A 56,555-nucleotide genomic window follows, 5' to 3' on the forward strand; every position below is an offset into this window, starting at 1 on the left:
AAACGCCCGGTTACATTCCGAACCCGGAAGCTAAGCCTTACAGCGCCGATGGTACTGCAGGGGGGACCCTGTGGGAGAGTAGGACGCCGCCGAACAATTTTTGGGGAAGCCCCGCATCTTCGGATGCGGGGCTTTCTGCGTTTCCGGGTCATTTAGGCTCACGGGTATGCGTTATGACCTGGTCATCTTTGACAACGACGGCGTCCTGGTGGACAGCGAGCCCATCTCCAACCGGCTGCTGGCCGGGTATCTGACCGAGCTGGGGCATCCGACCTCGTACGAGGACTCCCTGCGGGACTACATGGGGTCCGCCATGCACCGGGTTCACGATCTGGTGGAGGAGCGGACCGGGCGGCGGTTGCCGGAGGACTTCGACGACGTCTTCCACGGGCGGGTCTTCGCCGCGTTCGAGCGGGAGTTGAAGCCCGTGGCCGGGGCGGGGGAGGTCCTGGAGAAGCTGGCGGCGGACGGGGTGCCGTACTGCGTGGCCTCGTCGGGGAGTCATGAGCGGATTCGGGTGGGGCACCGGACGACGGGGTTGGACCGGTGGTTCGACGAGGGGCGGATCTTCAGTTCGCAGGACGTGGGCAGGGGGAAGCCCGCGCCTGATCTGTTCCTCTACGCGGCGGAGCGGATGGGGGTTGCTCCGGAGCGGTGTGTGGTCGTGGAGGACAGTCCGCTGGGGGTGCGGGCCGCGGTCGCGGCGGGGATGGACGTCTTCGGGTTCTCGGCCATGACGCCTGCGGAGAAGCTGGCGGGTGCCAACGGGTTCTTCGGGGACATGGGGGAGCTGCTCGATCTGCTGGGGTGAGAGTGAAGGTGAAGCTGAGAAAAATTCAGCTTTGGCGTACCGGTCGGTAGGGACGAGGCTTACGCTCGCCGCCATGACTGATGTGCTGCGGCGCGGTAGGGCCTCGTTGGCGTTCGGCTTCTTCGCCCAGGGCGTGGCGTTCGCGCTGCTGGTGACGCGTATCCCGGCGATCCAGGACCGGTACGGGGTGTCCGACGCGTTGCTGCCCGCCTTCCTGGCCGCCGTACCCGTGCTGGCCGGGGTGGGGAGTGTGGGGACCGAGTGGCTGGTGAGGCGGGTGCGGCCCAGCCGGGTGCTGCGGTGGTCCCAGCCGGTGGTGCTGCTGGCGCTGCTCGGGGTGGGGGCCGGGGAGCGGATGGTCGAGCTCGGGATAGCGCTCGCCGCGTTCGGGTTGGCCGTGGGGGCGTTGGACGCCTCGATGAACATGCTCGGGGTGAGCCTGCAGCGGGCGTACGGGCGCAGCATCATGCTCGGGTTCCATGCCGCGTACAGCCTGGGTGGGATCGTGGGGGCGTCGCTGGCGTGGGTGGGGGCGCACGGGGATCTGGCGTTGGTGGTGTCGTATCTGCCGGTGGTGGTCGTGCTGGTGCCGTTGGCGCTGGTGGGGAGTCGGTGGTACGTCGACGGGGGTGGGGGTGAGGGGGGCGGCTCTGGTGGGGGTGTGGGGGGTCCTGAGGCTGGCGGGGTTGTTGTCTTCCGGGTGTTGTTGCCGCTCTGCCTGGTGATGACCTTTGCCTATATCGGGGACGCGACGGTCTCCAACTGGAGCGCGAAGTACTTGCAGGACGTGTTGGGGAGCAGTGAGCAGCTCGCCACCGTGCCGTACAACGTGTACATGGTGACCACGCTCGTGGGGCGGGCCGTGGGGGACCTCGGGGTGCGGAGGTTCGGGGCCGTGGCCGTCGTACGGGGTGGGGCGGTGGTCGCGGCGGTGGGGTTCGCCGTGGTGGCGGGGGCACCGGGGGCGTGGGTGGGGATGCTCGGGTTCACGTTGCTGGGGCTGGGGCTGTGTGTGGTCGTCCCGCAGACGTTCGCGGCGGCGGGGCGGATGTTCCCCGGTGCCTCGGACGTGGCGGTGGCTCGGTTGAACGTCTTCAACTACGTGGGGTTCCTGGTGGGGTCGCCGTTGGTGGGGGCGTTGGGGGACGCCTGGAGCTATCGGGGGGCGATGCTCGTACCGATGGTGTTGGTGCTGGTGACCGTGGTGTACGCCCGCTCGTTCGAGGCTCGGGTGGACCGATACGGTGGCGGGCATGAGCGGCCGCACACAGTTGATGTGGGATGAGGCAGTAACGGGGTACGACTTCGGTCCGGAGCATCCGATGGATCCGGTTCGGCTGGCGCTGACCTGGAGGCTCGTCGAGGCGTTCGGGCTCGACCGGGAGGTGGAGGTGGTCGCCGCCAAGCCTGCCGGGGAGTCGACGCTTCGGTTGGTGCACCGGGGGGACTACATCGACGCGGTGAAGGCGGCGTCGGTGAATCCGGCGGCGGCGGACGTGTCGTACGGGCTGGGGACGCTGGACGATCCCGCGTTCGCCGGGATGCACGAGGTGTCGGCGTTGATCGCCGGGCAGTCGGTGGGGGCGGCGGAGGCCGTGTGGCGGGGGGACGCGCCGCACGCGGTGAACTTCGCGGGTGGGCTGCACCATGCGATGCCGGGGGGTGCGGCGGGGTTCTGCATCTACAACGACGCGGCGTTGGCGATCGCGCGGCTGTTGGAGCTGGGTGCCGAGCGGGTGGCCTACGTGGATGTCGACGTGCATCACGGGGACGGGGTGCAGGCGGCGTTCTGGGAGGATCCGCGCGTGCTGACGATCTCGTTGCACGAGCATCCTCGGACGTTGTTTCCGCAGACCGGGTGGCCGGAGGAGACCGGGGGCGCGGAGGCGGAGGGGTCGGCGGTGAATGTCGCGTTGCCCGCGGGGACGGGGGACGCGGGCTGGTTGCGGGCGTTCCATGCGGTGGTGCCGGAGCTGGTCGCGGACTTCCGGCCGGACGTGCTGGTGACTCAGCACGGGGCCGATACGCACTTCGAGGATCCGTTGGCGCATCTGGCGGTGTCGTTGGACGCGCAGCGGGCTGTGCAGGTCGCCTGTCATGAGCTGGCGCATGAGTACGCCGGGGGGCGGTGGGTGGCCTTGGGGGGTGGGGGGTACGCGGTGGTGGACGTGGTGCCGCGGTCCTGGACGCATCTGGTGGGGATCGCGGCGGGGCGGGCGGTGGAGCCGGGGGCGGTGATTCCGGAGTCCTGGCGGAGTGAGGTGTTCGCGCGGACTCGGCAGTTGGGGCCGGGGCGGATGACTGATGGGCGGTGGCCTGTGGAGTGGGTGGGGTGGGAGGCGGGGTACGACCCTGCGGATCGGTTGGACCAAGCGGTGGTGGGGGCCCGGCGGGCGGTGTTCCCGTTGCGGGGGTTGTTGGCGTAGCGGTGCGTGTGTGGGTGAGGTGAGTCGGCGCTGGTGGGGTGCGACCTATGGGCGCCACATGTGGGTGTCATCCGTGGGTGTCATCCGTGGGTGTCACCTGTGGGTGCTGGCGCGGGTGGTGGGTCGCGAGGCCCGGCGCCGCGGGGTGCCTCTCCCAAGCCCTTCGAGCAGGGGGGACCCCCAGCGCCCACCCGTGCCGCCCCAGTGGCACGACTGCCCGCAGCTGGGGCGGTTCGCGACTGCCCGGGGCTGAGGTGGCGGCCTGCTCGTAGCTGCGCCCGTTAGTTCGGTGGTGGGTCGGGTGGGTTACGCCGTGTGTGGGGTGTTCCGGGGTTTGGGGGGTGGGGGCGGGGGGTGTGGGTCAGCATCGGGGGATGGTGTTGTGGGGTGAGCTGCGGGGTTATCTGGTGGAGGCCGGGCTCGCGGGGGCGGTAGGGACCCTGCGGGAGCAGAGTCTGCGGAGTTATCGGCTGTTCGCTGCTCGGGACCCTCGGGTGTTGATCGGAATTGATCCACAAGGGGACTGGTGCGAGCGCGAGTTGATTGAGTTGATGGCGGCCAAGTGTGGGGTTTCGGCCGATCCTCGGCACACTTCAGGGCATGATGTGATCGACCCGGAGCGGACGCTGCTCGCGCTGGACGCCTTCGCGGAGCGGTTGGGGGCGGTGGCCCGCAGGCGTGGGGCGGTGCTGTTCGGCACCGGGCATCCCCATCGGCTCCTGGGCTTCTACGCCGACCTCGCAGACGCGATGTCGGCGGCGGGATGTCTTGTCCTCACCCCGATGCAGGGTCACTGTGTCGACATAACGACCCGGTTCGGCCTACGTACGTACAACCTTGATTACGTACGAGGAGTCGCGTTCGTGCGGAGGGCCGGGGTCTCCGGCTCCGGTGGTGAGACCGGCGCGCACAGCCACTCGCCGCTCCCGGTTCGACTCGCGCTGGCCGCGCTCGCGGAGGGCGGCGGCCCCCTCCCGGAGCTGGTGGTCGGTGACCACGGCTGGGTCTGCGGGGCAGGTCAGCTGGGGTTTGCGGCGATGGGCCTGGCGGACACCGACGACCCGGCGCTCTTCGTGGGGGAGGCCGAGGGGTCGGTGTCCGTGGCCGTTCCACTTGATGACGCTGTGCGGTCTGATGACTACCGGCCGCTTACCCGCTACGTACTCAATCGAGCGTGTCTGTCACAGTAGGCCGCCGATGGGTGCACCTCTTCCCCACTCGCATCACCCGCCCCTAGTCTGGGGAGTGAGCACGCAGCGACGAAGCGTCACCGGAAGGGGAAGCCGGTGGCCGTCGAGTGCGGAAGGTCAGGTGTGTCATGGCTGCTGACGAGAGGCCTCTCAGCGAGGTCCAGTTCCTTACCGTGGCGGAGGTCGCCTCGGTGATGCGAGTGTCGAAGATGACCGTGTACCGGCTGGTGCACAGCGGTCATCTGCCCGCGATCCGGGTCGGGAGGTCGTTCCGCGTCCCGGAGAACGCGGTTCACGAGTACCTCCGCGACAGCTACGTGGGGGTGGAAACCGCCTGACGGCGGTCCGTCCCGAGGGTCGACGAGATCCCACGAAGGACCCGTAAGGCCGTAAGGGCCGGAGGGACGCGCTACCGGGCAGTTCGCGGTCCCTCCAGCCCCTTCCGGCGGCCTCGATTACAACCTCAGCGCTCGGGCGGGTTAGGCTAGCCCCTCGTAGGTCGTGTGGGCCCATGGCGCCCAAACACCGAGTGATGAGAAGTGAGCGAGGGTAGTCGTGGGCTCTGTTATCAAGAAGCGGCGCAAGCGGATGGCCAAGAAGAAGCACCGCAAGCTGCTCAAGCGCACGCGCGTTCAGCGTCGTAACAAGAAGTAGGCGACGCCGAGCAGGCGACCGTGTCGCTGTGGCCCCCCATCGAACGCGATGGGGGGCCACGTGCGTCCATCACGCCATCGAAGGCGACGGGGGCCACGTGCGTCATCACAGCGCGACCACGAGCCGCTAAGTTGGCCCGGTAACGGGGAACCCGGCAGCAGAGGGACGGACGCGGAAGGAAGGCGCTGATCTTGGGCAAGGTCGTGCTGGTGACCGGAGTGGCCCGTCCGTTGGGAGGCCGCTTCGTGCGGCGGATCCAGCGCGACCCGCAGGTGCACCGGGTCATCGCCGTCGACGCGGTACCGCCCGAGCACCACCTGGGCGGCGCGGACTTCATCCAGGCCGACATCCGGCAGCCGACCATCGCGCGCGTGCTGGCGGAGACGGGTGTGGACACGGTCGTCCACATGGACGTCACCGCCACCGCCCTGGGCAGCGGCAGCCGGGCGACGGTGAAGGAGACCAACGTCATCGGCACCATGCAACTGCTCGGTGCCTGCCAGAAGTCGCCGACCGTGAAGCGGCTGGTGGTGAAGTCCAGTACGAACGTGTACGGGTCCGCGCCCCGCGACCCGGCCGTGTTCACCGAGACCACCCCGCCCAAGTCGCTGCCCAGCGGAGGCTTCGCCAAGGACACGGTCGAGGTCGAGGGGTATGTGCGGGGCTTCGCGCGGCGGCGGCCGGATGTGGCGGTGTGCGTGCTGCGGTTCGCCAACATCCTCGGGCCGAGCGCCGACTCGCCGCTCGCGGCGTACTTCTCGCTGCCGGTGCTGCCGACCGTCTTCGGTTACGACCCGCGGCTCCAGTTCGTGCACGAGGACGACGTCGTCGAGGTGCTGCGGATCGCCTCGCACGAGCCGGAGCGCGGCACGCTCAACAGCGGCACGTTCAACGTCGCCGGGGACGGGGTGCTGCTGCTGTCGCAGTGCTCGCGGCGGCTCGGCCGTCCCACGGTGCCGTTGCTGCTGCCCGCCGTGACCTGGGCCGGTTCGCTGGTGCGTACGCTGGGGATGACGGACTTCTCACCCGAGCAGATCCGCCTGCTCACCCACGGCCGGGTGGTGGACACGACCCAGATGCGCGAGACGCTGGGCTTCGGGCCGAAGTACACGACCGCGGAGACGTTCGCGGACTTCGCACGCGGCCACGGCCCCGGGCTGCTGCCGCCGGAGGCCCTCGCCCAGGCCGTCGACCGGATCGCGGCGCTGCCTCTCGCGGGCGGCGGCCACCCGACGCAGAGCGCCAACTGAGGAGCGCAGCAACGATGGCGGACGCCAAGGTCATTCCGTTCGACGACGACCGCTCCCGCGGGGGCTCCACGCAGCGGCCGCCGCGACGCCGGGGCGCGGCGGGCCGACGCGGTGGCGGCGAGAGGACGGCCGGGCAGGGCGCCGAGCCGGTCCAGCCGGTCACGCCGCTGCCCGCCGGGGCCGCCGCGCAGGACGACGTCCCGGCGGTCGGCGCGGAAGCCCAGCCCCCGCGGCGGCAGGAGCCGCAGGGGCAGCTGGAGGACGGGGCGCACGGCGCCGGTGGCGGCCTGGAGCGGCGTATCGCGGGTGGCCTCTCCTTCCTGCGTCGCCGTATCACCGGTGACTACGAGGTCGACGACTTCGGCTACGACGCCGAGCTGACCGACCAGGTGCTGATGTCGCTGCTGCGGCCGATGTACGAGAAGTACTTCCGGGTCGAGGTGAAGGGCGTCGAGAACATCCCGTCCGACGGCGGTGCGCTGATCGTCGCCAACCACTCCGGGACGCTGCCGCTGGACGGCCTGATGATGCAGGTCGCCGTGCACGACCACCATCCCGACGGCCGTCATCTGCGGCTCCTCGCCGCGGACCTGGTCTTCGTGCTGCCGGTCATCAACGAACTGGCCCGCAAGCTGGGCCACACCCTCGCCTGCGCGGAGGACGCCGAGCGGCTGCTCGGGCAGGGGGAGCTGGTCGGAGTGATGCCGGAGGGGTTCAAGGGCATCGGGAAGCCGTTCAGCGAGCGGTACAAGCTCCAGCGCTTCGGGCGGGGCGGTTTCGTCTCTACGGCGCTGCGGCAGGGCGCGCCGATCATCCCGTGCTCGATCGTCGGGGCGGAGGAGATCTACCCGATGATCGGCAACGCCAGGACGCTGGCGCGGCTGCTGGGCTTCCCGTACTTCCCGCTGACGCCGACGTTCCCGTGGCTGGGGCCGCTGGGGGCGATGCCGTTGCCGACGAAGTGGACGATCCAGTTCGGCGAGCCCATCGCGACGGACGGCTACCCGCCGGAGGCGGCCGAGGACCCGATGCTGATGTTCAACCTGACCGACCAGGTGCGCGAGCAGATCCAGCACACCCTCTACAAGCTGCTGGTGCAGCGCAGGTCGGTGTTCTTCTGACCGCGGGGCACGGGGGAAACGGCTGGCACGGCTGATACGGCGATGGGGTGCCCTTCCTGCTGAGGGGGGCACCCCATCGCCGTATCACCGTGGGCCGCTCAGCCCGCGTCCTCCGCCTGGATGCCCAGGCCGGGGAGCAGGCCGGGGAGGAGGGGCGGGAGGGTGACGTCGGGTTCGCTGGTCGGGAACTTGCTCTCGGACGGGGAGGCGCTGCCGGTGTCGTCCTGTGGGGGTTCCAGCAGGCCGCCGGTGCCGCCGCCGAGCAGGCCGTCGCCCTCGGTGCCGGAGCTGGCGGAGCGGCTCGGGTCGCCGTCGCCGGGTCGGCTGCCGTCGGTGGTGTCGCCGCCGGTGTCGCTGCCCGTGCGGGGGGCGGCGGAGCGGTCGGCGTCGGGGCGGCCGGGGGCGGACGGGCCGGAGCCGGTGCGGTCGCCGTTCTTCCCGTTGCCGCCGCTGCCCCGGGTGGGGGGCTGGGGGAGCAGGGCCTGGAGCGGGGCGACGTCCTCGTCTATGGCGTCGAAGACCGACGACACCTGCTCGCTGACGTCGCCGAGCTGGGCGGGCAGTCGTTCGCGGAGGGCGCCCCAGGTGTCGCGGTGGGAGCGGGAGAAGGCGGAGAGGGCCTGCATGGGGCCGATGGAGTCCGGGTCGCGCTGGTACGCCGAGGTGAGGAGGCGGTGGCCCTCGGAGGCGTCGTGGCCCATGCCGGACAGGGCGCGGCGGATCTCGCCGACGGACTCGTGGTCGAGGTGGCCGCCCCGGCCGCGCTCCATCAGCCGACGGGCCTCGTTGAGCCGGGTGGAGGCCAGGTCGAGGTAGGCCTGGCCGCGCTCGCGGTCGCCGTCCGCCAGTCCCAGCTTGAAATCCTCTATGCCGCGCTTGAGGCCGTAGAGGGAGTCGCCGGGGAGGGCGTCGGAGCTGGCGGCGGCGACCCCGCCGAAGGCGCCCGCGGCGACGCCGACGCTGAGCCCGCCCGCCGTGAGGCCCTTGGCGAGCCGGGTGCGCGGCCGCAACTTGCCGAGCGGGGTCGCGCGGTGGGCGCCGCGACCCCGCGCGCGTTGCTCCGGTACCGGTGAGTCCGTTGCCCCGCCGCCCGCGGTGCCCTCCCGGAGCATGGCCTCCATCGCGGCCACCAGCTGGGCCCGCTGGACGACCTTGACCTCGGGGTCCATCGTCGGTTTGGGTAGCTCGCCGAGGCCCGTGGCGAGGGCCAGCAGACGGCCCTGTCCAGTCTGTTCCGCGGCAGCCGGAGCCGAACCCTCGGACTGCTCGGCCGCCGTGCCCGGCTCGGACTGCTCCTCCAGGGCCTGGGCGAAGGCGTTCGCCCGCCGGTGCGCCGATACGTTCGCGATCACTGGCGGCACCTCCTCTCGTCATGACGGTCGACTCCCCAGGGGGTCCTGAGGGTTGCACGCCCCGCGCCGGACCACACGATCGAGCGATCGGAGTCGGCCAGGGAGTGACCACAGGGAGCCTGCATCCCGCACAACGAGCGGCGCGGCACTTGGGTTACGGACGGCGGATGATCCGACCGCGAAGCCAACGGGTGCTCACTGAGAGCGAGTTGAGGACCGCGGAGCGTACGCGTCTCAGCGCGCGTCGTCCGGGAGGAGCCGGGCGAGGGTGCGTACGGCGCGGTACTGGAGGGTCTTGATGGCGCCCTCGTTCTTGCCCATCACGCGTGCCGTCTCGGCGACGGAGAGACCTTGGAGGAAACGGAGCGTGACGCATTCCTGCTGTTGGGGGTTGAGACGGCGTACGGCGTCGAGGAGGGCGGCGTTGGAGAGGGACTCCAGGACGGAGTCCTCCGGGGAGCGCTCGACCTCGTTGGCGTCGAGCATCTCGCCGGTGGTGACCTCCAGCCGGAAGCGGCTGGACTTGAAGTGGTCGGCGACGAGGTTGCGGGCGATGGTGACCAGCCAGGCGCCGAAGTCGCGGCCCTGCCAGGTGAAGGTGCCGATCCTCCGGAGCGCGCGCAGAAAGGTCTCGCTGGTGAGGTCCTCGGCGGTGGCCTTGCCGCCGACGCGGTAGTAGATGTAGCGGTAGACGGTGTCGCTGTACTGGTCGTAGAGGCGGCCGAACGCCTCGGCCTCGCCCGCCTGGGCGCGCTCCACGAGGTCCATCATCCGGGCGCTGTCGCTGTCGGCGGCCGGTCGGCGTGCGGTGGCCGGCGCGCCGGACGAACGGCCTCGTCTGCCGACCGCGGCGCTGCCGTCGGCCAGTGCGTAGCACGGGCCGAGCGGTGCGGCGGTGGCGAAGGCGGGGACGGCGTACGCGGTGGGGACGAAGCCGCGCAACAGGTCCAGGACCGTTGCGCGCAGCGTAGCCAGGCCCGAGGCGTCAACCCCGACGTGTGGGTACACGGGACTCCCAGAGGCAGAGCTTCCATCACGTGCAGTGCGGGACCTTTCACCCGTCGTAGCGACGGTGGGGTACCGGATTGCGTCTGAGGAGAATAACGCTTCGTACAGGTGCTGCTACACCCGGTTGCTCAAATCATCGATTACGTCGCTTCTGTAACCGAATGACGGTCTATCAAGTGGCTTTGTGTGAACGATTGTTGATCGGTTGGGTGCGGATTCCGGCCCGGTACGGGGCGTGTTGTGGCGGTGTCCAGCCAAGGTGACTGGTCGGGGGGTTGGGTGGGTACGCGATGCGGATTGGGCGTGTTTGTTCGGTGGCGGGACGGGGGCGGGGCGGGTTGGCGCCGCCTGGCGGGGTGCGGCGGCGCTGCTGCGCGCGCGGGGATGGGCGTCAGCCGCCGTACGGCGGGAGGGGACGTGTCGGGGGGTGTCCGCCCGCGGTGGTCCGCGCGGAGAACGCCGTACACGCGCGGTTCCGAGGACGGACGCCCGCAGGCGTGGACGAGGTGGTCCCGCCCCGGTGGGACGGCTAGCGGCGGCGGCGGTGGAGGGCGATGGCCGCCGCGGTGCCGCCCGCTACCGCGCCGACGCCCGCCGCGGCGGGGATGCCGACCTTGGCGGCCTTGCGTCCGGTGCGGTAGTCGCGGAGGCGCCAGTCCTGCTCGCGGGCGTGGCGGCGCAGCTTGCCGTCGGGGTTGATGGCGTAGGGGTGCCCGACCAGCGACAGCATCGGGATGTCGTTGTGCGAGTCGCTGTACGCCGCGCAGCGGGAGAGGTCCAGCCCCTCCGCGACGGCCAGCGCGCGCACCGCCTCCGCCTTCGCCGGGCCGTGCAGCGGTTCGCCCACCAGCTTGCCCGTGTAGACGCCGTCCACCGACTCCGCGACCGTGCCCAGCGCCCCGGTCAGCCCCAGCCGACGGGCGATCACGCGCGCGATCTCCACCGGCGCGGCCGTGACCAGCCACACCTTCTGCCCCGCGTCCAGGTGCGCCTGCGCCAGCGCCCGGGTGCCGGGCCAGATGCGCTCGGCCATGTACTCGTCGTAGATCTCCTCGCCGATCGACATCAGCTCGGAGACCCGGTGGCCCTGGACGATGGACAGGGCCGAGTCGCGGGCTTCCTGCATGTGTTCCGGGTCCTCGACGCCCGCCAGCCTGAACCACGCCTGCTGCCAGGCGAACCGGGCCAGTTCGCGGGTCTCGAAGAACTTCCGCTTGTACAGGCCCCGGCCGAAGTGGAACAGCGCGGCGCCCTGCATCACGGTGTTGTCCAGGTCGAAGAACGCGGCTGCCCGGTCGTCGCCGAGGACCGGGAACGCCGGTTCCTCCTCGGGGACCGACTTGCGCGCGGCCTCCGCCGAGGCCTCGCCTGCCAACACGCTCCGCGCCGTGGCGGAGCGCCTACGGGGGGTGAGCCATCCGAGAGCGGCCATGTCCGTGAGCATAGCCAGTCTGTTCGGTGGTTCCGGAGTCGAGAGGTTGGGGCGGTGTGAACTCTCCGCGACCTCATCGTTAAGGTCGACGGCTTAACCAGGGGCGCGCGCGGCGCGAGAATGGCCCGTATGAGTCCCCTCTTCCGCCGTACGGCCGCTGCCGCACCACGCGACGCCGCCGAGCCACGCGACCCGCAGGAACGTCTCGTCACCCTCGTCCGCAAGCCCGGCTGCCATCTCTGCGACGACGCCCGGGCCGTGGTCGAGACGGTGTGCGGCGAGCTGGGCGTGCCCTGGGAGGAGAAGGACATCACCCGGGACCAGCGGCTGCACGACGCGTACTGGGAGCAGATCCCCGTCGTCCTCGTCGACGGTGAGCAGCACACCTTCTGGCGGGTGGACGCGGAGCGCCTGCGCCGGGCGCTGGTCCGGTAGGCCCGGCCTCCGGTGGGGTCCGACGGGCCTGCAGCGGACCCCGGTGGACCTCTAGCCGACCAGGGAGAGTGGAGTGTGTGTTCGGTCGTGACCCGTGTCACGTTGGGCGGGCAAATCGGACACCATCTTTGTGCACGCGTTCACAAAGACATAGCCTGCTTTCGACGGGGCGGTCCGGGGACATATGGCCGCCCACAGCCCCGCTCTACCCGCAGGAGCACCGTGGCAACTGGCCGAACTCACCGACCGGCGACCCGCAGCCGAGGGATTCCCGAGGCCACCGTCGCCAGGCTTCCGCTGTACCTCCGAGCCCTCACCGCGCTCTCCGAGCGGTCGGTGCCCACGGTCTCCTCCGAGGAGCTGGCCGCGGCGGCGGGGGTCAATTCCGCGAAGCTGCGCAAGGACTTCTCGTACCTCGGTTCGTACGGCACGCGGGGCGTCGGCTACGACGTCGAGTATCTCGTCTACCAGATCTCGCGTGAACTGGGGCTCACCCAGGACTGGCCGGTCGTGATCGTCGGTATCGGCAACCTGGGCGCCGCGCTCGCCAACTACGGCGGTTTCGCCTCCCGTGGCTTCCGGGTCGCGGCCCTCATCGACGCCGACCCGCAGCTGGCGGGCAGGCCGGTCGCGGGGATCCCGGTGCAGCACACCGACGACCTGGAGCGGATCATCCAGGACAACGGCGTGTCGATCGGCGTCATCGCCACGCCCGCCGGTGCCGCGCAGCAGGTCTGCGACCGGCTGGTGGCGGCCGGGGTGACGTCCATCCTGAACTTCGCGCCGACCGTGCTGACCGTGCCGGACGGCGTCGACGTGCGCAAGGTCGACCTCTCCATCGAGCTGCAGATCCTCGCCTTCCACGAGCAGCGCAAGGCGGGCGAGGAGAGCGCGGCCGCCGCGGCGGCCGCCGCCACCGCCTCCGAGACGACGGTCGCGAGCGAGCCCCCGGCCGCTACCGCCCCCAAGGCCGCCGCCGCCGCGCCCGCCGCCGACCAGGGACCCGACGGGGACGTACCCGCCGTGATGCCGGCATGAGTCTCCTCGTCGTCGGCCTGAGCCACCGCAGCGCCCCGGTCAGCGTGCTGGAGCGGGCGGCGTTGCACGCGGACGCGCAGGCCAAGCTGGCGCAGGACACGGTCGCCGCCGAACCGGCCACCGAGGCCGCGCTGCTGGCCACCTGCAACCGCATCGAGCTGTACGCCGACGTGGACAAGTTCCACGCCGGTGTCGCCGAGCTGTCGACGCTGCTCGCCCAGCACAGCGGGGTGGGCCTTGAGGAGCTGACGCCCTACCTGTACGTCCACTACGAGGACCGGGCCGTCCACCACCTGTTCTCGGTGGCCTGCGGCCTGGACTCGATGGTCGTCGGCGAGGGGCAGATCCTCGGCCAGATAAAGGACTCGCTGGCCCGGGCGCAGGAGCTGCACACCGCCGGACGGCTGCTGAACGACCTGTTCCAGCAGGCGCTGCGGGTCGGCAAGCGCGCCCACTCCGAGACCGGCATCGACCGCGCCGGGCAGTCCCTGGTCACCTTCGGCCTGGAGCAGCTCGCCCTGGAGACCCCCGTCGAGGACTGGGCGCGCGGCAAGCGGGCGCTGGTGATCGGCGCGGGCTCGATGTCCTCGCTGGCCGCGGCGACGCTCGCGCGGGCCGGGGTCGCGGAGGTCGTGGTGGCCAACCGCACCGGCGAGCGGGCCGAGCGGCTCGCGCAGATCCTGACCGAGGCCGACGACCACGCCGTACGGGCCCGCGCGGTGCCGATGGACGCCGTCGCCGCCGAACTGACACGTGCCGACATCGCCGTGTCCTGCACCGGGGCGACCGGTCTCGTCCTCACCGCGGAGGCGGTCGCCGCCGCGTTCGAGGGCCGCACCGGGGAGTCCGCCGCCGACCTGGCCGCTGACGCTCGTACCGGGGAAGCGGCGATAGCCGAGCCGGCGCCGCTGCCGCCGACCAGCGTGGGCACGGAGGACGACTGTCCGCTGGACGTGTCCGCGCCGGGGCTGACCGCGTCCGGGTTCTCGGTGATGGGTGAGGCCGCCGTCGCCGGGATGGACGCGGCGACGCTGGAGCAGCACGCCGTGTGGGCGGCGGGCGGCGCGGTGGAGCGCCGGGAGGCCGAGCGCCGGGGACCCGAGGCCGACGCCGAGCTGATCGGCGCGCTCGCCGCGACCGCGGCGGCCCTCGGCCGGATCCCCGAGCGGCGGCGGCCCGAACCGGTCGTCGGACTGCCGCGCCCCGAGCCGGTGCTGTTCCTGCTCGACCTGGCGATGCCGCGCGACATCGACGCCGCCGCGCACCGGCTGGCCGGGGTGCGCCTCGTGGACATCGAGTCGCTGGCGGAGGCGTCGGCCGACGCCCCGATGGCGGCCGACGTGGACGACGTCCGCCGTATCGTCTCGGACGAGGTCGCGGCCTTCGGCGCGGCGCAGCGGGCGGCGCACATCACGCCCACCGTGGTCGCGCTGCGGACGATGGCCGCCGATGTCGTCGCCGGGGAGATCGCGCGGCTGGAGGGGCGGCTGCCCGGTCTGGACAGCAGGCAGCGCGGGGAGATCCGGCAGGCCGTGCACCGCGTCGTCGACAAGCTGCTGCACGCGCCGACCGTCCGGGTCAAACAGCTCGCCGCCGAACCGGGCGGCGCGGGGTACGCGGACGCGTTGCGCACGCTGTTCGACCTCGACCAGGAGGCGGTGGCCGCGGTGTCGCGGGCCGAGAACCGGAACCAGCAGGATCAGCAAGACGTGCAACACCAGAACGTCAGGAACCGAGGGCCAGCATGAGTGACAAGGCACTACGGCTCGGGACCAGGCGGAGCAGACTCGCCATGGCCCAGTCCGGGCAGGTGGCGGACGCCGTGAGCCAGGTGACCGGCCGGTCCGTGGAACTCGTGGAGATCACCACGTACGGCGACGTCTCCCGCGAGGCGCTCGCCCAGATCGGCGGTACCGGGGTCTTCGTGACCGCGCTGCGCGACGCGCTGCTGCGGGGCGAGGTCGACTTCGCGGTGCACTCGCTGAAGGACCTGCCGACCACCCAGCCCGACGAGCTGGCGCTGGCCGCGGTCCCGGAGCGGGAGGACCCGCGGGACGTGATCGTCGCGCGGGACGCGCTGAAGTTCACCGACCTGCCGCGCGGCGCCCGCATCGGCACCGGTTCGCCGCGCCGGATGGCCCAGCTGAACGCGTACGCCCGTACGCACGGCCTGGACATCGAGACGGTCCCGATCCGGGGCAACGTCGACACCCGGATCGGATACGTCCGCTCCGGTGAGCTGGACGCCGTCGTCCTGGCCGCCGCCGGACTGAACCGGATCGGCCGCGGCGACGAGGTGACCGACTTCCTGTCGGTCGACACGGTTCTGCCCGCCCCCGGCCAGGGGGCCCTGGCGATCGAGTGCCCCGCGCACCACACGGAGCTGATCGCCGCGCTCGCCGAACTCGACGACCCGTTCACGCGGGCCGCCGTGACGGCCGAGCGGTCACTGCTCGCCGCCCTGGAGGCCGGTTGCAGCGCCCCCGTGGGCGCCTTGGCCGACCTTCTGGCCGACGGGCAGACTGTCAAGGAAATGCGCCTGCGCGGCGTCGTCGGCACGACCGACGGCTCGTCGCTGGTGCAGCTGTCCACCACCGGTCCCGTGCCCGAGACGCACGAGGGCGCCGTGGCACTCGGTCGCGAACTCGCCACCGAGATGCTCGCCCTGGGCGCGGCCGGTCTGATGGGGGAGCGAGCACAGTGAGCCCCACCACTCTTCCCGCCGGCCTGGAACACGGGCACGTCACCTTCCTCGGTGCCGGACCCGGAGATCCGGGACTACTCACTCTGCGCGCCGTGGAGGCGCTGGCGAACGCGGATGTCCTCGTCGCCGGGCACGAGGTGCTCGACGTCGTCCGCGCCCATGCCAGGGCGGGCGTCGCCGTCGTGAACACCGACCCGGGTTCCTCTTCGGACCCGGTGCCGGGCACGCCTCAGCTGACGGTTGTTGACGGCACGTCAACAACCGTTGGTGCCCCCGCGGAACGGGATGCCGCACATCTTGTCATGGAGGCCGCGCGGGGCGGCAGGCGGGTCGTGCGTGCGGTGTCCGGGGACCCCGGGCTCGACACGTGCGCCGCGGAGGAGATGCTCGCCTGCGCCGCCGCCGGGGTGCCCTTCGAGGTCGTCCCCGGTATCGCCGCGGCGGTCGGCGTCCCCGCGTACGCCGGTGTCCCGCTGCGGGACACCGAGGGCGCGGACGTCCGCTTCGTGGACGCCCGTACCGCGTCCGACCGGTGCTGGACCGAGGTCGGCGCGTCCGACGGGACCGTGGTCGTCTCGGCCACGCTGGACTCCGTAGCCGCCGCCGCGGGCGAACTGGTGTCCGCCGGACGTAAGCCCGACACCCCGATGAGCGTCACCATCGCCGGTACGACGACCCGGCAGCGCACCTGGAGCGCCACGCTGGGCACGATCGCGCAGACGCTGAAGCAGGCGAAGGTGCTGCCGTCGCCGGACGGCGGGCGGTCCGTGATAGCCGTGGTCGGGGAGCGGTCCGCCGCCGCCCAGCGCGACCAGCTGTCCTGGTTCGAGTCCAAGCCGCTGTTCGGCTGGAAGGTCCTCGTCCCGCGGACCAAGGAGCAGGCGGCGTCCCTCTCCGACCAACTCCGCTCCTACGGCGCGGTACCCCACGAGGTCCCGACCATCGCCGTCGAGCCGCCGCGTACGCCGCAGCAGATGGAGCGGGCGGTGAAGGGGCTCGTGACCGGGCGGTACGAGTGGATCGCCTTCACGTCCGTCAACGCGGTGAAGGCGGTGCGGGAGAAGTTCGAGGAGTACGGGCTCGACGCCCGCGCCTTCGCGGGGATAAAGGTCGCCGCGGTGGGCGAGCAGACGGCGAAGGCGCTGGTCGCCTTCGGCGTGAAGCCGGATCTCGTCCCGAGCGGGGAGCAGTCGGCGGCGGGCCTGCTGGAGGACTGGCCCCCGTACGACCCCGTCTTCGACCCGATCGACCGGGTCTTCCTGCCGCGCGCCGACATCGCCACCGAGACGCTGGTCGCCGGGCTGATCGAGCTGGGCTGGGAGGTCGACGACGTCACCGCCTACCGGACGGTCCGCGCGTCGCCGCCGCCCGCGGAGACCCGCGAGGCGATCAAGGGCGGCGGCTTCGACGCGGTCCTCTTCACGTCCTCGTCCACCGTGCGGAACCTGGTGGGCATCGCCGGGAAGCCGCACAACGTGACGGTGATCGCGTGTATCGGCCCGGCGACGGCCAAGACGGCCGAGGAGCACGGGCTGCGGGTGGACGTCATGGCCCCCGAGCCGTCCGTCCTGAAGCTGGCGGAGGCGCTCGCCGAGTTCGGCGCGCGGCGGCGGGCCGCGGCGCTGGAGGCCGGGGACCCGGTGACGCGGCCCAGCGAGCGGCGGCCGGGCGCCAGACGACGCCGGTCGACGACGTGAGGTGATGCGGGGTGCCTGTGGCCGGCGCCCCGCATCGTTTCCTGCGAGGTCAATGAGCGTTCACCCGCTGTGGGAGCCTGCGTATCGCCAATCCCCTTGATTGGTCCATCTGTTCGTGTCATCCTGTAAGGCTTTGCGCTGACACGACGACTGGGATGCCAGGGGGAAGACATGACGGGGACGGCGACGGGGAACCCGTCCGGTGGGGACGAAGAACAGGTCGCGCGGCTGGCCGCTGGCTCGCCGAACTTCGGTCACCTGCTCCGGCACGAGCCTTTACTGGTGACGCTGGGCTGTTCCGCCGAGTCGTACGTCCACACCGACCCGCACGCCGCCATGGTGAAGGCCCGCCTCTTCGGCGAGGTCATGACCCGCCACCTGGTCACGCTCCTCGGCCTCACCGTCCCGGGGTCCCGGCAGGTCGACAGGATCAACGCGCTGACCCGGTCCGGTGTCCTCGTCCCGCAGGTGAGGGCATGGTTCGAGGCGGTCCGCACGACGGGCAACAAGGCCGTTCACGAGTACTACGCCAGCGTCCGCGAAGCCCTTCAGTCCGTGGAGCTGTGCTTCCGTCTCGGTGACTGGCTGCACCGCTCGCTCGACCGGTCCGACGCCACGCACCGGGTCTTCCTGGCACCCGCGCCACCCTCTGCCGCGCCCGCGCCCACCACTGTCGCCGACCGGCACGAGCTGGAGCAGCTGCGTACCGAACTCGGTGCCTACCGACGCAAGTTGGAGGAGGCCCGGCTCAGCTACGACGGCAAGCAGAGCCGCCTGGAGCGTGAGCAGGCCGCCCGGGAGCAGGCCGAGGCGGAGCTGGCCCGTGCCGAGGCCGAACGGGTCGCGCTGCACGACCTGATCGCCGAGCTGAGTGGCAAGATCACCGAACTGACGGCCCCGGCCATGGAGTCCCGTTCGGCCGCCCGTCCGCTGGACGGCGCCTCACGGCGTGACGAGTTCATCGCGCACGCGCAGAAGGCCGCCAGCCCGCCGATGAGCGAGGCGCAGGTCCGCGCCGAGCTGGACTGCGTCCTGGAGAAGGCGGGCTGGGCCGTTCAGGACGACGCCGCCAAGAACCTCTTCGCGGGCAAGGGCGTCGCCGTCCGGGAGGTCTCCACCGCCGTCGGTCGTGCCGACTACCTCCTCTACGTCGATCAGCGCCTGGTCGGTGTCATAGAGGCCAAGCGGGAGGGAGCCGACCTGGAAGCCGCCATGGAGCAGGCCTCCCGGTACGCCACCGGCCTCACCCGCAGCCAGCAGCTCAGCGCCTGGCGGGCCAGCCTGCCCTTCCGGTACGTCGCCGACGGCAACACCGTCCGCTTCCACAACGCGCTCGACCCGTCCCCGCGCACCCGCGAGGTCTTCGCCGTGCACCAGCCGGACACGATCGCCCGCTGGGTGGAGGAGGCCGAGGCCGACCACGGCGCGCCGACCCTGCGGGCCCGGATGCGCCGCCTGCCGGAGACCTTCCTCGACCCGGAGGACCTGCGCCCCGCCCAGGTGACCGCCATCAACGGCCTGGAGCACTCCCTGGCCAAGGACAACCCGCGCGCCCTGATCCAGATGGCGACCGGCGCCGGCAAGACGTACACGGTGGTCAGCGAGAGCTACCGGCTGCTCAAGCACGCGGGCGCCAAGCGCATCCTGTTCCTGGTCGACCGCAACAACCTCGGCGGCCAGGCCGCGACCGAGTTCGAGAACTTCGACACCCCGGACGACGGCCGCAAGTTCACCGAGCTGTACGTCGTGCAGCGGCTCTCGGGGGACACCGTGCTGGGCTCCGCCCACGTGGTGGTGTCCACGGTGCAGCGGCTGTGGCTCGCGCTGACGGACCGCGAGGTGCCGAGCGCCGACAGCGAGGACGCGTCCCTCGACCGCTACGACCTGGTCGACGAGCCGGTGGAGGTCGGCTACAACCCGGACCTCCCGCCTGAGGCGTTCGACCTGATCGTCGTCGACGAGTGTCACCGCTCCATCTACGGCAAGTGGCGCGCGGTCCTGGAGTACTTCGACGCCCACCTGGTCGGCCTGACCGCCACCCCGGTCAAGCAGACCTTCGGCTTCTTCTTCCAGAACCTGGTCAGCGAGTACCCGTACGAGCAGGCCGTCGCCGACGGCGTCAACGTCGACTTCGACGTCTTCCGGATCCGTACGGAGCTGGGGGAGAACGGCGGGACGATCCCGGCGGAGACGGTCGTCCCGATGCGGGAGCGCAAGACGCGCCGCGAGCGCTACCAGGAGCTGGAGGAGGACCTGGAGTGGAAGGCGTCCCAGCTGGGACGCCAGGTCATCAGCAAGGGGCAGTTGAAGCTCGTCGTCGAGACGTTCCGCAGGCACCTGTTCACGGAGATCTTCCCGCCGGTGGGGGAGGGGGAGGTCCAGCGCGCCCGGACGCACGTGCCCAAGACGCTGATCTTCGCCGTGGACGACAACCACGCCGACGAGATCGTCCAGATGGTGCGGCAGGTCTTCGGGGAGAGCGACGACTTCTGCCGGAAGATCACCCACGCGGCGAAGCGTCCGGCCGAGCTGATCAAGGCGTTCCGCAACAGCCCCGAGCTGCGCGTCGCGGTGACCGTCGACATGATCGCCACGGGGACCGACATCCCGCCGCTGGAGTGCGTCTTCTTCCTGCGTGACGTCAAGAGCTGGGCCTACTTCGAGCAGATGAAGGGACGCGGCTCCCGGACGATCGACCCGGCGGAGTTCCAGGCCGTCACGCCGGACGCCGAGGTGAAGGAACGGTTCGTGATCGTCGACGCGGTGGGCGTGACGGACTCCCCGCGCGTGGACGCGCGCCCGCTGGTCAGGGTCTCCGAGCGGAAGATCCCCCTGGAGCGGCTGATGGCCAAGACGGCGGGGCTGGCGCTCACCGAGGACGAAGTCGCCACGCTGGCGGGACGCCTCGCGCGACTTGACCGGCAACTCACGCCCGAGGAGCGGGACGAGATCGAGGAACTCGCGGGCCAGCCGCTGCGGGAGATCGTGGGCGGGCTGGTGCGGTCCGTCGACCCCGACCAGCAGGAGCGGGCGCGGCGGATCGGCGGGCAGCCGCAGGTGCGGCAGGACATGCTGGACGCGCTGAAGCCGATCGCCTCCAACCGTGAGCTGCGGGACCGGATCATGTCCATGCGCCGTGCGCACGACATCGTCATAGACGAGGTGAGCGTGGACGAGGTGATGGAGGCGCGCGGCGTCACGGCCGATGAGCTGGCGATGCGCAAGGTGACCTCCTGGCAGCAGTACATCAAGGACCATGAGGACGAGATCGCCGCGCTCAGCCTCGCGTTCAGCGAGCGGCGCGACCCGAAGGAGGTCTACCGGCGGCTGAAGGACCTCGCCCGGAAGATCGAGCGTCCCCCGTTCCAGTGGACGCCGGGGCGGCTGTACGACGCGTACGTGCAGTTGGGCAAGGCGGCTCGGCATCCGCGGGGGACGGCCGGCGTCGTGGACCTCATCGGGCTGCTGCGGTTCGAGCTGGGGCTGGAGGAGGAGGTACGGCCGTACCGGGCGCTGGTGGAGGAACGGTATGCGGCGTGGCGGGCCCGGCAGGAGCAGGCGGGGGCCGTCTTCACCGAGGACCAGGTGTGGTGGCTGGACCGGATCGTCGACGTGATAGCGACGGATGCGGCGATCGAGCCCGAGCATTTGAAGGACGTACCCTTCATCGAGCGCGGGGGCGTGGACGGGTTCCTTCGGGAGTTCGGGGCGGATCGGGGGGCCGAGATTTTGGATGAGCTGGGACGGGAGTTGGGCGCGTGAGCGAGGGCGGTATTCCTTCGGAGGTTCCGAAGGGGTGGGCACGTGTTCGGCTCGGTGACATTCTCGCCCGGATCGAGGCAGGCAAGTCCTACAAGTGCGAACCTCGTCCGGCATCGGCTGAGGAGTGGGGGGTCATCAAGGTCAGCGCCATGACTTGGGGTGACTTTGATGAGTGCGAGAACAAGGCAGTGCCTGTCGGGTTTCCGTTCAATCCCGATTACGAGATTCGGCCGGGGGATATTCTACTGAGCCGGGCGAATACGGCTGCCTATGTAGGGGCCTCCGTGCTCGTGCGTCAGTGTCGTCCGCGACTGCTTCTCAGTGACAAGAGCCTTCGGCTTGTTCCGGCTGATGGTGTCGATAGGGAGTGGCTGGCATACCTGCTCTCGTCTCCGGTGATCCGTTCGCAGATCTCCGAACGTGCCACTGGGACGAAGGACTCCATGCGGAACATCTCGCAGGGAGCGCTTGGTGAGCTTGAGTGCTTGTTGCCTCCCGTGGATGAGCAGCAGCGCATCGTTGCCGCGCTCGAAGGGCAACTCGCCCATCTTGAGAAGGCTGAATCCAGCATTGTGGCTTCGCGTGTAAAAACGAAACAACTTAGGCACTCTGCACTGCAGTCACTCCGCGCCGCTGCCGTCGATTCTGGTGCGCCTCTCCTGTCAATCGCAGAGATCGCCGACACATCGCTTGGAAAGATGCTCGATCGCAGAAAAAATAGCGGTGAAGCAACGCCCTACCTGCGGAACGTTAATGTTCGTTGGGGGCGATTCGATCTGGCCGACCTCCGCACGGTACCGATGAGTGAAGAGGAGCAGAGGAGGTTCAGCGTCCGAGCAGGTGATCTACTCGTATGCGAAGGCGGTGAACCCGGTCGGTGTGCTATCTGGCCGGAGGGGAACTCTTATATGGCGTTCCAGAAGGCCCTACATCGGGTTCGTGCGCACGGGGTAGCGTCAGCTGGTTGGATCGCGCTCATGCTTGAAGAGGCGGCTCTCAGTAAGCGCTTTGAGCACCTCCTTACTGGAACCACTATCAAGCACCTTCCGCAGGAAAAGCTTCGTTCGCTACGTATCCCTGTGCCGGACAATAAGATGCAGGAAGAAATGTCCCGATGGGTGTCCGAGGCTGAAGAGTCGGCCCATCGACTGGTGGTCGAATCCGAGAGAGCTCTAGCGCGCTCCTCTGCTCTACGTCGCTCTCTCCTCGCTGAGGCTTTCGCTGGCCGCTTGATCCCTCAGAACGTCACTGACGAGCCCGCCGACGTATTGGTTGGCCACATCCGTGCCGAGCGGGAGGCAGCCAGAGTCACCAAGCCCCAGCGTCGGAGTCCCCGCCGGGCCCGTGCTTCGCGGAAAGACACGCCAGACACCGCACCCGTGCCGGACGCACCTCCGCAGCCTAGGGCCGATGCTCCCGCCCTAGCCAGCGCCAGCCAGCCCACCCTTGACCTGGAGATTTCCTCGTGACCGCGACCGAGGCCCGTCGGCTTGTCGACAAGCTCTGGAGTTACTGCCACGTCCTGCGGGACGACGGTGTCTCCACCATCGACTACGTCGAGCAGTTGACGCTTCTCGTGTTCCTCAAGATGGCGCACGAGGCGCAGTCCCGGCCTCCCATGTTCCGCGAGCAGATCATGCCCGAGGGGACCGTCTGGGAAGGGCGTGGCTGGCCCGAGCTGCTGAACAGCGACGGTGCCGAGCTCGAAGCCGCCTACACGCAGCTCCTCGAAGACCTCGGAGCCCAGCGCAAGGGCACCACCTTCCACCTGATCTTCAACGGGGCCCGTAACCGCATCCACGACCCCGCGAAGCTCAAGCGCCTGGTGAAGGACCTGATCGACAAGGAGAACTGGTCCGGGCAGAAGACCGACATCAAGGGCGACGCCTATGAGGAACTGCTCTCCCGTGGCGCGGAGGACATCAAGTCGGGCGCGGGTCAGTACTTCACCCCGCGTCCGCTCATCCAGGCCATCATCGACTGCGTCCGCCCCACCCCGGACGACACGATCACCGACCCCGCCAGCGGAACCGGCGGCTTCCTGCTCGCCGCCGCCGAACACATCCTCAGCGAGTACGGCAACCGCCTCACCCCCGAGCAGCGCAAGCACCTCAGCAGCGGAGGCATCTGGGGCACCGAGCTGGTCCGGAACACCGCCCGTCTCGCCGCGATGAACCTCTTCCTGCACGGCATCGGTCAGCCCACCGGGCCCACCCTCATCCATGACCGTGACGCCCTCATCGCCCCGCCCACCAAGCGCGCGAGCCTGGTCCTGGCGAACCCGCCCTTCGGCAAGAAGTCGTCCATCACCGTCTACGGCGACGACGGCTCCGCCGCCCGCGAGGCCATCGCCTACGAGCGCCGTGACTTCTGGGTCACCACGACCAACAAGCAGCTCAACTTCGTCCAGCACATCGCCTCACTGCTGGAGATCCACGGCCGGGCCGCGGTCGTCGTCCCCGACAACGTCCTCTTCGAAGGCGGCGCGGGTGAGACCATCCGCCGACGCCTGCTGAAGGAGTACGACGTCCACACGCTGCTGCGTCTGCCCACCGGCATCTTCTACGCGGGCGGCGTCAAGGCCAACGTCCTGTTCTTCGAGCGCAGGCCCGCTCGTCCCGAGCGACCGTGGACCGAGAAGCTGTGGGTCTACGACCTCCGTACCGCCCAGCACTTCACCCTCAAGCAGAACCCGCTCACCCGGTCCCACCTCGAAGATTTCGTGCAGTGTTACCGCCCCGACGAGGACCGCTCCAAGCGGGTCGAGACGGAGCGCTTCAAGGCGTACACCTACGAAGAGCTCGTCGCCCGCGACAAGGCCAACCTCGACATCACCTGGCTCCGCGACCCCAGCCTCGACGACGCGGACAACCTGCCCGCGCCCGAGGTACTGGCCGCCGAGATCGTCGAAGACCTCCAAGCCGCGCTGGAGGAGTTCGCCGCGATCGCGGAGACCTTGCAGCAGGCCCGGGGTGAGGGCCCTGCGGCGGAGGCGGCTCCGCTCGCCGACTGACATGCGGGTGCGGCCCGCACCGTGGACTCGGTGTGGGCCGCGTGCGTTACTTCGTCAGCGCCCGGACGCGTACGGCAGGAAGGTCGCCCAGGTGGTGGGGGTGAGGGTGAGGCGGGGGCCGGTGGGGTTCTTGGAGTCGCGGACGAGGACCTGAGTCTCGTCCGGGGTGGCCACCTCGACGCAGTCGGGGCCGCTGGACGTGCTGTAACTGCTCTTTATCCACTCCAGCTTCATGTTTCTCCAAGCACTTTCTCGATGAGGGCCATCGACTCCCGTGGGCTGAGAGCCTGTGCCCGGATGATTCCATACTGGATCTCCAGGAGCTGCACCTCTTTCGGCTCCGTGATCACGCGACTGATGTGCGCCACCTCGACATGACCGACCGTGGTGCCGTCCCCGAGCCTGACCAACCTGAACGAGCCGTCGAGCCCCGAGTTCTCCTCGCGGTTCAGGGGCAGTACCTGAAGGTCGACGTTGCGGAAGGCGCCAACCTCCAACAGCCGTTCGAGTTGCGCGCGCATCACCATCTTGCCCCCGATGGGCCGGAGAAGTGTCGACTCGCACTGGACGAAATTGAAGAGGGCGCGGGCTGTCGTGTCGCCGACGATCTCCTGCCGCGCCATGCGGGCCGACACCTGCTGTTCCAACTGGTCGGCGGTGAAGGGCGGGCGGCGGGCGCCGAGCACCGCCCGGGCGTACTCCTCGGTCTGCAACAGCCCATGGACGACCGAGTTGTTGTACGCGCACAGCTCAACGGCTTCCGCCTCCAGCTTCTTCAGATCCCGTACCTTCTTCGGGTACCTGATCTCCGCGACGTCCTTCTTGAACGCCGCGATCTTCCCGCCCGCGCCCAACGCCTCGTCCGCCGCCTCCAAATACTCCGGTCGGGGAATCCGCCGTCCCCGCTCCACGGACGAGACCGACTCCTCGCCGTAGCCGATCACCGCGCCGAACTCCGCCTGGGTGAGGCCCGCCGACTCCCGCCACAGTTTCAGTTGCCGGATGACCGTGCGCATCACGCCCCCGGCCTCCTCGTCGTCCGGCCCCGCGTTCCACTCGTTCACGTTCGCCACCTCTCCCTCGGTCGCCCCGTACCGCCCGGACGGGACCGGACGCCAGGCGGACGGCCAACGGCCGCACGGGCTGTCCGTCTTCACAGGCTACGCATACGTGAACACGCTGGGTGACGTGAATCAGCAAACTCTCCCGCCCTCCGGCGCACCCGCCGTGCGCCGGTTCACCGTGCCGCTCTCCGCCACCCGCCGAGGCGCCCGTCTCGCCCGGCTGCTCGCCGTGCAGCAACTGAGTGAGTGGGGGGTGCCGTTGGATCCGGCGCGGTCGCTGGTGGCCGAGCTGGCGGCGAACGCCGTGCTGCACGGGCGGGTTCCCGGGCGGAGCTTCCGGCTCACGCTCTCCGTCGCCGGGCCCGGCGTTCTCCGGATCGAGGTCACCGATCCTCGTGGTGATCGGTTGCCCTCCGGAGCACCCAGCGGTGATGTGCCCGCCGAGTCCGGGTACGGGCTGGCGATGGTCGAGGAACTGGCCGACCGGTGGGGCGTACGGGTCGGGCCCGTGCCGTGCAAGACCGTGTGGGCGGAGGTCCGGCTCCGGGCCTGACCGGAGCCCGGGGATACGGGACTCGGTGGGCCGGTCGTCGGGGGTGCGGGCGGTAAAAGGAGTTAAGAACTCCCTGGAAAGAACCCTCCCAACCCAACCAAACCTCCCGGACGTCACTCACGCGGGTGAACCCGGCCAACCTGGCTGGCGCGGCGGGGGATTGGGCGGGCAGGCTCACCGTGACAACCGCAGACATGCATCGGCCCTCGCCGGGACTGGCATCCCAGTGCGAGGGCCTGACCAAAGAGGAAGAACGGACCTTCCCCATGGCTGAGACGCAGCTTATCGCTGCCCCGCGTGCGAAGCAGGGCGTTCGGCACACCGCCACCCGGTCCGGTGTCACCCACGTACGTGCGTACCACCCCAACCGGTACACGATCGTCGGCAACCACCTCGCCCAGCACCGCGAGCTGTCCGTGACCGCCATCGGGCTCGCCGTCCACATCCTGTCGCTGCCCGAGAGCGCCCCGGTCGACATCCGCACCCTCGCTGAGCGGTTTCCCGAGGGGCGGGACCGGATCGCCTTCGCGCTGCGGGAGTTGGAGGCGTGCGGGTATCTGGAGCGGGTGCGGGAGCGTACGGCTGAGGGGCGGATGGTGACGCGTACGTACGTCCACCATCGGCCCGGGGAGCCAGCGATCGCCGACGACACCGCCGACGACACCGCCACCGACGACGACACCGACGTCGTACCGGCGCCGCAGCCGGTCGTACGGGAACCGGCTCCGCTTCCGGAGCCCGAACCCGAACCCGAACCCGAGCCCGAACCCCGGCGTGGGCCCTCCCACGAGCGCGCCGTCTCCCTGCTCGCCGGGTTGCGCCGTACCGACGAGCGGCTCACGCTCTCCCGCCGGGAGGTGGAGCGGCTGGCCCCCGCCGTCGCCGAGTGGCTGGACGGCGGGGCCAGCGCCGCGACCGTCCACCGGACGCTCACCGTGGACCTGCCCGGCGAGCTGCGGTCCGCGTCCGCGCTGGTCGGCTACCGGCTGCGGGAGTCGCTGCCGCCGCCCCTGCCCGCCGTGCCCGTGTCTCCGGCTCCCGGGGTCGGGCGGAGTCGTCCCGATCCCTTCCAGGACTGCGACGGCTGCGACCGGGTCTTCCGGGCGCCCGAACCAGGGCTCTGCCGGAGCTGCCGGGCTGAGCGGATGCCCGGTGGCCAGGTTCTGGCTGTGGCCTGAGGCCGGTCAGCCTCGGCGCCCGGGCAGGGTGGGGGCGGGGCAGGGCGGGGCATAGGACAGGCGGGGGAAGTGCTCCGTCCACTGGGCGTGGCTGATCGTGGTGTGGACGTGGTCGCAGGCGTCGGTGAGGGCCCGGTCGAGATCGGTGTACCAGATCTGGACGCTGTGGTGGGCGGTCACGGTGAGGAACGTGCCGTCCGCCGTGAGGGAACGTACTTCCTTGACCGTCCCACGGGGGTTGGTGAGGTGGGCCAGGGGGACGGGGTGCGCGCGGTCGGTCGTGTCCCAGACGTTCAGCACGCCGTCGATGCCGACGGTCACCGCCGTGCGTCCATGGGGGGCGAAGGCCACGCTGGTGACGATGTCGGCGTGTCCCGCCAGCACACCCGGGGCACGGCGGTGGGGGAGGCCGCTGATGTCCCACAGCTTCGCCGTGCGGTCGTCGCTTCCGCTCAGCAGTGCACGGCCGTCCGGGCTGTAGGCGAGTGCGTCCACGAAGTTCTCGTGTCCCTTGAAGACGGCGAGGGGGACGGCGTGGCGCGGGTCGGTCACGTCCCAGACGCGGATGTGGCGGTCGTCGGAGCCCGAGGCCAGCGTCCTGCCGTCGGGGCTGAAGACCACGGGCTTGACGTTGCCGGTGTGGCCGGTGAGCTTGTCGAGCGCGCGGGGTCGGGCGGGGTCGGTGATGTCCCAGAGGCCGACGGTGTCGTCGTAGCTGCCGGTGGCGACGAGGTGCCCGTCGCCGCGCACGGCGACGGAGTAGACGGCGTCGGTGTGCTCCGTGGGCCACTTCGACGCCAGGGTGGGGTGGCGCGGGTCGGTCACGTCCCACAGCCAGAGCGTGCGGTCGCTGTCCGCGCCGAGCAGGGTGGAGCCGTCCGGGGAGAACTGGATCGGGCCCAGGGCGGCTCCGTCGGTGGCGGCGGTGCCGAGTCGGCGGGGCTGTCGAGGGTTCCGCATGTCCCATACGACGATCTGTGAGCCGGTGGCCATGGCCAGCAGCCGGCCGTCGGCGGTCACGGCCGGGGTGTGGCCGACCGGGGTGCGGCTGGGGGGCCCGGTGCTGGTCGACGCGGCGGAGAGAGTGCTGAGCAGGGTGTCCGCCGTGCGCCTCTGCGGAGTCTGGCGGTAAGCGGCCAGCGCGATCTGGATGGCCAGTGACGGGTTGTCCTGGCTGAGGCGGACGGCCTCGTCGGCGGCTCGCACGGCCACCGCGTCGTTGCGTTGTCGGGTGACGGTGTGCTGGGCCCGTACGGCGAACCCGGCGGCCGTCATGGCGCACACGAGCAGGGCGGCGAGGGACCCGACGAGTTGGCGCAGTCGGCGTAGCCGACGGCGGTCGCGCTGTCGGCTACGCTGTGCCGCCGCCTCGCTGGCGTCGAGGAAGGCGCGTTCGCGGGTGGTCAGCGCCCGTGGGGGGATGTCCTTCGCGGCGGCGAGGCGTACCCCGCGGTAGAGGGTGTCGGGGTCGTGGTCCAGGGACTCCCAGAGGGTGGCTGCCTCGGTGAGGGCCCGTCGCAGGCGTTCCTGGTCGCGGTCCTCCGCCAGCCAGACGCCGAGCCGGGGCCAGCAGCGGATCAGTGCCTCGTGGGCGATCTCGACGTGGTCGGCGTCGGTGGTCAGCAGCCTCGCTCTGGTCGCCTGTTCGAGGACGGACTCCGTGTCCGGGCCGCTGTCGAGTTCCGGGCGCGGTACCCGGCGCTTGGTGTCCTCGGTGCCTTCGCCCAGCGCGACGAGCCGCAGGAACAGTCGTCGTGCGGCCCATTGTCGACCCTCGTTGAGGGCGCCGTAGAAGTTCTCGGCGGTCTGGGCGAGCGCGCCCTCGATGCCGCCCGCCGCGCGGTAGCCCGTCAGGGTGAGGGCGTTGCCCCGCCGTCGCTTCCAGGTCTCCAGCAGGGCGTGCGAGAGCAGGGGCAGGGCGCCCGGCCGACCGTGGGCGTCGGCCGTGAGGGTCGTCAGCAGGGCACTCTCGACGGTGAGGCGGGAGCGGGCGGCGGGCTGGACGATCGCCGCCCGCAGCTCCTCGGCGGTCATCGGGGCGACGGGGTGGTGGGCCTGGGGCAGGGCGTCGACGAGCCCGGCCAGCCGCGTGCAGTGCGCGTAGAAGTCGGCCCGCACGGCGATGGCGACGCGGGCGCGGCTGTCGGGGGCGTGCGCCGTGTGCACGAGCGCGGTGACGAAGCGTTCGCGTTCCCGGGCGTCGTGGCAGAGCGTGAACACCTCCTCGAACTGGTCCACGACGATGAGGACCTCCTCCGCCGCGGGGTCCTCCTCTCCGGGCTCGGCCCGCTGCCTTTCGTATGCCGTGAGCCGGGTTTCGTATTCCCGCAGGGGGTGCGGGCCGGGGGTGAACAGCAGTGCGGGGGTGCCGCGGAAAGCGGGGAGAACTCCGGCGCGCAGCACCGATGACTTACCGGAACCCGAGGCCCCGAACAACAAGAGAAGTCGCTTTTCCCTCAGGTGTTCGACGAGTGCGGCGGTGAGTTTCTCCCGGCCGAAGAAGAAACCGGCGTCGGTTTCCTTGAATGCGGACAGGCCGATGTACGGGGGCTTGGCGGTTGACGTGTCCTTACCGGCACACGCGTCAGCCGTCCGCTGCCAGATCACCTTCCACTCGCGCTCGTCACCGCCGCAGGCGCGGACGTAGGCGAGGGTGACCGCCAGGCTGGGGAGGTGGCGCCCGGCCGCCGCCGAGGACAGGGTCGCGATCCCGTAGTGCGTGTGCCGGGCGAGATCCCGGTAGGTCGGGCGGCCCGCCTCTTCCCGCAGTTTCCGCAGACGGCTCGCGAATTCGAAAAGCGGACCGCCGTTCGGATCCAGCGGACTTTCTCCCCGTGGCACGTTCCCACCTCTCCCGCGGCCGCGCCCGTTGTTCGGTATCCGTTTGTTCGGCGTCGGCCGACCGGCCTTGAACAACAGGTTAGCGGCTACAAACGGTGCATCAGGTCCCGCACCGAGGACCGGACGACGAACGGAAAAGAGGAATCCCATGAAGAAGCGAATGCTGGCCACGGCCGTCCTGATCAGCGGACTCACGCTGGCCGCCGGACCCCTCGCGCAGGCCGCCCAGGCCGCGCCGGGCGCCCAGGCCGCCGTCCCGGCCGCCACCGCCGAGCGGCAGGTCATCGTCTGCACCGTCAACGACGACCGGGTCAACTTCCGCGGTGGTCCCGGCACCAACTACCCGGTGCTCGGTCAGGTGAACAGGGGCCAGCAGCTCCACTACCGCGAGCGCCAGAACGAGTGGGTCATGGGAGACCTGGTCGGCGGACGCACCGGCGTCTGGATCCACGACGCCTACCTCGACGGCTGCTGACGGCGCCGTCCCCCCACCCCGCGGGTGCCGTCGCCTCGTGTGACGGCACCCCCGGTGCCTACGAGCCGTGGGGGCGGGCGCCCGACGGCCGCTGGGCCTGGGGCAACCCGCCCACGCCCGTCCTGGACGGCGCGTTCGGGGAACTGTGCCTGCGACCGCTCGGCGGCCGGGGCGGGCTGGCCGTACCGCGTCATGCGGTTCCGCGTGCGCGGGCTCGCCGTCTGACCCTGGTGGCGCCGACGCCGCGTCGGCAAGTCCGGGGAGGGGGCGGGCGTAGCTTAGGGCGTATGACGACGACGTACGGATCCTTTCCGGGTACGCGCCCCCGGCGGCTGCGTACCACGCCCGTGATGCGGCGCATGGTCGCCGAGACGCGGCTGCACCCCGCCGACTTCATCCTGCCCGCGTTCGTGCGGGAGGGCGTGAGCGAGCCGGTGCCGATCGCGGCGATGCCGGGGGTCGTGCAGCACACGCGCGACAGCCTGAAGAAGGCGGCGGCGGAGGCGGTGGCCGCCGGGATCTCCGGGATCATGCTGTTCGGGGTGCCGGAGGAGGGGAAGAAGGACGCGGTCGGGACGCCGGGGACCGATCCGGACGGGATCCTCCAGGTGGCCCTGCGGGACGTGCGGGCCGAGGTCGGGGACGACCTGCTGGTCATGTCCGACCTGTGTCTCGACGAGACGACGGATCACGGGCACTGCGGCGTGCTCGACGACCAGGGTCGCGTCGACAACGACGCGACCCTTGAGCGGTACGCCGAGATGGCGCAGGTGCAGGCCGACGCGGGCGCCCATGTCCTCGGGCCGAGCGGGATGATGGACGGGCAGATCGGCGTCGTCCGGGACGCGCTCGACCAGATCGGGCGGGAGGACGTGGCGATCCTGGCGTACACCGCCAAGTACTCGTCCGCCTTCTACGGGCCCTTCCGGGAGGCCGTCGGGTCGTCGCTGAAGGGCGACCGCAAGACGTACCAGCAGGATCCCGCCAACTTCCGGGAGTCGATGCGGGAGCTGGCCCTCGACCTGGAGGAGGGGGCCGACATGGTGATGGTGAAGCCCGCCGGGCCCTACCTCGACATCCTGGCGCGGGTCGCGGACGCGGTCGACGTGCCGGTGGCGGCGTACCAGATCTCCGGGGAGTACTCGATGGTCGAGGCCGCCGCCGAGAAGGGCTGGGTCGACCGGGAGCGGGCGATCCTGGAGACGCTGACCGGGATCCGGCGGGCCGGGGCGCGGAACATCCTGACGTACTGGGCCGTGGAGGCGGCGCGGATGCTGCGCTGACCAGGGAGGATCCGGCTGCGCTTGGCAACGGTTAGGGATCACTGAGGCCTCGGTTCGGTCCGTCTTGTTGACGGGTTCTCGTCAGTCTTTCTAGGTTCAACGTCTGGCCTGATCTTTTCGGTCAGGTCCTTCGTCGATCCCTGGGGGGATGCCATGCAGTGGTTCATCGCGGCGCTCAAGAAGTACGCCGAGTTCAGTGGGCGCGCGCGCCGCAAGGAGTACTGGATGTTCGTGCTGTTCAGCTCGCTCATCTACGTCGTGCTGATGGGCGTCGGTCTGGCCGCCGACCTGACCTGGCTGCCCGTCGTCTTCGGTGCCGCCATGCTGGTGCCCTCGCTGAGCGTGGGGGTGCGCCGTCTGCACGACACCGGCCGCTCCGGCTGGTGGCTCCTGATCGGGGCGGTCCCGTTCGTCGGCGGCGTCGTGCTGCTGGTGTTCGCCTGCCTGGACGGCCAGCCCGGCGTGAACAAGTACGGCCCCAACCCCAAGGAGGCCCCGGTCCTCGTCTGAGACGACGACCGGGAGTGGGACCGCCCGCCGGATACCGGTCGGGCGGTCATCCTTCACCCGAACTTCACCGCTCTGTAGGGTGTCGTCGCGTGAGACGCATCCTGATCCGGTCCGGGAAGAGCCCCTTCCGTGTCGCGACCCCGACCGAGTTCATCCACCAGGACCTGATCGGGACCAACACCGGCAACCTGCTCTTCAGCGACTCCGCCCACAAGATGCTGTCGGCCCCGGACACCGAGGTCACCTCCAACGGCATCCGCACCGACCCGTCCGCCCGGCGCGCCGCGGAGATCAACGAGCGGTACGACGTCTTCGTCGTCCCCCTCGCCAACGCCTTCCGGCCCAGCTTCCACGCCTCGCTCGACCGGCTCTCCACGCTGATCGAGCAACTCACCATCCCCGTCGTCGTCTTCGGCGTCGGAGCGCAGGCGCCCGACGACTACGACACCGGGTGGCTGCGGCCGATGGAAGCCTCGGCGAAGCGTTTCGTCTCCGCCGTGCTGGAGCGTTCCGCGTCCCTCGGCGTCCGGGGCGAGCTGACCGCGTCCTACCTCCGGGGACTCGGGTTCCCCGCCGACCGGATCGACATCATCGGTTGCCCGTCGATGTTCCTGTACGGCGACACCTTCCCGGAGATCCGTCCGGCCGAGCTGACCGGCGCCTCCCGCATCGCCCTCAACCTCTCCCCGGACGCGGTCCCCGTGGGAGACGTCTCCGGCATCGCCCGCACCGCCTGGGAGCGCTACCCCCACCTCACCTACTACGCGCAGAACCTCGACGACGCCGAGCTGCTGCTCTGGGGCGACACCACCCCCGAGTCCGGGTACGAGGACCCCTTCCCGCTCCAGCTCAGCCACGCCCTGCTGCGCGAGAACAAGGTGCGGATGCCGCTCGACCCGGCCACCTGGATCGACGAACTGCGCGGCTACGACTTCGCCTACGGCACCCGCCTGCACGGCACCATCGCCGCCCTGCTCGCCGGGACGCCCGCGGTCCTGCTCAGCCACGACTCCCGCACCCTCGAACTGTGCCGGTACTTCGACCTGCCGTACCGCACGCTGACCGGGCTGCCCGCCGACACCGACGCGCGCGAGCTGTACGAGGGCGCCGACTTCTCCGGCCTGCGCAAGGGGCACCGGGAGCGGTTCGAGCGGGTCGTCGCCTTCCTCGACCGCAACGACCTGCGGAACACCTACACCCACGGCGACGGCGGCGCCGCCTTCGACGCCCGCCTCGCCGGGCTCGACCTGCCCGCCTCGCTGCCGGTGTGGGACGGCTCCGACGACGGCCACATGCGGTACCGCGTGGCCCGGCTGCGGGAGCGGCTCGCCGCCGCCGACGCGCGGATGGAACAGCGGGTCAGGGAGAACAAGGAGCTGAAGGCCAGGCTCGCCGCCGCCGAGAAGCGGGCGACGGAGACGGCCCGCCGCCTCGACGACACCCGCGAGCGGCTCGCCGCCCTGGAGCGCCGGACCGGCGGCATCGAGAAGCGCGCCCTGGTGCGGCTGGGTCCGGCACTGCGACGGCGGGTGCGGGGGCTGTTCGGCCGCCGCCGCGCCTGAGGGACCGACTCCCCCGGGCGCGGCGGCGTACGTCCCTACAGGCGCTCGGGGGTGCGGATGCCCAGGAGGGCCATGCCCTGGTTGAGGGTGCGGGCCGTGATGTCGCAGAGGAACAGGCGGTTCTCCACCTGCGCCGGGCTCTCCGCCTTCAGCACCGGGCACTTGTCGTAGAACGTCGTGTAGAGCGACGCCAGCTGGTACAGGTACGCCGCCAGCTTGTGGGGGGCGTACTCCGAGGCCGCCTCCGCGACCGTCTCCGCGAACGCGTCGACGTGCAGGCCCAGGGCGCGCTCGGCCTCGTGCAGCGCCAGCTCCGGGTGGGGGGCCGGGCGGACCTCGCCCGCCTTGCGGAGGATGGACTGGATACGGGCGTACGCGTACTGGAGGTACACGGACGTGTCGCCGTTCAGCGAGACCATCTGGTCCAGGTCGAACTTGTAGTCGCGGTTCGCCGACGTCGACAGGTCGGCGTACTTCACCGCGCCGATGCCGACCTGGGCGCCGCGGTCGGCGATGTCGGCCTCGGTGAGCTGGTGCTGGGTGTCCTTCTCGCGGACGACGGCCGTGGCACGGTCGACCGCCTCGTCGAGCAGGTCCACCAGGCGGACCGTCTCGCCCTCACGCGTCTTGAACGGCTTGCCGTCCTTGCCGAGGACCGTGCCGAAGGCGAGCTGGTGCGCCGTCACGTCGTCGTTCAGCCAGCCCGCCCTGCGGGCCGTCTCGAAGACCATCTTGAAGTGCAGGGACTGGCGGGCGTCCACGACGTAGAGCAGTGTGTCGGCCTTGAGGTGGAAGACCCGGTCGCGGATCGCGGAGAGGTCCGTGGCCGCGTAGCCGTAGCCGCCGTCCGACTTCTGGACGATCAGCGGGACCGGGTTGCCGTCCGGGCCCTTGACGTCGTCGAAGAACACGCAGAGCGCGCCCTCCGAGCGGACCGCGACACCCGACTCCTCCAGGAGGCGGCAGGTCTCCGCGAGCATGTCGTTGTAGCCGGACTCTCCGACGATGTCCGGGTCCCGGACCTCCATGTCCAGCTTCTCGAAGACGGAGAAGAAGTAGATCTTCGACTCGTCGACGAACTTCTGCCAGGTCGCGAGCGTGTGCGGGTCGCCCGCCTGGAGGTCGACCACCCTGCGGCGGGCCCGCGTCTTGAACGCGTCGTCCGAGTCGAACAGCCTGCGGGCCGACTTGTAGAGGCGGTCGAGGTTCGACATGGCCTCCTCGCCGGTCACCTGGGACGCCTTGTGGTCCAGCTCGTGCGGGTGCTCGTCCAGGTACTGGATCAACATGCCGAACTGGGTGCCCCAGTCGCCGATGTGGTGGCGGCGCACCACGTTCTCGCCGGTGAACTCCAGGAGCTGGACGACCGAGTCGCCGATCACCGCGGAGCGGAGGTGGCCTACGTGCATCTCCTTCGCCACGTTCGGCTGGGCGTAGTCGATGACCGTGGTGCCGGGGGTGGCGGTGGTGGGCACGCCGAGGCGGGCGTCCGGGTCGGTGGCGCGGGCGGCGAGGTTGTCGGTGATCGCCTGGTCGGTGACGGTGATGTTGAGGAAGCCGGGGCCGGAGACCTCGATGTCCCTGATCACGTCGCCGGTGGTGACCTGGGCGACGACCCGGGTCGCGAGGTCGCGGGGGTTGGCCTTGGCCTTCTTCGCGAGCGCGAGGATGCCGTTGGCCTGGAAGTCGGCCCGGTCGCTACGTCGCAGCAGCGGGTCGACTCCGTCGGCCTCCGGGAGGGTGGAGGCGAGGGCGGCGGCGAGGTGCTGGTGGACGGTGGCGGTGAGGGACGTGACCGGGGCCATGGGGTGGGTGCCGTTCTCCTCGTGGGTGCGGGTGGATGGGGTCAGTATCCCACGGGGGGTAAAGGGGTTTTTCCGTGTACGGGGGGCGGTGGGGGCGATGGGTGGGTGCCGCCCCCGGCCGCGCGGGTCGGGCGTAACGCGTTTTCGTCGTGGTGGGGGGAGCTGGGAGAATGGGGCGGGCAGTCGTGGATGGCGCGGCTGGGTTGTGGGAACTTCTGGATAAAGAGGACGTGCCGATCGTGGCTCAGAGCACCGAGACCACCGACTGGGTCTCCCGTTTCGCGGATGACGTCGTTGCGGAGTCGGAGCGTCGGGCCCCGGGCAAACCGGTCGTCGTCGCGTCCGGGCTGTCACCGTCCGGGCCCATCCACCTGGGGAACCTCCGCGAGGTCATGACCCCGCACCTCGTCGCCGACGAGATCCGGCGGCGCGGGATCGAGGTGCGGCACCTCATCTCCTGGGACGACTACGACCGGTACCGCAAGGTGCCCGCCGGGGTGCCCGGCGTCGACGGGTCCTGGGCCGAGCACATCGGCAAGCCGCTGACCTCCGTGCCCGCGCCCGAGGGGTCCCCGCACGCCAACTGGGCCGAGCACTTCAAGGCCGCCATGGTCGAGTCGCTGGCCGAGCTGGGCGTCGAGTTCGACGGCGTCAGCCAGACCGAGCAGTACACCTCCGGCGTCTACCGCGAGCAGATCCTGCACGCCATGCGGCACCGCGGGGACATCGACGCCATCCTCGACCAGTACCGGACGAAGAAGGCCCCGGCCAAGAAGGCGTCGCAGAAGCCCGTCGACGAGGCCGAGCTGGAGGCCGCCGAGGGGTCCGGCGCGGCCAGCGAGGACGACGGCAGCTCCGGCACCGCCGGGTACTTCCCGTACAAGCCGTACTGCGGCAACTGCGAGAAGGACCTCACCACCGTCACCGGCTACGACGACGAGACCACCGAGCTGACCTACGCCTGCACGGCGTGCGGCTTCTCCGAGACCGTCCGGCTGAACGAGTTCAACCGCGGCAAGCTGGTGTGGAAGGTCGACTGGCCCATGCGGTGGGCCTACGAGGGCGTCGTGTTCGAGCCCAGCGGCGTCGACCACTCTTCACCCGGCTCGTCCTTCCAGGTCGGCGGGCAGATCGTCGGGATCTTCGGCGGACAGCAGCCCATCGGGCCCATGTACGCCTTCGTCGGGATCAGCGGCATGGCCAAGATGTCGTCCTCGAAGGGCGGCGTGCCCACCCCCGCCGACGCGCTGAAGATCATGGAGCCGCAGCTGCTGCGCTGGCTGTACGCCCGCCGCCGCCCCAACCAGTCCTTCAAGGTCGCCTTCGACCAGGAGATCCAGCGCCTCTACGACGAGTGGGACCGCCTGGACGCCAAGGTCACCGACGGCTCCGCGCTGCCCGCCGACGTCGCCGCGCACTCCCGTGCCGTCGGCACCGCCGCCGGTGAGCTGCCGCGCACGCCCCGGCCGATGCCGTACCGGACGCTCGCGTCCGTCGCCGACGTCACCGCCGGGCACGAGGACCAGGCGCTGCGGATCCTGAGCGAGCTGGACCCGGAGCGGCCGGTGCGCTCGCTCGACGAGGTACGGCCCCGCCTGGACAAGGCCGAGGCCTGGATCAACACGCAGGTCCCCGCCGACCAGCGGACCATCGTGCGGGACGAGCCCGACGCCGAGCTGCTGAAGTCCCTGGACGAGCAGGCCCAGGGCTCGCTGCGGCTGCTGCTCGACGGGCTCGCCGACCACTGGTCGCTGGACGGGCTGACCCACCTCGTCTACGGCGTTCCCAAGGTGCAGGCCGGGTTCTCCGCGGACGCCACGCCCAAGGAGCTGCCGGCGGAGATCAAGACGGCCCAGCGGTCGTTCTTCGCGCTGCTCTACCACCTGCTGGTCGGGCGGGACACCGGGCCCCGGCTGCCCACCCTGCTGATGGCGGTGGGACAGGAGCGGGTGCGGCGGCTGCTCGGGCAGTAGGTCCGAGGGGAAGCGGTTCCCGTACGAGGAGGGGGCGCCCGGCGGTCATGCCGGGCGCCCCCTCCTCGTACTCACGCGATGTGGTCTTCCTCAAGTTCCGCGTTGTAGCGGTTCGTGAAGCGGTTGACCATGCGCTTGGCCTCCTCCGCGGGGAGGTCCAGGCGGAACTCCGCCTCCACGTTCTCGCCGAACTCACGCGGGGTGGGGTAGCTGCCGTTGATCGACTGCTTGAAGACCTGGTAGTACGCCTCCTCGTCCGGCGCCTCCGGCGCCGCCGTCCCGCCGCCCTCGCCCAGTTCCCGGGTGCGGTTGGGGCCCACCGGGATGGGGAAGCTGCCGGTGTCCTCCATCGACGGGGGCTCCTCGAACGGCGCCTCGTACTGGGCGCGGTACTCCTCGGCCTGCTGCTGCTCCTCGTACCACTGGGCGTAGGCGGCGTCCGGGTCGTACGTGGGGTCGTAGCCGCCGTGGTACTCGGTGGTCCGGGGGTCGCGGGCCTGGAGCCACGGGTTCTGGGGCTCGTCGGCGCGGGGCTCGGGCGCGGGGGGCGGCTGCTGGCCGGGGGGCGGGTCGCCGGCCAGTTGGGGGCGCTGCTCGCCGGAGGGTGCCGTCGCCTGGGGGACGGGCGCGGACTCGGTGAGCGCGGGCAGGTCCGGGGACGGGGACGGCGCCGGGGGCAGGAGCGCCGGTTCGATGCCCGCCGCCGCCAGGCCCGCGGGGGCCGTTTCCGCGAGGGGGACGCCGTAGCGGGCCAGGCGCAGCGGCATCAGGGACTCGACGGGGGCCTTGCGGCGCCAGGAGCGGCCGAAGCGGGAGCGGAGGCGGGCCTGGTAGACGAGGCGTTCCTGCTCCAGCTTGATGACCTGCTCGTAGGAGCGCAGCTCCCACAGCTTCATCCGGCGCCAGAGGAGGAAGGTGGGCACGGGCGAGAGCAGCCAGCGGGTGAGGCGGACGCCCTCCATGTGCTTGTCGGCGGTGATGTCGGCGATGCGGCCGATGGCGTGCCGGGCGGCCTCGACGGAGACCACGAACAGGATCGGGATCACGCCGTGCATCCCCACGCCCAGCGGGTCCGGCCAGGCGGCGGCGCCGTTGAACGCGATCGTCGCCGCGGTCAGCAGCCAGGCCGTCTGGCGCAGCAGCGGGAAGGGGATCCGGATCCAGGTGAGGAGCAGGTCCAGGGCGAGCAGGACGCAGATGCCCGCGTCGATGCCGATCGGGAAGACGTAGGAGAAGTTCCCGAAGCCCTTCTCTAGGGCGAGTTCGCGTACGGCTGCGTACGAACCCGCGAAGCCGATGCCCGCGATGATGACGGCACCGAAGACGACCACGCCTATGAGGACGCGGTGCATCCGTGTCAGCTGAAGTGGCGCGGCCACCCGTACTCCCCTCCCACTGCGTGTTGTTGCGCGCCCAACAGAGTGGCACACGTGTGCGGGGGACGGGTGGCCGGTACTGCTCTCAGTCCTTCTTGGCCGCTGACGCCGACTTTGAGGCGGACTGGGAGGGGGACGCGCTGGTGCCGCCCGCGTCGCCCAGCGTCGCCTTCAGGGCCGCCACCGCCTCCTTCGCCGCCTTCGTCGCGGCCTTCGCCAGGTCGTCGCCGTCGGGGGTCTTGTCGCCCGCGAGGCCCGCGCCGTTGTAGTCGAGGGTGATGACGACGTTCTCGACCCGGGCGACGACCGTCTGCTGCTTGAAGGCGCCTTCCTTCTTCTTCAGGTCGTAGCGGACGAGGGTCGCCTCGTCGCCGGTGCCGCCGAGCGGCTCGGCCTTGGTGTTCCTGGCGCCGTCCGCCGCCCGGGCGTCCTCGACCTGCTTGGCGTAGTACTCCCGGGCGCGCTCGTCGCCCGCGCCGCGGCTGACGTCGGAGTCGAAGCGGAGCAGGGCGACGTTCAGCCAGCGGAACTGGGAGCCCTTGACGCCGTTGTTGTCCAGGCTGTCCCAGGAGCAGTTGGCGCGGGTGGAGGTGTCGTCGGAGCTGCCCTCCTTGCCCTTGGTGCCCTCGGGCACCAGGTCCTCCAGGGTCTTCTTCGCCAGCATCCGGCACGGCTCGGGCAGCGTCCCGTACACCGCCGCCTGGACGGTGGGGGAGGGGCTCGCGGAGGTGCTCGCGGCGCTCTCGGAGGCCTTCTTGGCGTCGTCGCCGGAGTCGGAGTCCGAGGAGCAGCCCGCGGCGATCAGCAGGACGGGGACGGTGGCCGCGCCGACGAGGGCACGGCTCAGACGGGACGACCGCCCCGCACGCTGGTCACGCTGGTCCTCGGCTCGCTCTGCTCGTCGCTGCATGGTTCCTTCACTCATGACGCTTCGTGATTCCCTGCGGTCGGATCGGGTCCGAGGGGCCACGGTACGCGGTGCGGGGTGGGCGCGAGCGGGCTTCGGCGCCTTCGCGGAGGGGGCAGGGTGGGGGCCGTACGGCGTCAGCCGGACAGGGAGTCGGCCAGTCGGGAGGCCAGTTTCCGCGCCCTGTCCTGCATTTCCTCGCTGTCCGGTACGACGCCGACGGCCGCGGCCTGCTCCTCGTACTCGATGGTCACGATGACGTTCGACGTGCGGAACGCCACAGTCACCGTCCGCTGCTGGGCCGTGGAACCGGCGCTGCTCAGCTCGTCGTCGACGAACGCCTCGTCGCCGAGGTCGTCGAGGAGGCGGGGCTGGAGGTCGGGGGTGGGGGCGGAGGGGGAGGGGTCCGTGGAGGGGGAGGCGGCGTGTGTCGCCGTCTCCTTCTCCCGTTTCGGTGCCGCGTCCGTCGTGCCGGTCGCGGTGGGGGCGGGGAGGTCCGCCGTGTCCTGGAGCGTGGCGAAGAGTTGCTCGGCCTGGCTGTCGTCGCTGACGGTGTCGTCGTACGACACCACGCGTTCGAGGTCGATGTGGAGGCGGTCGGTGGCGGTGCTGGACTCGACCTTCCAGCGGCAGCCCACCTTGCGGTCGTTGTCGTAGGTGAGCGTGGCCTCGCCCGCGTACGCCTTCTCGCGCTGGTCCTCGTCGGTGAGCCGGGTGATGCCGGGGAGCAGGGAGTCCAGGGTGTCCTCGCCGACCGCGCCGCAGGGTTCGGGGAGGGTGCGGTAGCGGCCGGGCTGGGCGGTGGTCGTGGCGGTGCCGGTGTCCTCGGAGTTGGAGCCGTCGGCCGTGCCGCCGGTGTCGGAGCCGCCGGTGCAGCCCGCGAGCAGGGCCGCGAGGAGCGCGGCGACGCCGGGTACGTACGCCTTCCGCTGCACGGTCAGGCTCCTCTCGGTGTGTCCCCGCAGGTTAATCGGTTGCCGGGCGGGGGTGTGTCCGGAGGACAATGTGTATCGCACGCGCTGCCGTGGACGCCGGTCCGCTGTCCCTTTCGTTGACCTTGGCGCCGGTTTTGCGATTCCTGACTTCTGACGGTGTTCGTAGACTTTTCTGTGGTTCTGGGGGATGAGGCTTGATGTCGTACGTGGAGATGCCGGGCGCGAAGGTACCGATCCGGATGTGGACCGACCCCGCGTCGGTGGAGGACGTCGCGCTCCAGCAGTTGCGGAACGTGTCCACGCTGCCCTGGATCGAGGGCCTCGCGGTGATGCCGGACGTGCACTACGGCAAGGGCGCGACGGTCGGCTCCGTGATCGCCATGCGGGGCGCGGTGTGTCCGGCGGCGGTCGGGGTGGACATCGGGTGCGGGATGTCGGCGGTACGGACCTCGCTGACCGCCAACGACCTGCCCGGCGACCTGTCCCGACTGCGCTCGCGCATCGAGCAGGCCATTCCGGTGGGGCGGGGGATGCACGACTCCCCCGTCGACCCGAGGCGCCTGCACGGGCTGGCCACGGCGGGGTGGGACGACTTCTGGGGGCGGTTCGGCGGGGTCGCGGAGGCGGTGAGGTTCCGTCAGGACCGGGCGACCCATCAGATGGGGACGCTCGGCGGGGGAAACCACTTCGTTGAGGTTTGTGTAGATATGTCCGATTCGGTGTGGCTCATGCTGCACTCTGGATCCCGGAACATCGGCAAGGAGCTGGCCGAGCACCACATCGGCCTCGCGCAGAAGCTGCCGCACAACCAGGGCCTCGTCGACCGCGACCTCGCCGTCTTCGTCGCGGACACCCCGCAGATGGCGGCGTACCGCAACGACCTGTTCTGGGCGCAGGAGTACGCCAAGCACAACCGCACGATCATGATGGCGCTGCTGAAGGACGTCGTCCGCAAGGAGTTCAAGAAGGCGAAGCCGACGTTCGAGCAGGAGATCTCCTGCCACCACAACTACGTGGCGGAGGAGCGGTACGACGGTATGGACCTGCTCGTGACCCGCAAGGGCGCGATCCGCGCGGGCTCCGGGGAGTACGGCATCATCCCCGGTTCCATGGGCACCGGTTCGTACATCGTGAAGGGCCTCGGTAACGAGAAGTCCTTCAACTCCGCCTCGCACGGCGCCGGTCGGCGGATGAGCCGCAACGCCGCCAAGCGCCGGTTCTCCATCAAGGACCTGGAGGAGCAGACGCGCGGGGTGGAGTGCCGCAAGGACTCCGGGGTCGTGGACGAGATCCCCGGCGCCTACAAGCCGATCGAGCAGGTCATCGACCAGCAGCGGGACCTCGTCACGGTGGTGGCGAAGCTGAGGCAGGTCGTCTGTGTGAAGGGCTGAGGGCCGGGCGCGGCTCAGCGCTCCCGGTGCACCTTCGTGTTCGACGCCTGGGCGCGGGGGCGGACGATCAGGAGGTCCACGTTGACGTGGGAGGGGCGGGTGACCGCCCAGGTGACGGTGTCGGCGACGTCGTCGGCGGTCAGGGGTTGGGCGACGCCCTCGTAGACCCTGGCCGCCTTCTCCGTGTCGCCGCCGAAGCGGGTGAGGGCGAACTCGTCGGTCCTGACCATGCCGGGGGCGATCTCGATGACGCGCACCGGGCGGCCGACGATCTCCAGGCGGAGGGTCTCGGCGAGGACGTGGGCGCCGTGCTTGGCGGCGACGTAGCCCGCGCCGCCCTCGTAGGTGCCGTGGCCCGCGGTGGAGGAGAGGACGACCACCGTGCCGTCGCCGCTGGCCTCCAGCTTGGGCAGGAGGGCCTGGGTGACGTGGAGGGTGCCGAGGACGTTGGTCTCGTACATCGTGCGCCAGTCGGCCGGGTCGCCGGTGGCCACCGGGTCGGCGCCGAGCGCGCCGCCCGCGTTGTTGACCAGCACGCCGACGGTCTGGAAGGCGGTCGCGAACTCGTCGACGGCGGCGCGGTCGGTGACGTCGAGCTGGTACGCCGTCGCCGCGTGGCCCGCGGCGTTGATCTCCTCCGCGAGGGCCTCGATGCGGTCCTTGCGGCGGGCCGTCAGGACGACCCGGTAGCCCGCCGCGGCGAGCTGCCGCGCGGTGGCGGCGCCGATGCCGCCGCTCGCACCGGTGACGACGGCGATGCGGGAGGCGGCGGACGGGGCGGCGGGGGCCATGGCTTGCTCCTCGGGCGGGTGGGCGGGCGGTCGAAGGCGACTCCGTCAGGATAGGTGGGCGGGGTGCGGCCTCAGGCGTCGCGGGGGGCCCACATGATCAGGGCCATGCCCGCCAGGCAGACCAGCGCGCCCGTGACGTCCCAGCGGTCCGGGCGGTAGCCGTCCGCCACCGCGCCCCAGGCCAGCGAGCCCGCGACGAACACGCCGCCGTACGCCGCGAGGATGCGGCCGAAGTGGGCGTCGGGCTGGAGCGTGGCGGCGAAGCCGTAGGCGCCGAGGGCCAGCACGCCGCCGCCGATCCACAGCCAGCCGCGGTGTTCGCGCACGCCCTGCCAGACCAGCCAGGCGCCGCCGATCTCGAAGAGGGCGGCGAGGACGAAGAGGGCGGCGGAGCGGAGGATGAGCATGGGGCAGCTTCGCACGGGCCCCTCTGGCGCGGTTCCGGCCAGGGGGCGGGGTGGGGAACGGTCGTCGGAATAACGGTCGTCCCTGACCCGTTCACCGGTATAGTTGAACGGTCAACCACTTGGAGGGTGAGCGGCCATGCAGTCCACGCAGTTCGGGATCTTCACCGTCGGGGACGTCACACCGGACCCGACGACGGGCCGTACGCCCACCGAGCGGGAGCGGATCAAGGCGATGGTCGCCATCGCGCTGAAGGCCGAGGAGGTCGGCCTGGACGTCTTCGCCACCGGCGAGCACCACAACCCGCCCTTCGTGCCCTCCTCGCCCACGACCATGCTCGGTTACGTCGCGGCCCGCACCGAGCGGCTGATCCTCTCCACCTCCACCACCCTGATCACCACCAACGACCCGGTGAAGATCGCCGAGGACTACGCCATGCTCCAGCACCTGGCCGACGGCCGGGTGGACCTGATGATGGGCCGCGGCAACACCGGCCCGGTCTACCCGTGGTTCGGCAAGGACATCCGGGAGGGCATCAACCTCGCCATCGAGAACTACGCCCTGCTGCGCCGCCTGTGGCGCGAGGACGTCGTCGACTGGGAGGGCAAGTTCCGCACCCCGCTCCAGGGCTTCACCTCGACGCCCCGGCCGCTGGACGGCGTACCGCCGTTCGTCTGGCACGGGTCGATCCGGTCGCCCGAGATCGCCGAGCAGGCCGCCTACTACGGTGACGGGTTCTTCCACAACAACATCTTCTGGCCCGCCGACCACACCAAGCGCATGGTCGAGCTGTACCGCAGCCGCTACGCCCACTACGGGCACGGCACCGCCGAGCAAGCCATCGTCGGGCTCGGCGGGCAGGTCTTCATGCGGAGGAACTCGCAGGACGCCGTGCGGGAGTTCCGTCCCTACTTCGACAACGCGCCGGTGTACGGGCACGGGCCCTCGCTGGAGGACTTCACCGAGCAGACCCCGCTGACCGTGGGCTCCCCGCAGCAGGTCATCGAGAAGACGCTCGCCTTCCGGGAGTACGCCGGTGACTACCAGCGCCAGCTGTTCCTGATGGACCACGCCGGGCTGCCCCTGAAGACCGTCCTGGAACAGCTCGACCTGCTCGGCGAGGAGGTCGTGCCGGTGCTGCGCAAGGAGTTCGCCGCCGGGCGGTCCGCGCACGTCCCGGACGCGCCCACCCACGCCTCCCTGCTCGCCGCCAAGGAAGGAGCCGCCGTATGAGGCTCGTCGTCGTGTCCGCGGGGCTGAGCGTGCCCTCGTCCACCCGGCTGCTCGCCGACCGGCTGGCCGCCGCCACCCGCGCGCAGGCCCCGGCCGCCGAGGTCCGGGTGGTGGAGCTGCGCGAGCTGGCCGTGGAGATCGCGCACCACTTCACCAACGGGTTCGCCGGGCCGTCGCTGGCCGCCGCCCTCACGGCGGTGACCGAGGCGGACGGGCTGATCGTCGTCACGCCGGTGTTCTCGGCGTCGTACAGCGGGCTGTTCAAGTCGTTCTTCGACGTCGTCGAACCCGACGCGCTCGCCGGGAAGCCGGTGCTGGTCGCCGCGACCGGCGGCACCGCCCGGCACTCGCTGGTCCTGGAGCACGCGCTGCGCCCGCTCTTCGCCTACCTGCACGCCGTGGTCGTACCGACCGCGGTGTACGCCGCCTCCGAGGACTGGGGCGCCGAGGGCCTCGACGGCCGTATCGAACGGGCGGCCGGGGAGCTGGCCCGCCTGATGACCGGGCCGGCCGCCAGCGCCCCCCAGGCCGCCGAGCCCGACGTCGTCCCCTTCGAGCAGCGGCTCGCCGCGCTCCGGCCCGCCGGGTGAGACAGCGGCAAGAAGCCCGGCCGTACGGCACACCCCCGACCTTACGGCCGGAACGCTGCGCCACACTGGACCCGTGGCCCCCACTGTTCTGCTCGCCGAGGACGACCGCGCGATCCGGCACGCCCTGGAGCGCGCCCTGACCCTGGAGGGCTACGACGTCACCGCGGTCGCCGACGGCGTCGAGGCCCTCGCCAGCGCCCACCGCACCCCGCCCGACGTGCTCGTCCTCGACGTGATGATGCCCGGCATAGACGGGCTCCAGGTCTGCCGGGTGCTGCGCGCCGAGGGCGACCGCACCCCCATCCTGATGCTGACCGCGCTGGTGGAGACCCAGGACCGGATCGCCGGCCTGGACGCGGGCGCGGACGACTACGTCGTCAAGCCGTTCGACGTGGACGAGGTCTTCGCCCGGCTGCGCGCCCTGCTGCGCCGCACCAGCGCGGACGGCGGGCCCCTGACCCGCGACGCGCCAGACACCGCCGGACGGGCGCCGCTGAACGACCCGCGGCTCATCGGGGCCGCCGGGATCCGCATGGACCCGCGCGCCCGGCGGGCCTGGCGCGGTGCGCGCGAACTGGAGCTGACCCGCACCGAGTTCGAGCTGCTGGAACTGCTGGTGCGCAACGCGGGCACCGTCCTCGACCACGCCACCATCTACGACCGCATCTGGGGCTACGACTTCGGCCCCGGTTCCAAGAACCTCGCCGTGTACGTCGGCTACCTGCGCCGCAAGCTCGACGAGCCGGGCGCGCCGCAGCTGATCCACACCGTGCGCGGCGTGGGCTACGTCCTGCGGGAGCGGTGATGGGCCGTGGCCGTCGGCTGCGGCTGCTGTCGCTGCGGACCACGTTCGCGGTGTCGTTCGCGGCGGTGACGGCCGCCGTCACGGTGATCGTCGGCATCCTGTCGTACAACGCGGCGGCCCGGCTGGTGCGGGTGGACCAGCAGTCGGTGTTCTCGGAGGTCGTGCAGGACCTGCGGGCCGAGGTGCGGGCCAACCGGATGGAGCCGGGGGACTTCTCCTCCGGGCCCGGTCACGACTTCGTCCGCCCGGCCCGTACGGACGTGCAGGTGCTCGGGCCGGACGGTGCCGTCGTCGACCCGGGGAGCCCGGGGCTGCCGGTCACCGGCGCCGACCGGGAGGTGGCGGCGGCGTCGGCGGCCGGGACGGTGGCGCAGCACCAGGGCGTCGACGTCGGCAGCGACGTGTACCGGGTCGCCACGGTCGCGCTCGGCGCCGGGCGGGGCGCGGTGCAGGTGGCGCAGGAGTTCAGCGACACCGAGGACCTGCTGCGCACCCTCCAGCAGCGCACCTGGGTGCTGATGGGGGCGGTGGTGGTCGCGGCGGGGCTGTTCGGCTGGTGGCTGGCGCGGCGCATCACCCGGCGTCTCGTGGTCCTCACCGACGCCGCGGAGGCCGTCGCCCGCACCCGGCGGCTCGGCATCCAGGTGCCGGTGACCGGGTACGACGAGGTGGGGCGGCTGGGGCGGGCCTTCGACCGGATGCTGGGCCGCCTCGCCCAGTCGGAGGAGGACCAGCGGCGCCTCGTGCAGGACGCGGGGCACGAACTGCGGACGCCGTTGACGTCGCTGCGCACCAACATCTCCCTGCTGAGCCGGATAGACGAGCTGCCGCCCGACGCCCGGGAGGAACTCGTCGCCGACCTGGGGCAGGAGGCCCGGGAGCTGACCGACCTGGTCAACGAGCTGGTCGACCTCGCCGCCGGGCAGTCGGACAGCGAGCCGCCGCAGCGGGTGGACCTCGCCGACCTCGCCGAGGACGTCGCCGTGCCGGCCCGGCGCCGTACCGGGCGGCGCGTCCTGGTGCGGGCGGACGGGGACACGGTGACGCAGGGGCGGCCGGTGCTGCTGACCCGGGCGCTGACGAACCTCGTGGAGAACGCGGCGAAGTTCGACGCGGACGGCACCGAGCCGATCGAGATCAGCGTGAGCGGAGCGGACGGGGACGCGGGGACGGGACCCGTGCGGGTCGAGGTGCTCGACCGGGGGCCCGGGATCGCCGCCGACGACCTGACCCGCGTCTTCGACCGGTTCTACCGCGCCGCCGACGCCCGCTCCCTGCCCGGCTCCGGGCTCGGCCTGTCCATCGTGCGGGAGGTGGCGCTGGCGCACGGCGGCGGGCCCTTCGCCTACCAGCGGGAGGGCGGCGGCTCCGTGCTCGGGTTCACGGTGGGGCGCTGGTCGGAGTGAGTGGTCCGGCGCCCCCGGATGGCCCTCCGGGGTAGTCCGCGCCCGCTGGCGGGGTGAGGGTGGCAGGGGGGTCGGGGACGCCAGCACGAAGGACGTCAGGCCGGACCGGGGACGCCAGCACGAAGGACGCCAGGGGGGCCGGGGACGGCCAGCACGAAGGACGCCAGGCCGGACCGGGGACGCCAGCACGAAGGACGCCAGGCCGGACCGGGGACGCCAGCACGAAGGACGCCAGGGAGTCGGAGATGCCCCGCAACACCGAGACCAAGCCCGCCGAGCCCTCCGTCGCCGCCGCCAACGAGGCCGTACGGAACCGGTTCCCCTTCGCCGACACCCAGGACCTCGCCGACGCCCGGCGCGGCTTCATGGGCACCGCCAGCGAGAGCGTCGTACGCGACACCGAGGGCCGTACGGTGTGGGACCTGGACGCCTACGGCTTCCTCGCGCAGGACTGCCCGGACACCGCCAACCCCAGCCTGTGGCGGCAGAGCAGGCTCTGCTCCGACCACGGCCTGTTCGAGGTGACCGACGGGATCTACCAGGTCCGCGGCTTCGACCTGTCGAACATGACGCTCGTCGAGGGCGACCACGGCGTCTTCGTCATCGACCCCCTGCTGTGCGCCGAGACCGCCGCCGCGGGCCTCGCCCTGTACCGCGCCCACCGCGGCGACCGCCCCGTCACCGGCGTGCTCTACACCCACAGCCACGCCGACCACTTCGGCGGCGTCCGCGGCGTCGTGTCCGACGCGGACGTGGCCGCGGGCGTGCCGGTCTTCGCCCCGCTCGGCTTCCTCGAACACGCGGTCAGCGAGAACGTCTACGCCGGTACGGCGATGAGCCGCCGCGCCGCCTACATGTACGGCGCCGCGCTGCCCAGGGGCGAGCGCGGGCAGATCGGCGCGGGCCTCGGCCAGACCCTCTCCACCGGCACGGTCGGCCTGATCCCGCCGACCGCCGACCTCAGTCGCACCGGGGAGACGGTGACCGTGGACGGCGTCCGGATGGTCTTCCAGCTCACCCCCGGCACCGAGGCCCCCGCCGAGCTGAACGTCCACTTCCCCGACCGCGCGGCGCTCTGCATGGCCGAGAACGCCACCCACAACCTCCACAACCTGCTCACCCTCCGAGGCGCCCAGGTCCGCGACCCGCGCGTGTGGGCCCGCTACCTCACCGAGGCCGTCGACCTCTTCGGCACCGCCACCGACGTCGCCTTCGCCTCCCACCACTGGCCCGTCTGGGGCCGCGACCGGGCCCTGCGGTTCCTGTCCGAGCAGCGCGACCTGTACGCCTACCTGCACGACCAGACCCTGCGGATGCTCAACCAGGGACTGACGGCCACGGAGATCGCCGAGACGATCGAGCTGCCCCCGGCACTGGAGGGCGCCTGGCACACCCACGGCTACTACGGCTCCGTCAACCACAACACCAAGGCCGTCTACCAGCGGTACCTGGGCTGGTTCGACGGCAACCCGGCCCACCTGTGGGAACACCCGCCCGTCGAGTCCGCCCGGCGGTACGTCGCGGCCATGGGCGGCGCCGAGGAGGTGCTCCGGCACGCCCGGCGGTCCTTCGCCGAGGGCGACTTCCGGTGGGTCGCCCAGATCGTCAACCACGTGCTGTTCACCGACCCGGACCACCCCGGCGCCCGCGACCTCCAGGCCGACGCCCTGGAACAGCTCGGATACGGCAGCGAGAACGGCACCTGGCGGAACTTCTACCTCATGGGCGCGCTGGAGCTGCGGCACGGGCCGGTCGGCACGCCCACCTCCACCGTCGCGCCCGACCTGCTCGCCGCGCTGACCCTGGAGCAGCTGTTCGACGCCCTCGCGATCCGGGTGGACGGCCCGCGCGGCTGGGACGCGGACATCACCGTGCGCTGGAACCTGACGGACGGCGAGCGGATCACGATGCGGCTGCGCAACGGCGTGCTCACCCACGTCCGGGGCAGCGGACCGGCCGCCGCCGACCCGGACGTCGAGATCAGCCTCCCGGAACGGGAACTGCGCGCCGTCCTGCTCGGCGGCGTCGAGCCGTCCGGCCTGGCCGCGCGGGAGGACGTCGAGGTCAAGGGCGACATCGGGGTACTGACGGAACTGCTCGGGTACCTGGGGGCACCGGACCCGGACTTCGCGATCGTCACGCCGTAAGGGGTGCGGTGCTCTGTCGATCGCGGAGCTGCGGCAGATAGTGGATCGCGGGGCCGCGGCCGTCAGTCGATCGTGGGGCCGCGGCCGTCAGTCGATCGCGGGGCTGCGGCGTTCCACGAGCACCACGTCCCGCCAGCGGCCGTGCTGGCGGCCGATGCGCTCCCGGGTGCCGATGACGCGGAAGCCCGCGCGCCGGTGCACGGCGAGGCTGGCGGTGTTCTCGGGGAAGACACCGGACTGGATGGTCCAGATCCCGGCCGCCTCGGTGGCCTCGATCAGCGCCTTGAGCAGGACGGACGCCACCCCACGACCACGGGCGCCGGGATGGACGTACACGGAGTGCTCGACGACACCGGCGTACGCGCACCGGTCGGAGACCTTCGTGGCGGCCACCCAGCCGAGTACGGCGTCCCGCTCGTCGAGCGCGACGAAGCGGTGGTCGGGCAGCTTCGACGCGTCGAACGCCCGCCAGTCCGGGGCGGCCGTCTCGAAGGTGGCGTCACCCTCGTCGATACCGGCCTGGTAGATCGCCAGGACCTCGGCGGCGTGCGCGTCGGTCATCGGCGCGACTCTCACGCTGGTCGGGCTGGGCATGGCGGCGGACTCCCCTCTCCCGGCCCGCTGGACAGGCGGTGGCGGGCGCGTCGGCCACCAGTCTGCCTCGTGCGCACGGTGTGGCCGCGCGGTCAGCCGCCCGGGGCGGGGGTCACACCTTCGAGTACGGCGGGGGTGACGGTCCGAACCTCCCGTCTTCGACGGCGTTGGGCCGTGTGGAGCCGACGCGGGTCCACGGGGGTCGGCGAGGCCATCGTCGTCGGGGCGGCAAGGAGACACGGACGCGTGAGTCACGACATCCGGCGAGGCGGCCACGGTGCGCCGTGGTGGGACCGCCTGTACGAGACGGATGCCCGGGAGTACATCGACCAGCCCGAGCACGCGGAGCGGGCCGCCCGGGTGCTCCGGGCGCTCGACCGCTTCCAGCGGATCACGCTCGGGTACCGGCGGCAGAGCGCGATGGTCCTGGCCGCGACCGCCGGAGCCCCCGAGCCGCGGATCCTGGAGCTGGGAGCGGGCCACGGACGGCTGGCCGCCCGGATCCTGGACCGCTGCCCCGCCGCGCTCGTCACGGTCAGCGACGTCGAACCGTCGGCGGTGGCGGCGTTCCGGGCCGGACCGCTGGCCGGACACCCCCGCGTCACGTCGCGGGTGATCGACGCGACGGCGATCGACGCGGCGTCCGGCGCCTGGGACGTCGCGGTGTTCGCGATGTCGCTGCACCACCTCGACCCCGCACAGGTCAGGCGACTGCTGTGCGAGGGCACCCGGGTGGCCCGCCGACTGCTGATCATCGACGCTTGGCGGCACCCGGCGTTCCTGGCGGTCGCGCCGCTCTTCCTCGTCCTCGGCGGCCGGGACAACCTGCACGACGGCGTCATCAGCCTCCGCAAGGCCTACAGCGCGTCGGCGCTGCACGACCTGGCCGCCGACTGCGGGGCCGCGGTGGCGCTGGACACGCGCTTCTCCCCGCCGGGCTACCTGGTGGCGTCGGCTCACCGCCGTGGCACCGCGCGGGACACCACCCCGGTGGGACAAGGACGGAGTCTGACACTCACGTGACGACGGCACAGCCAACCGTGGTCGGCACGACGGCCGAGGCCGCCGAGGCCGCCGCCCGGTTCGTCTCACCGGCCACCCGGCACCTGCTGACCACCGAAGGGCTGACCACGGCCCTGCTGGAGAGCAGGGCCGGGGGGCCGATGCGGATGGCCCACGTGGGGCACCGCGTCGTACCGCCCGACCAGGCACCAGCGGAGGCGGTCACGCTGCTCGGCGGCGGGGGACCCCTGGTGGTGCGCGACTCCCTGATCGCCGGACCGGCGCGGCGGGTGTGGTCGGCCAACCAGGTAGTGGGCCGACTCGATCTCTCCGCCGAGGCGGCGGCCTGCCTGCGCGGCGACGCCCTGCTGGGGTTCGCGTTGCGGGCCGCGGGCATCGGCCGTCGACGCACCCTCGTCGAGGTCGGCCGCTGCCCCTGGCCGCTCGCGGTGCCAAAGGGGCCGGTGCCGCCCGCGGCGTTCCGGCGCTACGTGATCTGGCACGGGGACGACGAGGCGCTCGCGGTGGTACGGGAGGTCTTCAACCCGTCGCTAGTTGAGGCGGGTTGGGCGGAAGGAGCGCACCCATGACGCGGCGAGTGACGACCCAGGTGGGGATCGTCGGCGCTGGCCCCGCCGGGCTGGTGGCCGCGCTGCTCCTGCTGGCGGCCGGAGTCGAGGTCGTCCTGGTGGAGAAGGAGGCCCGCGCGGTGCTCGAACAGCGGCCCCGCGCCGGGCTGGTCGAGCACCGGGTGGTGGAGTTCCTGCGCCGCGAGGGCCTGGCCGACGGGCTGCTGGCACGCGGCTTCCCGCACGGCTGGTGCGAGATGGTCATGGAGGGCGAAGCGCTCAGGTTCGACTACGCCGCGCTCTCCGGCGGCCACCAGCACTGGGTCTACCCCCAGCAGCACCTGGTGGCCGACCTGCTGACCCGGCTGGACGCCCTCGGCGGCGCGTGCCACTTCGACGAGACCGCCCGGGCCCTTGAGGACATCGACCGCCGTCCACGCATCCGCTGCCGCGACCGGGAGGTCGTCTGCGACTACGTGCTGTGCTGCGACGGTCCGGACTCGCTGGCCGCCGCCGCCCTGCCGTCCGGCTCCGGGACCGGCTTCCGCTACCCGTACGACTGGCTGACGGCCCTGGTCCACGTCGACCGTCCCGTCGAAGCGGTGGCGTACGGCGTCCACGCCGAGGGCTTCGCCGGGCTGATGCCGCGCGCGGGTCGGCAGGCCCGGCTCTACCTCCAGGTCACGCCGGGCGACGACCCGGCACGGTGGCCCGCGGCCGACGTACGCCGGGAGTTCGCCGCCCGCATGGGCGCCACCGCCGACGCTCTGCCGACGATCGACGAGGTGATCGCGACCGACGTCGTCCGGATGCGCGGCAGGGTCAGCACCACCGTCCGGAGGGGCCGTCTGCTGGCGGTGGGCGACGCGGCGCACGTCCTGACCCCCAGCGGCGCCAAGGGCCTCAACCTGGCCGTCGCCGACGCGGCGGACGCCGCCCGGAGCCTCGTCCGCTGGTACCGCGACCGCGAGGACGACGACCTCGCCGGCTACTCCGGGCGCCGGGTCCGGGAGGCCTGGCAGGTGCAGGAGTTCTCCGACCGGCTCCTGAACCTGCTGCACCTCCCCCCGGCCGCGGACCACGAGGCCGCCTTCCAGCTCCGGCTCCGCCGGGAACGCGCCGTACGCCTGCTGGAGCCGGGCCCCCTGGGAGCGGCCTTCGCGCACTGGTACGCCGGATCGGGCCGGGGCCCGGACGGACGCGGTCCCGTCGACGGCCCGCGCGAGGCCCGTACCCCTCCCGCCCGTGATGCGCCCGACGACCCGGTGAGGAGCCGCTGATGGCCACGCTGACGGCGCAGGTGAGCGCGCTGTACGGGTTCTCCCGCGGTACGCAGGCCACGCTCAGCGTGGCCCAGCCGATGACCGCGGCACTGCTGTCCGGCGCCACCCCCGCGAACTGGCGGTTCGCGGTGTTCTGCCTGGGCTGCCTCGCGGGCTTCTTCTCGGTCTTCGCCGTGAACGACCTGCTCGACTCCCGCCTGGACCGACGCCGGTTCGCCAACGTGCGCGACCACGACGGGCCCGACATCGACGCCGTGGGCGGGCGGCACCCCCTCGCGCGGGGCCGGTTGTCACGGCCCGCCGCCGTGCTGTGGGTGGTCGGCCTGGCGGCGGTCGCGGCGGGCGTCTGCGCCCTGTTCAGCCGGGTCTCCCTGCTGCTGTTCCTCGGCGCCGTGGCACTGGAGATCGTGTACTGCAGGCTCGCCACCGTCACCGTCTACAAGACCGTCGTCAGCGGTGTGATGGTGGCCATGGGCGCCCTGGTCGGCTGGTTCGCCCTCAGCCGGGACGTCGACGCCGAGGTGCTGTCCCTCCTCGTGCTCTGGCTGGCGGCCTGGGAGATCGGCGGCCGGAACATCCCCAACGACCTCGCCGACCTCGACGAGGACGTCCATCTGGGCATCGCGACGATCCCCGTCCGGCACGGGGCCGGGACCAGCGCACACCTGTCCTTCGCCGCCCTCGCCGTCGCGGCCTGCGCGAGCGTCGGCCTGGTGTGCGTGGCCTTTCCCGCCACCACCCCGAGCGGCGCCCTCTGCCTGACCCTGGCCGCGCTGGCCGCCGCCCACTGCCTGATCACCCCGGGCCGACAACTGCTCCGTTCCCCGGACGGCGCCACGGCCCTGACGGTGTTCAACCGCGCCTCGCTCCACCCGGCCCTGGTGCTCGCGGTGGTGATCCTCGGGCTCTCCCTGCGCTGACGTGCTCAGCGGCTGGCCGGACCGCTCACCGCGTCGCCGACGTACCGGGCGCCGAGGACGATCACCACCCTCGTCATGACGGCGGCGCCGTACGCCGTCATCCACCGCTTCCAGCGGTTCGGGACGTCGGTGGAGCGGTCGCCGCCCGCCACGTGGCCCTCAAGGCACCCTGGCCGCTTGACGGGCCCTCAGTACATTTCGAGGGCGGGGCCGGAAACCCCGCCCGAACTACCGAAACCCCAGCTCAGGGCCACACCAGGCAATACGGCTGATGCCCCGCCTCATGCAACCGATGGCTGAAGTCCTGCCATTCGTGCAGCGGTTGAGGGCGAGAGGGTGCTGACCTGGTGTTTCGCAAGGCAATGTGCGTTGACCTGGGGAAACTCCTCTCTGAAGTTCTCACGCGTCAACGCTGTTTTTCAGGCTCATGTGCCCTGGATGCTGTGCGGAGGATTGCTGGAATCGGCACTACTGAGCAGATGATTGCCTTCACCGCGACTCTGCGAGCTGAAATTAGGAACACGAAAATCTCAGGTTCGCGCTAAGTCTGTTCGTCGGCTCCTTGTCGGCCTGCGTATCTATATTCTGCCTGGCACTTCCGGGCGTAGAATATGCTTCCTATTGAAACGCTGGCTGGATGAGCCAAGGAGCTTCATTGCCGCAGCACCAGCAGGGCCGGATCGGTGACGAACAGTTCTGCGATGCGACGCTGATCTCAGAACGTCACCTTCTCCCGCGAGTTGTTGGCCAAGGCCGGCATCGGGGTCGAGTCTCTGCTGTTGATCTCCAAGCCGTACATGGAGCGCCGTTCGTACGCGACCTGCCGCAAGCTGTGGCCTGAGGCGGACGTCGTGTGTGCCTCCGAGCCGCTGGAGTTGGACGACTACATCAAGCCCATCGGCGACGAGAAGCTCGTCGTGGACATGCTGGTGGGCGATCTGCAACGGGTGATCGAGTATCCGAAGCTCGGCTTCGCCGTCGAGCAGGAAGTGCCAGCGGATGTGTATGACGCTTACGAGCGACTTGTGCGGGCGGGGTTCGACAGCCGTCTTGTCACTGGCTGACGGCGACTCAGTCCCGAAGGTCTTTGACCATGACCGCGTACACCGGTGAGTCGGCGAACGGTTGCTGCTCGCCGACTCTGGCGTATCCCCATGTCTCGTAGAGTGCTTGGACCTTGGGGTGTGTGACGTCTACTAGCAGCACGGCGAGGTCTTCCGTACGTTCCTTGAGTAGCGCCTCGTGCAGGCGGTCGGCAATTCCCTGCTTACGCCAGCTTGGGCGCACCATCACTTCGGAGACCGCGTAGGTGGAGGAATAGCCGTTGTTCGGCTCGTACGCGGTGGAGCGCCACCATTCGCGGCCGGGGGCGAGCGGGGCGCCGTAGGCGAAGCCGACCGGTTCGTCTTCGTCGTACGCCACCACGCAGGAGAAGCCGTCCATGCCGGTCCAGTGGTCGACGAACCAGGCGAAGCGCTGGTGGAAGGGGTCGTCCATCTGGTCGGCGTAGGCGTCGGCGTGTACGTCGATGAGCATCTGCCGGAAGGCCTCGGGGAGGTCTCCGTGGTGGAAGTGACGCAGGTCGGTCACGCTCGGCTCCATTCGGTTCGCATGCGGTCTGCCCAGTCTCGTGCGTAGGAGGCGGAGGGAGCCATGACGAACAGGCCCCGGTGGAAGTCGCCCATGAGCGTGCGCATACGGCCGGGCAATGGGTCGCCATCCATGATGGTGAAGACGTCGGTGGCTGACGCCGTGGCCTGTTCGGCCTCTCCCTGGTGGAGCTGTGCGAGGGCGAGCTGGGCGGTCGCGAGGGCCTTGTTGCGCCGGAAGGCGGTCGGGATCCTGGCCAGCGCGCGGTGAGCCATGGCTTCGGCATGAGGGTGGCGTCCGCTGTTGAACTGGACGATTGCGGCCAGGTGGTCAAGCTCGGCCTGCCCGTAGAAGGCGGTCCAGCGCGGACGCTCTCGGTCAGCCACCCTGGTGAAAGTGTCCTGGGCTGATCCCAGTGAACGCAGGCCCGCACGGCCGTCACCGAGAGCCGCGTACGCGAGGCAACGCGGACTCGGCCCAGCGAGTCGAAGAACGGGTCTCGGCGAGCCGCTGAGGAGGCTTGCGCGGCCTGGGCCGCTGCGAGGGCTTCGGGCCAGTTCTGCCGCTGGTAGGCGAGCATCGAGAGGTTGACCCAGACTCGCATTTCGGTGGGGCCGTCCTGGGAGAGGCCGGCGTACGTCGCTGATTCGTTCAGGTAGCTCTGGGCCTGGTCGAGATTGCGGGCGTCGATGCAGGACCAGGCGGCGATGGTGGTGTACTCGGCGGCCAGTGCGTACAGGGCTCGGCGGACGCGTTCGCCGGCGTTGCGCTGCTGTAGTTCCAGCACCCTGGTGCGGCCCTGGGCGGCGGCCTTCTCCAGTGCCGTGTGTCCGCCCTGGCGGTCGTCGGCCTCGACAAGGGCGTTCATCCCGGCAGCGACCCGGGCCACGTCCGACATGCCGACGGTCCGGCGTTGCGCCGCCAAGGGAACGGCGGCAGCTGCGCTTCCGGTTGCTGAGGTGAGGAAAGTGCGACGCCGCACGGGGTCCTCCTGCGGGTGTTGCATGGTGCGTGGTGCGCTGAACCCTAAGTCCTCGACGGGACAACCGAACACCCGCTCCAGGGCTGCACACGTGCGTCCGATGGGGCGGCGGGAGGTCCCGTTGAGGAGGTTGCGGATTGTGCGGTCGGAGACGTCACCGGGCCTGCCGGTGATCTCTGCCAGCGCAGCGTTTATCCGACCAGCCAATTCTTCCTGGGTGAGCCCGAGTCCCTCCATCCGGCTCTTGAGGATGGCGTTCGCTCCCATGGACCGACCGTAGCCCTGTGGTCACTGGCCGAACCAGACCCGAGGTCACCGGAGCGTAAAGTCTTCCGGTTCGCGTAGGTGCTGCGGGGCGCGACTTTTCCTGTTCGCCGTCGGCCAGGGGCCGTTGACTCGGTACCAGCCGTTGAGCGGGGCGGGATTCCCCTTCCTGCCTCTCGATGGCGTGGAGGAAAGCCCGCTCCTGCGCACCCTTCGCGGGGCGGGCGT

Annotated in this window: 49 protein-coding genes, 1 rRNA gene and 1 pseudogene; 35 read left to right on the forward strand and 16 right to left on the reverse strand. The window is 71.1% G+C overall.

What is annotated here, in order from left to right:
• From rrf to ABZ659_RS22260, 9 genes are all read left to right on the forward strand, one after another.
• Window positions 1–95, forward strand: a 5S ribosomal RNA gene (rrf, locus tag ABZ659_RS22220); the annotation flags it as partial.
• A gap of 71 nt (window positions 96–166) precedes the next feature.
• Window positions 167–811 carry an HAD family hydrolase gene (locus ABZ659_RS22225; RefSeq protein WP_360222730.1) on the forward strand — a complete coding sequence of 215 codons (645 nt, stop codon included), beginning with the start codon at window positions 167–169 and terminating at the stop codon, window positions 809–811.
• 73 nt (window positions 812–884) lie between these two features.
• Window positions 885–2,096 carry an MFS transporter gene (locus ABZ659_RS22230; RefSeq protein WP_360222732.1) on the forward strand — a complete coding sequence of 404 codons (1,212 nt, stop codon included), beginning with the start codon at window positions 885–887 and terminating at the stop codon, window positions 2,094–2,096.
• Window positions 2,065–3,237 carry an acetoin utilization protein AcuC gene (locus ABZ659_RS22235; protein ID WP_360222735.1) on the forward strand — a complete coding sequence of 391 codons (1,173 nt, stop codon included), beginning with the start codon at window positions 2,065–2,067 and terminating at the stop codon, window positions 3,235–3,237. The genes ABZ659_RS22230 and ABZ659_RS22235 overlap by 32 nt, the downstream gene beginning before the upstream one ends.
• A 374-nt stretch (window positions 3,238–3,611) precedes the next feature.
• Complete coding sequence (locus ABZ659_RS22240; protein WP_360222738.1) at window positions 3,612–4,427, forward strand: phosphatase; 816 nt, start codon at window positions 3,612–3,614, stop codon at window positions 4,425–4,427.
• A gap of 128 nt (window positions 4,428–4,555) precedes the next feature.
• On the forward strand, window positions 4,556–4,765 hold the full coding sequence (locus tag ABZ659_RS22245) for a helix-turn-helix domain-containing protein (RefSeq protein WP_360222741.1): 210 nt from the start codon (window positions 4,556–4,558) through the stop codon (window positions 4,763–4,765).
• Window positions 4,766–4,982: 217 nt separating this feature from the next.
• On the forward strand, window positions 4,983–5,081 hold the full coding sequence (locus ABZ659_RS22250) for an AURKAIP1/COX24 domain-containing protein (protein WP_003948845.1): 99 nt from the start codon (window positions 4,983–4,985) through the stop codon (window positions 5,079–5,081).
• 191 nt (window positions 5,082–5,272) lie between these two features.
• Complete coding sequence (locus ABZ659_RS22255; RefSeq protein WP_360222743.1) at window positions 5,273–6,331, forward strand: NAD-dependent epimerase/dehydratase family protein; 1,059 nt, start codon at window positions 5,273–5,275, stop codon at window positions 6,329–6,331.
• A gap of 14 nt (window positions 6,332–6,345) precedes the next feature.
• Window positions 6,346–7,452, forward strand: coding sequence for a lysophospholipid acyltransferase family protein (locus ABZ659_RS22260; protein ID WP_360222746.1), 1,107 nt, complete (start codon window positions 6,346–6,348; stop codon window positions 7,450–7,452).
• A gap of 98 nt (window positions 7,453–7,550) precedes the next feature.
• Here ABZ659_RS22260 and ABZ659_RS22265 read toward each other — a convergent pair whose 3' ends face one another.
• The 3 genes from ABZ659_RS22265 to ABZ659_RS22275 all read right to left on the reverse strand — a co-directional run bounded on the left by ABZ659_RS22265 (window position 7,551) and on the right by ABZ659_RS22275 (window position 11,244).
• Window positions 7,551–8,804 carry a DUF5667 domain-containing protein gene (locus tag ABZ659_RS22265; RefSeq protein ID WP_360222749.1) on the reverse strand — a complete coding sequence of 418 codons (1,254 nt, stop codon included), beginning with the start codon at window positions 8,802–8,804 and terminating at the stop codon, window positions 7,551–7,553.
• Window positions 8,805–9,038: 234 nt separating this feature from the next.
• Window positions 9,039–9,812 (reverse strand): ECF subfamily RNA polymerase sigma factor, BldN family, encoded by a 774-nt coding sequence (locus ABZ659_RS22270; protein ID WP_360222752.1) that lies wholly within the window; start codon window positions 9,810–9,812, stop codon window positions 9,039–9,041.
• Window positions 9,813–10,341: 529 nt separating this feature from the next.
• Window positions 10,342–11,244, reverse strand: coding sequence for an HAD-IB family hydrolase (locus tag ABZ659_RS22275; RefSeq protein WP_360222755.1), 903 nt, complete (start codon window positions 11,242–11,244; stop codon window positions 10,342–10,344).
• A gap of 120 nt (window positions 11,245–11,364) precedes the next feature.
• On the opposite strand from ABZ659_RS22275, the gene ABZ659_RS22280 reads away from it, so the two are divergent.
• From ABZ659_RS22280 to ABZ659_RS22315, 8 genes are all read left to right on the forward strand, one after another.
• Window positions 11,365–11,679: a glutaredoxin family protein gene (locus ABZ659_RS22280; protein ID WP_360222758.1), complete on the forward strand. Its 315-nt coding sequence runs from the start codon at window positions 11,365–11,367 to the stop codon at window positions 11,677–11,679.
• A 222-nt stretch (window positions 11,680–11,901) separates the two neighbouring features.
• Complete coding sequence (locus tag ABZ659_RS22285; protein ID WP_360222761.1) at window positions 11,902–12,717, forward strand: redox-sensing transcriptional repressor Rex; 816 nt, start codon at window positions 11,902–11,904, stop codon at window positions 12,715–12,717.
• The gene (locus ABZ659_RS22290; RefSeq protein WP_360222764.1) at window positions 12,714–14,465 is read left to right on the forward strand and encodes a glutamyl-tRNA reductase; all 1,752 of its coding nucleotides are present in this window, start codon (window positions 12,714–12,716) and stop codon (window positions 14,463–14,465) included. The genes ABZ659_RS22285 and ABZ659_RS22290 overlap by 4 nt, the downstream gene beginning before the upstream one ends.
• Window positions 14,462–15,421, forward strand: a complete 960-nt coding sequence (gene hemC / locus ABZ659_RS22295) for a hydroxymethylbilane synthase (RefSeq protein WP_360222767.1) — start codon at window positions 14,462–14,464, stop codon at window positions 15,419–15,421. Before ABZ659_RS22290 ends, hemC begins: the two co-directional genes overlap by 4 nt.
• On the forward strand, window positions 15,418–17,118 hold the full coding sequence (locus ABZ659_RS22300) for a bifunctional uroporphyrinogen-III C-methyltransferase/uroporphyrinogen-III synthase (protein WP_360222770.1): 1,701 nt from the start codon (window positions 15,418–15,420) through the stop codon (window positions 17,116–17,118). Before hemC ends, ABZ659_RS22300 begins: the two co-directional genes overlap by 4 nt.
• Window positions 17,119–17,289: 171 nt before the next feature.
• Window positions 17,290–20,880, forward strand: coding sequence for a DEAD/DEAH box helicase family protein (locus ABZ659_RS22305; protein ID WP_360222773.1), 3,591 nt, complete (start codon window positions 17,290–17,292; stop codon window positions 20,878–20,880).
• Window positions 20,877–22,349: a restriction endonuclease subunit S gene (locus ABZ659_RS22310; protein ID WP_360222776.1), complete on the forward strand. Its 1,473-nt coding sequence runs from the start codon at window positions 20,877–20,879 to the stop codon at window positions 22,347–22,349. Before ABZ659_RS22305 ends, ABZ659_RS22310 begins: the two co-directional genes overlap by 4 nt.
• On the forward strand, window positions 22,346–23,893 hold the full coding sequence (locus tag ABZ659_RS22315; protein WP_360222779.1) for a class I SAM-dependent DNA methyltransferase: 1,548 nt from the start codon (window positions 22,346–22,348) through the stop codon (window positions 23,891–23,893). The genes ABZ659_RS22310 and ABZ659_RS22315 overlap by 4 nt, the downstream gene beginning before the upstream one ends.
• A gap of 54 nt (window positions 23,894–23,947) precedes the next feature.
• Here ABZ659_RS22315 and ABZ659_RS22320 read toward each other — a convergent pair whose 3' ends face one another.
• Together ABZ659_RS22320 and ABZ659_RS22325 are read right to left on the reverse strand one after the other, a co-directional pair.
• Entirely contained in the window at window positions 23,948–24,127 is a 180-nt protein-coding gene (locus tag ABZ659_RS22320; protein ID WP_360222782.1) for a DUF397 domain-containing protein, read from the reverse strand.
• A complete protein-coding gene (locus tag ABZ659_RS22325; protein WP_360223062.1) occupies window positions 24,124–24,909 on the reverse strand; it encodes a helix-turn-helix transcriptional regulator in 786 nt (261 codons plus the stop codon). Before ABZ659_RS22325 ends, ABZ659_RS22320 begins: the two co-directional genes overlap by 4 nt.
• Before the next feature lie 172 nt (window positions 24,910–25,081).
• Here ABZ659_RS22325 and ABZ659_RS22330 point away from each other — a divergent pair, with 172 nt between their 5' ends.
• The gene (locus ABZ659_RS22330; protein ID WP_360222786.1) at window positions 25,082–25,510 is read left to right on the forward strand and encodes an ATP-binding protein; all 429 of its coding nucleotides are present in this window, start codon (window positions 25,082–25,084) and stop codon (window positions 25,508–25,510) included.
• 266 nt (window positions 25,511–25,776) lie between these two features.
• A complete protein-coding gene (locus ABZ659_RS22335; protein ID WP_360222789.1) occupies window positions 25,777–26,688 on the forward strand; it encodes a helix-turn-helix domain-containing protein in 912 nt (303 codons plus the stop codon).
• A gap of 6 nt (window positions 26,689–26,694) precedes the next feature.
• On the opposite strand, the gene ABZ659_RS22340 is transcribed toward ABZ659_RS22335, so the two are convergent.
• Complete coding sequence (locus tag ABZ659_RS22340) at window positions 26,695–29,529, reverse strand: hypothetical protein (RefSeq protein ID WP_360222792.1); 2,835 nt, start codon at window positions 29,527–29,529, stop codon at window positions 26,695–26,697.
• Between the two features lie 148 nt (window positions 29,530–29,677).
• Between ABZ659_RS22340 and ABZ659_RS22345 the strand changes: the two genes are divergently transcribed.
• The 4 genes from ABZ659_RS22345 (at window position 29,678) to ABZ659_RS22360 (ending at window position 33,359) form a co-directional block, all read left to right on the forward strand.
• The gene (locus ABZ659_RS22345; protein WP_360222795.1) at window positions 29,678–30,004 is read left to right on the forward strand and encodes an SH3 domain-containing protein; all 327 of its coding nucleotides are present in this window, start codon (window positions 29,678–29,680) and stop codon (window positions 30,002–30,004) included.
• Window positions 30,005–30,291: 287 nt separating this feature from the next.
• Window positions 30,292–31,287 (forward strand): porphobilinogen synthase, encoded by a 996-nt coding sequence (gene hemB / locus ABZ659_RS22350; protein WP_360222798.1) that lies wholly within the window; start codon window positions 30,292–30,294, stop codon window positions 31,285–31,287.
• Between the two features lie 153 nt (window positions 31,288–31,440).
• The gene (locus tag ABZ659_RS22355; protein WP_360222801.1) at window positions 31,441–31,797 is read left to right on the forward strand and encodes a DUF805 domain-containing protein; all 357 of its coding nucleotides are present in this window, start codon (window positions 31,441–31,443) and stop codon (window positions 31,795–31,797) included.
• An 89-nt stretch (window positions 31,798–31,886) separates the two neighbouring features.
• Entirely contained in the window at window positions 31,887–33,359 is a 1,473-nt protein-coding gene (locus ABZ659_RS22360; RefSeq protein WP_360222804.1) for a polysaccharide pyruvyl transferase family protein, read from the forward strand.
• Between the two features lie 35 nt (window positions 33,360–33,394).
• On the opposite strand, the gene argS is transcribed toward ABZ659_RS22360, so the two are convergent.
• Window positions 33,395–35,164, reverse strand: coding sequence for an arginine--tRNA ligase (gene argS, locus ABZ659_RS22365; RefSeq protein WP_360222807.1), 1,770 nt, complete (start codon window positions 35,162–35,164; stop codon window positions 33,395–33,397).
• 230 nt (window positions 35,165–35,394) lie between these two features.
• Here argS and lysS point away from each other — a divergent pair, with 230 nt between their 5' ends.
• Window positions 35,395–37,137: a lysine--tRNA ligase gene (gene lysS / locus ABZ659_RS22370; protein ID WP_360222810.1), complete on the forward strand. Its 1,743-nt coding sequence runs from the start codon at window positions 35,395–35,397 to the stop codon at window positions 37,135–37,137.
• Window positions 37,138–37,208: 71 nt separating this feature from the next.
• On the opposite strand, the gene ABZ659_RS22375 is transcribed toward lysS, so the two are convergent.
• The 3 genes from ABZ659_RS22375 to ABZ659_RS22385 form a co-directional block, all read right to left on the reverse strand.
• Entirely contained in the window at window positions 37,209–38,489 is a 1,281-nt protein-coding gene (locus tag ABZ659_RS22375; protein ID WP_360223064.1) for a DUF2637 domain-containing protein, read from the reverse strand.
• Window positions 38,490–38,598: 109 nt separating this feature from the next.
• Complete coding sequence (locus ABZ659_RS22380; RefSeq protein ID WP_360222813.1) at window positions 38,599–39,423, reverse strand: DUF3558 family protein; 825 nt, start codon at window positions 39,421–39,423, stop codon at window positions 38,599–38,601.
• Between the two features lie 134 nt (window positions 39,424–39,557).
• Window positions 39,558–40,355, reverse strand: a complete 798-nt coding sequence (locus ABZ659_RS22385; RefSeq protein WP_360222816.1) for a DUF3558 domain-containing protein — start codon at window positions 40,353–40,355, stop codon at window positions 39,558–39,560.
• A gap of 197 nt (window positions 40,356–40,552) precedes the next feature.
• On the opposite strand from ABZ659_RS22385, the gene ABZ659_RS22390 reads away from it, so the two are divergent.
• Complete coding sequence (locus tag ABZ659_RS22390) at window positions 40,553–41,746, forward strand: RtcB family protein (RefSeq protein ID WP_360222819.1); 1,194 nt, start codon at window positions 40,553–40,555, stop codon at window positions 41,744–41,746.
• A gap of 14 nt (window positions 41,747–41,760) precedes the next feature.
• Here the strand turns inward: ABZ659_RS22390 and ABZ659_RS22395 are convergent, their stop codons facing one another.
• Entirely contained in the window at window positions 41,761–42,537 is a 777-nt protein-coding gene (locus tag ABZ659_RS22395) for an SDR family NAD(P)-dependent oxidoreductase (RefSeq protein WP_360222822.1), read from the reverse strand.
• A 71-nt stretch (window positions 42,538–42,608) separates the two neighbouring features.
• The gene (locus ABZ659_RS22400) at window positions 42,609–42,944 is read right to left on the reverse strand and encodes a YnfA family protein (protein ID WP_360222825.1); all 336 of its coding nucleotides are present in this window, start codon (window positions 42,942–42,944) and stop codon (window positions 42,609–42,611) included.
• A 136-nt stretch (window positions 42,945–43,080) separates the two neighbouring features.
• On the opposite strand from ABZ659_RS22400, the gene ABZ659_RS22405 reads away from it, so the two are divergent.
• From ABZ659_RS22405 to ABZ659_RS22425, 5 genes are all read left to right on the forward strand, one after another.
• Entirely contained in the window at window positions 43,081–44,175 is a 1,095-nt protein-coding gene (locus ABZ659_RS22405; protein ID WP_360222828.1) for an LLM class flavin-dependent oxidoreductase, read from the forward strand.
• On the forward strand, window positions 44,172–44,765 hold the full coding sequence (locus ABZ659_RS22410) for an FMN reductase (protein ID WP_360222831.1): 594 nt from the start codon (window positions 44,172–44,174) through the stop codon (window positions 44,763–44,765). The genes ABZ659_RS22405 and ABZ659_RS22410 overlap by 4 nt, the downstream gene beginning before the upstream one ends.
• 73 nt (window positions 44,766–44,838) lie before the next feature.
• A complete protein-coding gene (locus tag ABZ659_RS22415) occupies window positions 44,839–45,570 on the forward strand; it encodes a response regulator transcription factor (RefSeq protein ID WP_360222834.1) in 732 nt (243 codons plus the stop codon).
• Window positions 45,570–46,976 carry a HAMP domain-containing sensor histidine kinase gene (locus tag ABZ659_RS22420; protein ID WP_360222837.1) on the forward strand — a complete coding sequence of 469 codons (1,407 nt, stop codon included), beginning with the start codon at window positions 45,570–45,572 and terminating at the stop codon, window positions 46,974–46,976. Before ABZ659_RS22415 ends, ABZ659_RS22420 begins: the two co-directional genes overlap by 1 nt.
• Window positions 46,977–47,221: 245 nt before the next feature.
• Window positions 47,222–49,123 (forward strand): alkyl sulfatase dimerization domain-containing protein, encoded by a 1,902-nt coding sequence (locus ABZ659_RS22425; RefSeq protein WP_360222840.1) that lies wholly within the window; start codon window positions 47,222–47,224, stop codon window positions 49,121–49,123.
• Between the two features lie 87 nt (window positions 49,124–49,210).
• Here the strand turns inward: ABZ659_RS22425 and ABZ659_RS22430 are convergent, their stop codons facing one another.
• Window positions 49,211–49,717, reverse strand: coding sequence for an N-acetyltransferase family protein (locus ABZ659_RS22430; RefSeq protein ID WP_360222843.1), 507 nt, complete (start codon window positions 49,715–49,717; stop codon window positions 49,211–49,213).
• 246 nt (window positions 49,718–49,963) lie between these two features.
• Between ABZ659_RS22430 and ABZ659_RS22435 the strand changes: the two genes are divergently transcribed.
• Genes ABZ659_RS22435 through ABZ659_RS22450 form a run of 4 tightly spaced genes read left to right on the forward strand, consistent with a single transcriptional unit; the run spans window position 49,964 to window position 53,491 of the window.
• Window positions 49,964–50,740 carry a class I SAM-dependent methyltransferase gene (locus tag ABZ659_RS22435; RefSeq protein ID WP_360222846.1) on the forward strand — a complete coding sequence of 259 codons (777 nt, stop codon included), beginning with the start codon at window positions 49,964–49,966 and terminating at the stop codon, window positions 50,738–50,740.
• Window positions 50,737–51,309 carry a hypothetical protein gene (locus tag ABZ659_RS22440; RefSeq protein ID WP_360222849.1) on the forward strand — a complete coding sequence of 191 codons (573 nt, stop codon included), beginning with the start codon at window positions 50,737–50,739 and terminating at the stop codon, window positions 51,307–51,309. Before ABZ659_RS22435 ends, ABZ659_RS22440 begins: the two co-directional genes overlap by 4 nt.
• Window positions 51,306–52,568, forward strand: coding sequence for an FAD-dependent monooxygenase (locus ABZ659_RS22445; RefSeq protein WP_360222852.1), 1,263 nt, complete (start codon window positions 51,306–51,308; stop codon window positions 52,566–52,568). The genes ABZ659_RS22440 and ABZ659_RS22445 overlap by 4 nt, the downstream gene beginning before the upstream one ends.
• Window positions 52,568–53,491 (forward strand): UbiA family prenyltransferase, encoded by a 924-nt coding sequence (locus ABZ659_RS22450; RefSeq protein ID WP_360222855.1) that lies wholly within the window; start codon window positions 52,568–52,570, stop codon window positions 53,489–53,491. Before ABZ659_RS22445 ends, ABZ659_RS22450 begins: the two co-directional genes overlap by 1 nt.
• Before the next feature lie 5 nt (window positions 53,492–53,496).
• Here ABZ659_RS22450 and ABZ659_RS22455 read toward each other — a convergent pair whose 3' ends face one another.
• Window positions 53,497–53,643, reverse strand: a complete 147-nt coding sequence (locus ABZ659_RS22455; protein WP_360222858.1) for a hypothetical protein — start codon at window positions 53,641–53,643, stop codon at window positions 53,497–53,499.
• Between the two features lie 564 nt (window positions 53,644–54,207).
• On the opposite strand from ABZ659_RS22455, the pseudogene ABZ659_RS22460 reads away from it, so the two are divergent.
• A pseudogene (locus tag ABZ659_RS22460) lies at window positions 54,208–54,555 on the forward strand (YdcF family protein); the annotation flags it as partial.
• A gap of 7 nt (window positions 54,556–54,562) precedes the next feature.
• Here the strand turns inward: ABZ659_RS22460 and ABZ659_RS22465 are convergent.
• Both ABZ659_RS22465 and ABZ659_RS22470 read right to left on the reverse strand, forming a co-directional pair.
• Window positions 54,563–55,093 (reverse strand): GNAT family N-acetyltransferase, encoded by a 531-nt coding sequence (locus ABZ659_RS22465; RefSeq protein ID WP_360222861.1) that lies wholly within the window; start codon window positions 55,091–55,093, stop codon window positions 54,563–54,565.
• A complete protein-coding gene (locus tag ABZ659_RS22470; protein ID WP_360222864.1) occupies window positions 55,078–55,467 on the reverse strand; it encodes a hypothetical protein in 390 nt (129 codons plus the stop codon). The genes ABZ659_RS22465 and ABZ659_RS22470 overlap by 16 nt, the downstream gene beginning before the upstream one ends.
• Window positions 55,468–56,555: the final 1,088 nt, after the last annotated feature.

Source organism: Streptomyces sp. NPDC006997, from assembly GCF_040635175.1.
Lineage (GTDB): Bacteria > Actinomycetota > Actinomycetes > Streptomycetales > Streptomycetaceae > Streptomyces.

Excerpts from the sequence above, each read along its gene's own strand:
- ABZ659_RS22245 (WP_360222741.1), top strand. The coding sequence starts at position 4,556 with ATGGCTGCTGACGAGAGGCCTCTCAGCGAGGTCCAGTTCCTTACCGTG.
- ABZ659_RS22430 (WP_360222843.1), bottom strand. The coding sequence starts at position 49,717 with ATGCCCAGCCCGACCAGCGTGAGAGTCGCGCCGATGACCGACGCGCAC.
- hemB (WP_360222798.1), top strand. The coding sequence starts at position 30,292 with ATGACGACGACGTACGGATCCTTTCCGGGTACGCGCCCCCGGCGGCTG.
- ABZ659_RS22275 (WP_360222755.1), bottom strand. The coding sequence starts at position 11,244 with ATGGCCGCTCTCGGATGGCTCACCCCCCGTAGGCGCTCCGCCACGGCG.
- ABZ659_RS22230 (WP_360222732.1), top strand. The coding sequence starts at position 885 with ATGACTGATGTGCTGCGGCGCGGTAGGGCCTCGTTGGCGTTCGGCTTC.
- ABZ659_RS22390 (WP_360222819.1), top strand. The coding sequence starts at position 40,553 with ATGTCGTACGTGGAGATGCCGGGCGCGAAGGTACCGATCCGGATGTGG.
- ABZ659_RS22260 (WP_360222746.1), top strand. The coding sequence starts at position 6,346 with ATGGCGGACGCCAAGGTCATTCCGTTCGACGACGACCGCTCCCGCGGG.
- ABZ659_RS22355 (WP_360222801.1), top strand. The coding sequence starts at position 31,441 with ATGCAGTGGTTCATCGCGGCGCTCAAGAAGTACGCCGAGTTCAGTGGG.
- ABZ659_RS22320 (WP_360222782.1), bottom strand. The coding sequence starts at position 24,127 with ATGAAGCTGGAGTGGATAAAGAGCAGTTACAGCACGTCCAGCGGCCCC.
- ABZ659_RS22305 (WP_360222773.1), top strand. The coding sequence starts at position 17,290 with ATGACGGGGACGGCGACGGGGAACCCGTCCGGTGGGGACGAAGAACAG.
- ABZ659_RS22225 (WP_360222730.1), top strand. The coding sequence starts at position 167 with ATGCGTTATGACCTGGTCATCTTTGACAACGACGGCGTCCTGGTGGAC.
- ABZ659_RS22280 (WP_360222758.1), top strand. The coding sequence starts at position 11,365 with ATGGCCCGTATGAGTCCCCTCTTCCGCCGTACGGCCGCTGCCGCACCA.
- ABZ659_RS22335 (WP_360222789.1), top strand. The coding sequence starts at position 25,777 with ATGGCTGAGACGCAGCTTATCGCTGCCCCGCGTGCGAAGCAGGGCGTT.
- ABZ659_RS22345 (WP_360222795.1), top strand. The coding sequence starts at position 29,678 with ATGAAGAAGCGAATGCTGGCCACGGCCGTCCTGATCAGCGGACTCACG.
- ABZ659_RS22395 (WP_360222822.1), bottom strand. The coding sequence starts at position 42,537 with ATGGCCCCCGCCGCCCCGTCCGCCGCCTCCCGCATCGCCGTCGTCACC.
- ABZ659_RS22235 (WP_360222735.1), top strand. The coding sequence starts at position 2,065 with ATGAGCGGCCGCACACAGTTGATGTGGGATGAGGCAGTAACGGGGTAC.
- ABZ659_RS22240 (WP_360222738.1), top strand. The coding sequence starts at position 3,612 with ATGGTGTTGTGGGGTGAGCTGCGGGGTTATCTGGTGGAGGCCGGGCTC.
- ABZ659_RS22325 (WP_360223062.1), bottom strand. The coding sequence starts at position 24,909 with ATGCGCACGGTCATCCGGCAACTGAAACTGTGGCGGGAGTCGGCGGGC.
- ABZ659_RS22405 (WP_360222828.1), top strand. The coding sequence starts at position 43,081 with ATGCAGTCCACGCAGTTCGGGATCTTCACCGTCGGGGACGTCACACCG.
- ABZ659_RS22410 (WP_360222831.1), top strand. The coding sequence starts at position 44,172 with ATGAGGCTCGTCGTCGTGTCCGCGGGGCTGAGCGTGCCCTCGTCCACC.
- ABZ659_RS22425 (WP_360222840.1), top strand. The coding sequence starts at position 47,222 with ATGCCCCGCAACACCGAGACCAAGCCCGCCGAGCCCTCCGTCGCCGCC.
- ABZ659_RS22445 (WP_360222852.1), top strand. The coding sequence starts at position 51,306 with ATGACGCGGCGAGTGACGACCCAGGTGGGGATCGTCGGCGCTGGCCCC.
- ABZ659_RS22420 (WP_360222837.1), top strand. The coding sequence starts at position 45,570 with ATGGGCCGTGGCCGTCGGCTGCGGCTGCTGTCGCTGCGGACCACGTTC.
- ABZ659_RS22465 (WP_360222861.1), bottom strand. The coding sequence starts at position 55,093 with ATGGAGCCGAGCGTGACCGACCTGCGTCACTTCCACCACGGAGACCTC.
- ABZ659_RS22375 (WP_360223064.1), bottom strand. The coding sequence starts at position 38,489 with ATGCACCGCGTCCTCATAGGCGTGGTCGTCTTCGGTGCCGTCATCATC.
- ABZ659_RS22400 (WP_360222825.1), bottom strand. The coding sequence starts at position 42,944 with ATGCTCATCCTCCGCTCCGCCGCCCTCTTCGTCCTCGCCGCCCTCTTC.
- argS (WP_360222807.1), bottom strand. The coding sequence starts at position 35,164 with ATGGCCCCGGTCACGTCCCTCACCGCCACCGTCCACCAGCACCTCGCC.
- hemC (WP_360222767.1), top strand. The coding sequence starts at position 14,462 with ATGAGTGACAAGGCACTACGGCTCGGGACCAGGCGGAGCAGACTCGCC.
- ABZ659_RS22380 (WP_360222813.1), bottom strand. The coding sequence starts at position 39,423 with ATGCAGCGACGAGCAGAGCGAGCCGAGGACCAGCGTGACCAGCGTGCG.
- ABZ659_RS22450 (WP_360222855.1), top strand. The coding sequence starts at position 52,568 with ATGGCCACGCTGACGGCGCAGGTGAGCGCGCTGTACGGGTTCTCCCGC.
- ABZ659_RS22290 (WP_360222764.1), top strand. The coding sequence starts at position 12,714 with ATGAGTCTCCTCGTCGTCGGCCTGAGCCACCGCAGCGCCCCGGTCAGC.